At 60.9% G+C, this 40,644-nt stretch carries 36 protein-coding genes and 2 pseudogenes (1 of these 38 only partly in view); 30 read left to right on the top strand and 8 right to left on the bottom strand.

What is annotated here, in order from left to right; genetic code table 11:
- Positions 1 to 54: 54 nt before the first annotated feature.
- The 4 genes from ASE60_RS05855 to ASE60_RS05840 all read left to right on the top strand — a co-directional run bounded on the left by ASE60_RS05855 (position 55) and on the right by ASE60_RS05840 (position 6,401).
- Entirely contained in the window at positions 55 to 1,701 is a 1,647-nt protein-coding gene (locus ASE60_RS05855) for an arylsulfatase (RefSeq protein ID WP_280137704.1), read from the top strand.
- Positions 1,702 to 1,863: 162 nt separating this feature from the next.
- Positions 1,864 to 2,895, top strand: a complete 1,032-nt coding sequence (locus ASE60_RS05850) for an HAD family hydrolase (protein WP_057248776.1) — start codon at positions 1,864 to 1,866, stop codon at positions 2,893 to 2,895.
- A gap of 115 nt (positions 2,896 to 3,010) precedes the next feature.
- Positions 3,011 to 3,790 carry a hypothetical protein gene (locus tag ASE60_RS05845; RefSeq protein WP_057248775.1) on the top strand — a complete coding sequence of 260 codons (780 nt, stop codon included), beginning with the start codon at positions 3,011 to 3,013 and terminating at the stop codon, positions 3,788 to 3,790.
- Positions 3,791 to 4,169: 379 nt separating this feature from the next.
- Positions 4,170 to 6,401: a tetratricopeptide repeat protein gene (locus ASE60_RS05840; RefSeq protein WP_244495555.1), complete on the top strand. Its 2,232-nt coding sequence runs from the start codon at positions 4,170 to 4,172 to the stop codon at positions 6,399 to 6,401.
- A gap of 26 nt (positions 6,402 to 6,427) precedes the next feature.
- Here ASE60_RS05840 and ASE60_RS33475 read toward each other — a convergent pair.
- A pseudogene (locus ASE60_RS33475) lies at positions 6,428 to 6,729 on the bottom strand (VapC toxin family PIN domain ribonuclease); the annotation flags it as partial.
- Between the two features lie 317 nt (positions 6,730 to 7,046).
- The gene (locus tag ASE60_RS05835; RefSeq protein WP_057248774.1) at positions 7,047 to 7,958 is read right to left on the bottom strand and encodes a LysR family transcriptional regulator; all 912 of its coding nucleotides are present in this window, start codon (positions 7,956 to 7,958) and stop codon (positions 7,047 to 7,049) included.
- A 114-nt stretch (positions 7,959 to 8,072) separates the two neighbouring features.
- Here ASE60_RS05835 and ASE60_RS05830 point away from each other — a divergent pair, with 114 nt between their 5' ends.
- The 9 genes from ASE60_RS05830 to ASE60_RS05790 all read left to right on the top strand — a co-directional run bounded on the left by ASE60_RS05830 (position 8,073) and on the right by ASE60_RS05790 (position 17,924).
- Complete coding sequence (locus tag ASE60_RS05830; RefSeq protein WP_057248773.1) at positions 8,073 to 9,428, top strand: MFS transporter; 1,356 nt, start codon at positions 8,073 to 8,075, stop codon at positions 9,426 to 9,428.
- Between the two features lie 35 nt (positions 9,429 to 9,463).
- Complete coding sequence (locus ASE60_RS05825; RefSeq protein ID WP_057248772.1) at positions 9,464 to 9,862, top strand: DUF4440 domain-containing protein; 399 nt, start codon at positions 9,464 to 9,466, stop codon at positions 9,860 to 9,862.
- Positions 9,863 to 10,066: 204 nt separating this feature from the next.
- Positions 10,067 to 10,345 (top strand): CopG family ribbon-helix-helix protein, encoded by a 279-nt coding sequence (locus ASE60_RS05820; protein WP_057248771.1) that lies wholly within the window; start codon positions 10,067 to 10,069, stop codon positions 10,343 to 10,345.
- On the top strand, positions 10,333 to 10,623 hold the full coding sequence (locus tag ASE60_RS05815) for a type II toxin-antitoxin system RelE/ParE family toxin (RefSeq protein WP_057248770.1): 291 nt from the start codon (positions 10,333 to 10,335) through the stop codon (positions 10,621 to 10,623). The genes ASE60_RS05820 and ASE60_RS05815 overlap by 13 nt, the downstream gene beginning before the upstream one ends.
- 329 nt (positions 10,624 to 10,952) lie before the next feature.
- Positions 10,953 to 14,021 carry an AAA family ATPase gene (locus ASE60_RS05810; protein WP_057248769.1) on the top strand — a complete coding sequence of 1,023 codons (3,069 nt, stop codon included), beginning with the start codon at positions 10,953 to 10,955 and terminating at the stop codon, positions 14,019 to 14,021.
- Positions 14,005 to 15,240, top strand: coding sequence for a YcaO-like family protein (locus ASE60_RS05805; RefSeq protein ID WP_244495552.1), 1,236 nt, complete (start codon positions 14,005 to 14,007; stop codon positions 15,238 to 15,240). Before ASE60_RS05810 ends, ASE60_RS05805 begins: the two co-directional genes overlap by 17 nt.
- Positions 15,241 to 15,248: 8 nt before the next feature.
- Entirely contained in the window at positions 15,249 to 16,016 is a 768-nt protein-coding gene (locus tag ASE60_RS05800) for a TfuA-like protein (RefSeq protein ID WP_057248767.1), read from the top strand.
- Between the two features lie 35 nt (positions 16,017 to 16,051).
- Positions 16,052 to 17,236, top strand: coding sequence for a hypothetical protein (locus ASE60_RS05795; RefSeq protein ID WP_057248766.1), 1,185 nt, complete (start codon positions 16,052 to 16,054; stop codon positions 17,234 to 17,236).
- A gap of 16 nt (positions 17,237 to 17,252) precedes the next feature.
- Positions 17,253 to 17,924 (top strand): hypothetical protein, encoded by a 672-nt coding sequence (locus tag ASE60_RS05790; RefSeq protein WP_057248765.1) that lies wholly within the window; start codon positions 17,253 to 17,255, stop codon positions 17,922 to 17,924.
- A 322-nt stretch (positions 17,925 to 18,246) separates the two neighbouring features.
- Here the strand turns inward: ASE60_RS05790 and ASE60_RS05785 are convergent, their stop codons facing one another.
- Positions 18,247 to 19,806, bottom strand: coding sequence for an ABC transporter substrate-binding protein (locus ASE60_RS05785; RefSeq protein WP_057248764.1), 1,560 nt, complete (start codon positions 19,804 to 19,806; stop codon positions 18,247 to 18,249).
- A 737-nt stretch (positions 19,807 to 20,543) separates the two neighbouring features.
- Positions 20,544 to 22,049 (bottom strand): PLP-dependent aminotransferase family protein, encoded by a 1,506-nt coding sequence (locus ASE60_RS05780; protein ID WP_057248806.1) that lies wholly within the window; start codon positions 22,047 to 22,049, stop codon positions 20,544 to 20,546.
- 137 nt (positions 22,050 to 22,186) lie between these two features.
- Here ASE60_RS05780 and tauA point away from each other — a divergent pair, with 137 nt between their 5' ends.
- The 8 genes from tauA to pta all read left to right on the top strand — a co-directional run bounded on the left by tauA (position 22,187) and on the right by pta (position 30,873).
- Complete coding sequence (gene tauA / locus ASE60_RS05775; protein ID WP_057248763.1) at positions 22,187 to 23,203, top strand: taurine ABC transporter substrate-binding protein; 1,017 nt, start codon at positions 22,187 to 22,189, stop codon at positions 23,201 to 23,203.
- 86 nt (positions 23,204 to 23,289) lie between these two features.
- On the top strand, positions 23,290 to 24,102 hold the full coding sequence (locus ASE60_RS05770) for a taurine ABC transporter ATP-binding protein (protein WP_034790429.1): 813 nt from the start codon (positions 23,290 to 23,292) through the stop codon (positions 24,100 to 24,102).
- Positions 24,095 to 24,922 (top strand): ABC transporter permease subunit, encoded by an 828-nt coding sequence (locus tag ASE60_RS05765; RefSeq protein ID WP_057248762.1) that lies wholly within the window; start codon positions 24,095 to 24,097, stop codon positions 24,920 to 24,922. The genes ASE60_RS05770 and ASE60_RS05765 overlap by 8 nt, the downstream gene beginning before the upstream one ends.
- 219 nt (positions 24,923 to 25,141) lie before the next feature.
- Positions 25,142 to 25,522 carry a nuclear transport factor 2 family protein gene (locus tag ASE60_RS05760; RefSeq protein ID WP_112995857.1) on the top strand — a complete coding sequence of 127 codons (381 nt, stop codon included), beginning with the start codon at positions 25,142 to 25,144 and terminating at the stop codon, positions 25,520 to 25,522.
- Positions 25,523 to 25,539: 17 nt separating this feature from the next.
- Positions 25,540 to 26,940 carry an FAD-binding oxidoreductase gene (locus ASE60_RS05755; protein WP_057248760.1) on the top strand — a complete coding sequence of 467 codons (1,401 nt, stop codon included), beginning with the start codon at positions 25,540 to 25,542 and terminating at the stop codon, positions 26,938 to 26,940.
- Between the two features lie 34 nt (positions 26,941 to 26,974).
- The gene (xsc, locus tag ASE60_RS05750) at positions 26,975 to 28,750 is read left to right on the top strand and encodes a sulfoacetaldehyde acetyltransferase (RefSeq protein WP_057248759.1); all 1,776 of its coding nucleotides are present in this window, start codon (positions 26,975 to 26,977) and stop codon (positions 28,748 to 28,750) included.
- Positions 28,751 to 28,825: 75 nt separating this feature from the next.
- Positions 28,826 to 29,863 (top strand): YeiH family protein, encoded by a 1,038-nt coding sequence (locus ASE60_RS05745; RefSeq protein WP_057248758.1) that lies wholly within the window; start codon positions 28,826 to 28,828, stop codon positions 29,861 to 29,863.
- Positions 29,863 to 30,873 carry a phosphate acetyltransferase gene (gene pta / locus ASE60_RS05740; protein WP_057248757.1) on the top strand — a complete coding sequence of 337 codons (1,011 nt, stop codon included), beginning with the start codon at positions 29,863 to 29,865 and terminating at the stop codon, positions 30,871 to 30,873. The genes ASE60_RS05745 and pta overlap by 1 nt, the downstream gene beginning before the upstream one ends.
- Before the next feature lie 19 nt (positions 30,874 to 30,892).
- Here the strand turns inward: pta and ASE60_RS05735 are convergent, their stop codons facing one another.
- Entirely contained in the window at positions 30,893 to 31,768 is an 876-nt protein-coding gene (locus ASE60_RS05735) for a LysR substrate-binding domain-containing protein (protein WP_057248756.1), read from the bottom strand.
- Positions 31,769 to 31,885: 117 nt separating this feature from the next.
- Between ASE60_RS05735 and ASE60_RS05730 the strand changes: the two genes are divergently transcribed.
- The 3 genes and pseudogenes from ASE60_RS05730 to ASE60_RS05725 all read left to right on the top strand — a co-directional run.
- The gene (locus ASE60_RS05730) at positions 31,886 to 33,301 is read left to right on the top strand and encodes a Na/Pi cotransporter family protein (RefSeq protein WP_244495551.1); all 1,416 of its coding nucleotides are present in this window, start codon (positions 31,886 to 31,888) and stop codon (positions 33,299 to 33,301) included.
- Entirely contained in the window at positions 33,298 to 33,537 is a 240-nt protein-coding gene (locus ASE60_RS35545; protein WP_244495550.1) for a hypothetical protein, read from the top strand. The genes ASE60_RS05730 and ASE60_RS35545 overlap by 4 nt, the downstream gene beginning before the upstream one ends.
- Before the next feature lie 103 nt (positions 33,538 to 33,640).
- Positions 33,641 to 34,123, top strand: a pseudogene (locus ASE60_RS05725) (2-aminoethylphosphonate--pyruvate transaminase); the annotation flags it as partial.
- A 233-nt stretch (positions 34,124 to 34,356) separates the two neighbouring features.
- Here the strand turns inward: ASE60_RS05725 and ASE60_RS05720 are convergent.
- Positions 34,357 to 35,718, bottom strand: coding sequence for a PLP-dependent aminotransferase family protein (locus ASE60_RS05720; RefSeq protein WP_057248755.1), 1,362 nt, complete (start codon positions 35,716 to 35,718; stop codon positions 34,357 to 34,359).
- A gap of 136 nt (positions 35,719 to 35,854) precedes the next feature.
- Here ASE60_RS05720 and ASE60_RS05715 point away from each other — a divergent pair, with 136 nt between their 5' ends.
- The 6 genes from ASE60_RS05715 (at position 35,855) to ASE60_RS05685 (ending at position 39,419) form a co-directional block, all read left to right on the top strand.
- Positions 35,855 to 36,259: a VOC family protein gene (locus tag ASE60_RS05715; protein ID WP_057248754.1), complete on the top strand. Its 405-nt coding sequence runs from the start codon at positions 35,855 to 35,857 to the stop codon at positions 36,257 to 36,259.
- A 35-nt stretch (positions 36,260 to 36,294) separates the two neighbouring features.
- Entirely contained in the window at positions 36,295 to 36,924 is a 630-nt protein-coding gene (locus ASE60_RS05710; protein ID WP_057248753.1) for a LysE family translocator, read from the top strand.
- Positions 36,925 to 36,977: 53 nt separating this feature from the next.
- Positions 36,978 to 37,823 (top strand): PhzF family phenazine biosynthesis protein, encoded by an 846-nt coding sequence (locus ASE60_RS05705; RefSeq protein ID WP_057248752.1) that lies wholly within the window; start codon positions 36,978 to 36,980, stop codon positions 37,821 to 37,823.
- Between the two features lie 23 nt (positions 37,824 to 37,846).
- Positions 37,847 to 38,203, top strand: coding sequence for a nuclear transport factor 2 family protein (locus ASE60_RS05700; RefSeq protein WP_057248751.1), 357 nt, complete (start codon positions 37,847 to 37,849; stop codon positions 38,201 to 38,203).
- A gap of 67 nt (positions 38,204 to 38,270) precedes the next feature.
- Positions 38,271 to 38,867 (top strand): NUDIX domain-containing protein, encoded by a 597-nt coding sequence (locus ASE60_RS05695; protein ID WP_057248750.1) that lies wholly within the window; start codon positions 38,271 to 38,273, stop codon positions 38,865 to 38,867.
- 258 nt (positions 38,868 to 39,125) lie between these two features.
- Positions 39,126 to 39,419 carry a hypothetical protein gene (locus ASE60_RS05685; protein WP_156414586.1) on the top strand — a complete coding sequence of 98 codons (294 nt, stop codon included), beginning with the start codon at positions 39,126 to 39,128 and terminating at the stop codon, positions 39,417 to 39,419.
- 85 nt (positions 39,420 to 39,504) lie between these two features.
- Here the strand turns inward: ASE60_RS05685 and ASE60_RS05680 are convergent, their stop codons facing one another.
- Both ASE60_RS05680 and ASE60_RS05675 read right to left on the bottom strand, forming a co-directional pair.
- Positions 39,505 to 39,708 carry a cold-shock protein gene (locus ASE60_RS05680; protein ID WP_057248747.1) on the bottom strand — a complete coding sequence of 68 codons (204 nt, stop codon included), beginning with the start codon at positions 39,706 to 39,708 and terminating at the stop codon, positions 39,505 to 39,507.
- A 294-nt stretch (positions 39,709 to 40,002) separates the two neighbouring features.
- A protein-coding gene (locus tag ASE60_RS05675; protein ID WP_057248746.1) for a FadR/GntR family transcriptional regulator crosses the window boundary here: on the bottom strand, positions 40,003 to 40,644 show its 3' portion. 141 nt of this gene lie beyond the right edge of the window; the window shows 642 of its 783 coding nt (coding positions 142–783); the start codon falls outside the window, past its right edge; the stop codon is at positions 40,003 to 40,005.

The raw sequence follows: 40,644 nt of genomic DNA, 5'->3' as shown, positions 1-40,644 counted from the left end.
AGCCTTAGTTACAGTCTCGGTGCGTTGACGACTGTGGCGTTTCTCTGGGGCGCGATCGCCCCGGCGCAAGCTCAGGAGACGAGAAAGCCGAACATCCTGTTCATCATGGGCGACGACATCGGCTGGATGCAGCCGAGCATCTATCATCAAGGCATTGCGGTGGGAGAAACGCCCAACATTGACCGCATCGGCAATGAGGGTGCGAAGTTCATGACGTACTACGCCGAGCAGAGCTGCACGGCCGGACGCACTGCCTTCCTCACCGGCATGCAGCCGGTGCGCGTCGGCATGGTCCTACCGGAAATTCCCGGAAGCCCGTCCTACTTGCGGACCGGCACGCCTTCGCTCGCCAAGTTCCTATTCGATCTCGGCTACAACACCGGCGAGTTTGGCAAGAACCATCTCGGAGATCACACTGAATCCCTGCCGACCGCGCACGGCTTCCAGGAGTTCTGGGGGTATCTGTATCACCTCGACGCCATGCAGGGAGTAAGCTTCCCTGATATCAACAGGACACCGACCGAGCAGACACTCGCGCCGCCTTGCAAGAACACGCCGATCCCAGGACTTGCRGAGGATCCCGCGGCCGTTGATCCCAAGACGACMACTTGCCTGACGCCACCGCGKCCGATGCTCGCGTGCACATCGTCCGACGGGACTGCGGCGAACCAAAGCTGCAAGGATCAGGGCCCGCTGACGCTGGAGCGATCGAAGACCGTGGACGAGGAGATCTCGGCCAAGGTTATCGACTTCCTCGACCGCAACGATCCCGAGAAGACGAAGAAGCCGTTCTTTGTCTGGTACAACCCGGCCCGTATGCACATCACGACCGTGCTCCCGGACAAGTACCTGGCCATGGTCGGCGAGCCTGGCGGCAAGGACTGGGGCGTCAACGAAGCCGGCATGAAGCAGATGGACGACAACATCGGCTACGTGCTGAAAAAGCTTGAGGAGATGGGTGAGCTCGACAATACCATCATCGTCTTCACCACCGATAACGGCGCCGAGACGATCACCTTCCCCGACGGCGGCACCACCCCCTTCAAGGGCGGCAAGCTGTCCACCTGGGAAGGCGGCATGCGCGCGCCGCTGGTTGTACGCTGGCCCGGGCATATCGAGCCCAGAACGGTGAAGAACGAGATGTTCGCCGCTCTCGACTGGCTGCCCACCTTGGTCGACATTGCCGGCGGCCCCAAGGGCAACGAGCTGAAGGCGCGGATCGAGAAGGGCGAGTATCCTGGCATCGCCAAGACCACGCTCGACGGGGTCAACCAGCGCGACTACCTGGAAGGCAAGTCGGAAAAATCCGCGCGCGACCACTTCTTGTACTACTCCGGTAAGGAGCCGTCGGCAGTGCGATACAAGAACTGGAAGATGTACTTCGCGATGGTGTCGGACGACCCGGCTGGCTTTATCACGGGCGTGGTCCCCTACGCCTGGACGCAGGTCGTCAACATCAAGCGCGATCCTTTCGAGACTTCGGTAGGACAACAGTTGAAGACGCTCTTCGGTACGGGCGGAGCCATCGCATCACCGTCCACYGCCTACGTCTACGATTGGAACATGCTACCCATCGGGCAGCAGTTGTGGCTGAAGCACCTCCAGACCTACGTCGACTTCCCGCCGATGCAGGACCCGGCAAGCTACAATCTGGAGCAGGTCATGCAGCAGGTCCGGGAAATGAAGACCGGTCACGACTGACGCGCCAATGGGCGTACGACATGGCGGGGCGGCCCAGGACGGCCGCCTGCCAACCGGACGCGCTGCGGATCGCTCTGTATTTTTCAYGGGAAAGTAGCGGAACGACCCCCAAGGCGCTTGCCGTTACCGCGGCAACTGCTCGCCAACAACAGGAGACACGACATGGGAGTGTTCCATCATTTCGAGCGCGGCCGTCGTCGACTGTTCGTAACGCTCGCGGCAATCTTGGTTCCGATCGCTGTCGCCTGCTCCGGCGATCCTTCMCAGGCCCAGACCGATCCGCTGCCGTCRTGGAACGATACCGCCCCGAAGGCGGCCATCGTCGCCTTTGTCGAGAAGGTGACGACRGAGAACACGCCCGAYTTCGTCCCGGAGCCTGAGCGCATCGCCGTCTTCGACAATGACGGCACGCTGTGGGTSGAGCATCCGATGTATACCCAACTCGCCTTCGCGCTCGACCGTGTGAAGGCCGAGGCTCCGTCCCATCCGGAATGGAAGGACACGCAGCCGTTCAAGGCAGTGCTCGAAGGCGACATGAAGACCCTTGCCGCATCCGGCGAAAAGGGCCTCATCGAGCTCATCATGACAACCCATAGCGGAATGACCAGCGACGAGTTCCAGAAGGTCGTTTCCGATTGGCTTGCCACCGCACGCGATCCGCACTTCAAGCGTCCCTACACCGAGCTCGTCTACCAGCCGATGCTTGAACTGCTRGCCTATCTGCGCGCCAACGGCTTCAAGACCTTCATCGTATCCGGCGGCGGCATCGAGTTCATGCGGCCGTGGTCGGAACAGGTCTATGGCGTCCCGCCCGAGCAGGTCGTAGGCTCGTCGATCAAAACCCAGTTCGAGATGCGTGACGGGATGCCGACCCTGTTTCGCCTGCCGCAGGTCAACTTCATCGATGACAAGAGCGGCAAGCCGGTCGGCATCAACGAGCATATCGGCCGCCGCCCGATCGCCGCCTTCGGCAATTCCGACGGCGACCTGGAAATGCTGCAATGGACGACAATGACGGGTGGGAGCGTCCGTTTCGCCATGCTCATTCATCACACCGATGCCGAACGTGAATACGCCTACGATCGCGACACGGAATTCGGCCGCCTCGACGAGGCGCTCGATGCAGCGGCGATAAACAAATGGACCGTGGTCGACATGAAGGCAGATTGGAAAGAGATCTTTCCGAAGAAGTAGACTGCGTTGCGTGCATCGTRTGCGACMCTCTTGTGCAGTCAATGTCCATCCACGTTCGTGAGGYCATCAGGACAGGCGGCCCTGCCGCTTATCCCAAACTCGAAGGACATCCAYGATGAAAATCAATCATGTCGCCGGCTTGATAGCCGTTGTCGGAGGCCTGGCACTGGCGGCAACYGCTGCACTCGCCCAGGATTCCACGAAGAAGCAGCATGTGCCGCTGGGCAAGGCGATCGGAACGGTCGCGCCCACCGGTCCGGTGCCGTCACTTGCRGTCATCAAYTCGGATGGCGCCAAGATCGAYGGTGACAAATTGGTTCTGACTGGYGTGTCGGCAAATTCGATCGTCTTTGCCGATCGACCGGTGCGGGCCGCCGGACATGTAACCACCGAACAGTTCATCATGCAGTGGGATGARGGCAAGGACAACTTCGCTGTCGACCCTCCAAACGCAACGGTGTCGGTGCTGGGAGGTGGCGGCTCGGACGTCAGTGACGTCGTGGTCACTCTGAAATCTCCAAAACTGGAAGGTACTACGCTGACCTTCGATATTGCCGTTCTGGAAGGAAGTCTGAGTGGTGCGGCCGGACCCGCTGCGGTTTTCATTGATCATTTCGCCGGTGGTTTTGGCGGCGGTGRTTTTGGCGGAGGTGGCTTCCGCGGTGGGGACTTTGGTGCCGGCGGGTTTCATGGAAGCTATGCGCGTGTCGGGGACGCCAGTTTCGCCCATGTCGGAGGTGCCTATTGGCACGCGCCCGTCTATCACGGGGCTTGGTATCGCGGCGCTCCGGTTGCCGCGGGGGTGGTGGCTGGTGCCGCCGTCGGCGCTGCAGCAGCCAATCCGTATTACTACCCGCCGCAATGCGGCTACTATCCGTACCCGCCTTGCTACTAACCTGGCAGGTTGTTGTAGTCAGCACGAACACAGCCGCCACGAACAAAAAATGGAAAGCTCGGCTGATTGGGTTCTCTCAGTTGCTTTTCTGCCCGATGCTTTGGTCACGCTGCCGGGTGCAGCGAGACCTTTGTTCCAGAACGATACGGAGCGTTCGATTGACGGGGTTTGTTCTCTCAGCGGCATTTATTCGCGCAGCCCTATTGTTTGGATCGGTGTTGTCTGCCTGTTGNGGTTCTCTCAGTTGCTTTTCTGCCCGATGCTTTGGTCACGCTGCCGGGTGCAGCGAGACCTTTGTTCCAGAACGATACGGAGCGTTCGATTGACGGGGTTTGTTCTCTCAGCGGCATTTATTCGCGCAGCCCTATTGTTTGGCGCCTTGCTTGCGTTCGCCGCACAGACCGTTGCGGCCGAGACGGTTCCGCCTGCCGCCGATCCGCTGATCGCGATTCATGACGGGTTCGTGGCCGAGACGACATGTTCGTCCTGCCACGCCGATGAGGCGGCCGCATTCGCCACGTCGCATCACGCCAAGGCGATGGCTCTTGCCGATGACACGACAGTGCGTGCCGATTTCAACAACACCCGGTTCGAGCGCGATGGCATTGCGGCAGAGTTCTTCCGCCGCGACGGTCGCTTCTTCGTCCGCACGGAAGGACCGGACGGCCGGCAAGCGGACTTCGAGGTTAAATACACTTTTGCCTACGAACCCTTGCAGCAATATCTGATCGATCTCGGTCACGGACGATTGCAGGCTTTCGATGTTGCCTGGGACACAGACAAGCAGGCGTGGTTCTGGCTCGGCGAAGGCAGTCCGGCAAAACCCGGCTCGACATTTCATTGGACCGGGCCTTTCTATCGCTGGAACCGCACCTGCATCGACTGCCATTCCACCAACCCTCAGGTCAATTTTCGGCCGGAGACGAACGAATACAAGTCGTCCTACGTCGCGACCAGCATCGGCTGCCAGTCCTGTCACGGCGGCGGTGCGAAGCATGTCGAGTGGGCCAAGGCCAAATCCAAAGATGCCCCGACGGCGGCGCCCGGTCTGGGCCTGTCGAAGGTCGATGCAGGCACCTGTTTTGCCTGTCACGCGCGGCGGACCAAGCTTGTCGATGGCTATCGACCCGGAAACGCCTTCCTCGACCATTTTTCGCCGGCGCTGCTCCGCCGGGACCTCTATTTTCCGGACGGACAGATTCTCGACGAGGTGTTCGAGTACGGCTCCTTCCAGCAGAGCAAGATGGCGAGAGCGGGCGTCACCTGCTTTGATTGCCACAAGCCACATGAAGGTACGGTCAAGGCCGTCGGCAACGCCCTATGCACGCAATGCCACACTGAAACGGCACCGGAGCGTTTTGAAAAATACGATCCCAGCGGAGTGTTCGACACGACGGCACATACCCATCACCCGACGGGGTCGCCCGGCGCGCAATGCGCCAACTGCCACATGCCCCAGCGCACCTACATGAAGGCGGATCCGCGACGCGACCACTCCTTCGTGATCCCGCGCCCAGACCTTTCCGAAGCCTACGGCGTCCCGAATGCCTGCACCTCGTGTCATGAAGGCAGGACAAACGCATGGTCAGCGGAGACCATGGACAAATGGTACGGCAAGCACTGGCGCAATCGCCCGACGATAGCGCACGCCTTCGCGGCAGCGGCGCAGGACGATCGTGCAGCGATCGATGATCTGCGCAGGTTTTTGGCCGACCGCGAACAACCAGGCATCGTCAGGGGCAGTGCGATTGCCGAAATGACGAGGCTCGACGGAGTAGCCACGGCCGCAGACGTCGAAGTTGCAGCGAAAGACTCCGATCCGCTCGTCCGACTGGGGGCAGCAGAAGCGGCTGCCAGCTTGCCGCCTGAACTTCGATTGGCCGCGATCGGCGTTCTTCTTGGCGACGAAACCCGAGCAGTCCGGGTGGCCGCTGCCAGGGCTCTTGGCAGCACCCCGTCACTGGACCTTCTCGGCGACCAACGCCGGGCCTTCGATGCGGCCGTCGACGATTTGCGCGCCTATGTCCAGGCCAACGCGGACGTCGCCGAGGTACAGAACAACCATGGGACCTTCCTGTTCGAACAGGGGCGCACGGACGACGCGGAAAAGGCGTTCCGCCAGGCGATTATTCTCGATCCGACGCTTTCGGGTGCGCGCATCAATCTCGCCGAGCTGTATCGCGCCAGCGGTGACAATGAGAAATCCGAACAGACCTACGCCGAGGCGGTCGCGGCCAACCCGGATCGGCCCGAGCTCCGCTACGGGCATGGTTTGTCGCTCGTTCGTCAAAAGGCAATGCCGGACGCGATCCGGGAACTGGAGGCTGCCGTGCGCCTGGATCCAATGAATTCCCGATACAGGACGACGGCGGCGATCGCGCTCGATGCGGTTGGCCGGACGGATGCCGCTTTCGCGTTGTTCGATCCGGCTGTCGCAGGTGGTGCAACAGACGCCAATCTGCTCGGCACTGCCATTCAGTTTGGCCTCAAACTTGGCCGCCATGCCGAGACGCTCGAGTTTGCGGAGGCACTCGCTCGTCTCCAGCCGAACGATCCACGGACCGCAGAACTCGTCAGGCAATTACAGGATGCAGTTCAACATGGCAGGTAAGCGCGCCTGTCGGACGAAGTGACCTATCCAGCAGTCAGAATTTTTGTGGGATCAATATCACCGGACCCAACGGGCTCACGTCGGCAGGCCAAAAATTGTGGCCGGGGAGCGACCGCAGTTTTCCCATCATCTCCATTACGAGGTACGGAGAACCGGGAGAATTGGGATATTTGGGGTTGCCCACAATCCGGATGAAGCCATTTTCGGTCATTGGGCAGGTCGCCTCGGCGAGCTGGCCAATCGCTGCGAACCATTCGTGCGCATCGTCATGGGTTACATGGCTTGGATCAAACAAAGCAATCAAAATATTGCTGTAAAACAATAATATAACGGCAATTCATCACACAAGACATTAATAACTTCGAGCGTTATTGGCGGCGCATCCAGCCGAGGTGACAGGAGAGGAACGCCATTGCGCTCGCCGCCACTGCGCGGCCGGCGCAGAGGCGTGGCTGCAACCTAAGCGCTCTATCTCGGCTGGGTTGACGGTAAGCGTTCAACGCTGAAAAACGTTTCTCCGTTCGACGAAAGCGGTTTTCAGACCAACCAGCAACGAAAATTGTGAGCCACTACGTGATGGGGAGGTCGGAAATCAGGCGCGCTGACACCTTCCGAGCAGAAGTCCGCCGTGCCGTGCCAGGAAGTTCAACGACGGACATAATCCCTGAGGAAACGGAGCCAGGCGTGGATTTTCTGCGGGACCATCTGCATGGGCAGGTGCATCGCGTAAATCTGGTGATCGGGGAAGCGATAGGACGGCAGGGCGTCGGCCAACTTGCCCTCGGCGAGTTCTGGCGCCACGAACCAGTCAGGCAGAAGTGCTACGCCTGCGCCGGCAACCGCCAGCGCCTTGACGACCGACGCGTTGTTGGCAAGCAGCCGGGACTGACGAGGCACCTCGAATGTGCATTCGCGGCCGTCTTCGTCGTACATTTTCCAGCTTTTCACACGGTCGACGGTGGCATTGCTGATGTACGGCAACGCGCTCAGCATCTCCGGCGTACCAATAGCAGTTTCTTCGACGCCGGCGATGATGTCCGGCGACGCGACCAGCCTGATCTGATACGTCCCCAAATGCACACCGGCATATGGCGAGGTCTGGAATTGCTCGTTGCGCCCCAGCCGGATGGCGACATCGAAGCGATCGCGCACGAGGTCGACATTCGTCGGATAGGCCTCGAACTGGATGTCGAGGTCTGGATGCAGCGCGGCGAATTCCTGAAGGGCCGGAGCAATCACCGCGACGCCATATTCAACGGTCGATGTCAGCCGCAAGCTGCCGCTCAGCACCGTTTGCTCCATGCGCGCTTCGGCAATCGCCTCATCGGCTTCCGTGAGAATGCGCAGGCAGCGCGCATAAAACCGTTCGCCGGCATCGGTCAGACCAAGGCTGCGCGTGGTGCGATGAAGGAGTGTGACGCCCAATTCGCTTTCGAGCTGCTTGAGGTTGAAACTGATGGCGGCTCTGGCCTGATTGAGTTGCTTGGCAGCCGCTGTGAACGATCCTGTTTCCACGACGGCTCGGAAAACAGTCAGGCGATCCAGACTCACCGCCATGTAGCACTCCAATTGGTAAAAATATACGACAGGTGATGTCTAATTGTATCGACTTATTCGACGGCATGAAAGGGAATATCCCTGCGGACGTCATTCCCATCGAAGGTTTTCCCGTTGTCCGCCCGCTCCCGAATTGCCACCCTCTACCTTCTCGGATTCGCAGTCGATCTCGCGAATATGTTCATCTTCAACGCCGCCCTGCCGGCGTTGCAACGCGAGTTGAGCGCATCGGTCGTGCAGCTCGCCTGGGTCGGCACGATCTACATGCTTGGCCTGACTGTCGCCATTCCGCTGGGGAGTTGGCTTGCGCGCCGGATCGGCGAACGCCGCGTGTTCATTGCCTCCCTGCTCATTGTTGCGGTGGGCGGTATCGGCGGAGGCAGCGCCACTGGGATTGAGACGCTTCTTGCCTGGCGCCTCGTTCAAGGTCTCGGCGGAGGACTGCTCGTGCCGGTCGGCCAGAGCATGGCCTATCGCGCCTATCTTCCGGAAGACCGCGCCCATCTGACGGCCGTGGTCATGACGGTCGCGCTGTTGGTGCCGGCACTTTCACCCGCCATCGGCGGGCTCGCGGCCGATCATGTGTCCTGGCGCTGGGTATTTATCGGCGTTGCGCCACTGGCAGCGGCGATAGCTGCGTTGGCCCTTGCCTGGGCTCCCGTCGATCGATTGGCGGAAGCGAAGCCGGCGCTCGACATTCCCGGCTTCCTGCTGAGCGCCATCACCCTGTTTTGCCTTCCCCTTGGTCTGACGCTCATTAGTCAGACGGGAAACGGCGTTCATGCCGCAATTGTCCTTGCCTTGGCGGTCGTCGCGGGCGCTGCCTATGTCCGCCATGCGTTGCGCTCGCGCAATCCGCTGCTTGATCTGCATCTGCTTTCCGATCCGATGCTCAGGACTGGCAGCATCATCTACCTGTGTGTGCCGGGCGTTTTCACGGGCGTAAACCTGGTCGCCTCCCTGTACTTGCAGGACCGCCTTGGTCTGACGGCCACACAGACCGGCATGCTCATGCTTCCATGGGCAGCAGCATCCTTCGTCGCCATCATGTCGACGCGGCGGCTGTTCGCGTCCCGCGGCCCGCGCCCGCTCTTTCTCGTCGGCATGACGGTCACCTGCGCCGGCGTGCTGCTGCTGGCCACGCCATTCGCCGGAAAGTTCATCATCGCGTCCTTTGCTGCAATGGGCTTCGGGGCAAGCCTTTGCACGTCCACCGCCCAGACGGCAGCCTTTACGTCGGTTCGGACGGAACGGATGGCAGAGGCAAGTGCGCTGTGGAACATCAACCGTCAGCTCAGTTTCTCGCTCGGTGCGAGTGTGCTGGGAGGCCTGCTGGGGCTTTTCCTGGCGACCAGCGGCGGCGTGGCCGACGTCCTGCCCTACCGCTACTGCTTTGTGATCGCTGCCGTTCTGATCTTGTTGCCGCTGCCCTTCGTTCTGCGGCTGCCGCGAGCCAGTCAGCGCGCGTAACCCATTCTTTCAAGCTGTCCGACAAGGAGCCGAACATGACCGACATTGAAAAATTCTTCCGTGAAATTGTCGATCTCCACATTGAGATCGAGCGCTGGTTCACCGGGACAGCCCACCCCAACGATCTGGTGCAACTGCTCGAACGCTTCTCGCCTGAGTTTCGCATGATTTCCGTGCAAGGGACGGCTCTCGGAAAAGAGGGCGTGGGTGAATTGTTCGCACGTCTGCACGGGAAGCGCCCGGAGCTGCGGATCACGGTCGACGAGATGCAGATCAGTCAGGAATGGTCGGGCGGAGCCTGCGTCACTTATCGCGAGACGCACGCGGATGCGGGCGGGGTTGAAACAGCAAGACGCTCGACCGTCGTTTTGGAAGCTTCAGCGGATGGCTCGCTCCGGTGGCGGCATCTGCATGAAACGCCGATTGCGGCTTAGGCACGTCTACGATGCCCTGTGCGCACTATCCTCGCTGTACAGGAAGTGTGCTTCAACGATCGCATAAGTACGCGGTTCAAACCTGGTCAAGAGCAAGGGAATTGTTAGTCGCGGGGCGTGCAAGTCTCAGCTGGATCATAGACAAGTGAAACGACAGCGCTTATATTTAGCGCCTGGTATTACCTTTAACTAAGGAGGGTTGCCATGGCATCCCCGACCTCGCTCAAGCTCGATGATGAGCTCAAGGGCCGCGTTCAACACTTGGCCGAAATCCGCCGCCGGTCTTCTCACTGGATCATGCGTGAAGCGATTGCACAATACGTGGAGCGAGAAGAGAAGCGAGAGGCATTGCGACACGCCACGCTCAGAGCGTGGGAGGAGTATCAAGCGACCGGCCTACATGCCACTGAGGACGAGGTCGAAAAATGGCTATCCACGTGGGGAACGGACGACGAGAGCGCCGCACCTGAATGCCACAAATAGTCTTCTCGCCAGCAGCTGTTCGTGATCTTGAACGCCTTCGCAAATTCTTGCAGGCCAAAAGCCCATTGGCAGCCAAGCGAGCAGGTGAAGCCATTCTGAAGGGTGTGCAAGCCCTTGGCGCACATCCTAAAATGCGGCGCCTCATTGATGATCTGCCTGACCAATATCGAGAGTGGCTCATTGATTTTGGAGATAGCGGATACATCACGCGCTACCGTATTGATGGGGACATTTTGACAATCCTCGCCGTGCGCCATCAGAAAGAAGCTGGCTTCTGAGAGTGCCGGCGGTGTCGTCTTTGAGCGATTGCTCGTCGTATGTGACTGTCCTCAATGCTGGACTGAAACGGGCTTCGCCGGTTTAGGCGGAAGTTTCACTTATTGAATGGGCCGATCACCAGCGGATGCACACGGGCTATACTGCATCCTTCCGCAAACCAAAGGTCAGCGATGGCTGGAACCTCAAGCGTTAAGCCAGGCAAGGCGCTCGACGAATACAGCTTTGGGGGCATGCGGCGGCCCGATAGAATTGCTGCTCCTACGCGAACGCCGCTCGCTTATGCTATATATTCCTAATCCATCATACATGCGAGCGGTGGGGGTGGCGGATGCTCGAAAGTCGGGTCAACAACCCACGACAACCGACGAAACCTTCGGGACGCAAGGGACGCCTCTCCGAATATGGAGGTGAGCGGCGGATCGTCACCGCCATCTGCTATGATCTCGTCGGGTCGACGAGACTTCTCCACCTGCTCGACATAGAAGACTATCAGGAACTGATCGTTGCGTTTCAGAATGCAGCGAAACACGCGATAATCTCTCATTCCGGCGTCATGCAGCTTGAGGCTGGAGATGGCGGCGTGGCGCTCTTTCCGATCGAGTTGGGTGCGAAGGATGCGGCTTCGCTCGCCATTCGCGCGGGTCTCGCGATCGTCGAGGGCTGCGCGGGCGTTGCCCGAGAAGCCGGGCGCGACGACTTGCACGTTCGAGTCGGGATCGCGACATCCGTTGCGCTCATTCAAGAGACGCAGGAGGAGAAGGGGGAACCGGTTACGGGTGCTGCACTGGCCATAGCCACCCGTCTGGAAGAGATTGCCGACCCAGACAGCGTTTTCGTTTCGGAGGACACGCGCGACCTGGCCGGTAGGTCGCATGCTTTCGTGTTCGAAGGCGCCAGGACGCTCAAGGGCTTCACTGTGCCCGAGAAGGTATGGCGCGCACTCGGTCACAAGATTGATGTCGACAGGTTCTACGCTTTCGGGAGCCTTGGCGGCCCCTTCATTGGCCGCGAAAGCGAGTTGAACACGATCGCCGCCTGTTGGGAAAAGGTCACCGCGCAAGGTGGCGAAATCCTCCTGCTCGAAGGAGATGCAGGCATCGGAAAATCGCGGCTTCTGCGGGAAGTCCGCAAGATGACGCGCGACCGGCGATCAGGGCTGTACTTCTTTCAGTGCCTGCCAGGCGGGCATCGCTCGACGCTGCATCCCCTGTTGAACAGTCTTATGGGCGCAACGTCGGGACAAGACGATCAACTGGGCCTGTCCGCCTCCGCTGTAGCAAACCCCTTTGAACGAAACGGCATTCGCGACGCAGAAACGATTGAAACATTCGCGTATTTGCTGGGTGCGCTGGGACGAAATCAACGGCTCGCCGACAACGACCCAAAAGCCATCCGGGAAAAGGCTCATCGCGCCGTGTTTCGCGCACTCGCGGCGTTGTGCGCGAACGGCCCGATCGTCCTGGCTGTCGAAGACATCCACTGGATCGATCCAACCTCCCGGGATTTGCTGGCGGAGGCCGCTCGGGTTGCACACCAACTTCCGATTTTCCTCGTCGCGACCTCACGTCTCGGGTTTGCGTCGGATTGGCTGGACGCGGCCAACCCCACGCGGCTGACGCTGCTCCCGCTTGATCGTGACGAAACACGACGGGCGATAGAGGCAAGATGGCCGGAGCAGAGGCAGGGCATGCTTCCTGAGCTCTATGACGTTATCGAGAGGATATCCGGCGGCGTCCCACTCTTCATCGAGCAGATCTGCCAATGGGTCTCGGAGAACGTTGCTGCAGACACTATGAGCCTGTCGGAAAACGTCAAACCCAGCCATGTGTCGGCATTCGAGGAAATACTGGACGCACGCCTCAACCACCTGGGCACGGCCAGAGACGTGGCGCGAGCGGGAGCAGTTGCGGGCAGCCGGTTCACGCTATCGTTGCTTCGCGAACTGCTGCCAGGGCTGGGCAAAAAGTCTTTGGTCAAGGCCGCCGATACCCTGAGTGATTCAGGGTTCCTGATGCGGATCAGGACGCGAGGGCATATCGCCTACGGCTTCCGGCACGTTTTGATTCAGGAAACGATCTACAATGGGCTCTTGCGCAGGCAGCGGCAGGCATTGCATCGGCGGCTGTTCATTGCTGTCAGTCAAAACCGCCAAATGGCCGCTTGGATGGACACCGGAACGCTCGCCGAACATGCGGAACGAGCGGGCTTCATCGAAAACGCAATCGAATTGTACACTGCGGCAGGGAAGGAAAGCTCGAGCCGATCGGCGATGGTAGAGGCGCGCAACTACCTGGAGCACGCCGTGGAGATTTGCGACCGGTTCGGCGCGGGACATGCGATCGAAACACTGCAGCTATCCGCGCTGATTTCGCTCGGCCCAGTTTTGACCGGTCTTGTCGGACTGAACTCACCTCCGGCTCGCAAGTTATATGAGGATGGCGTAGCCATCGCCCGCCGGCAACCGATGGAAGAGCAATCCAGATGGTTTCCGATCTATTGGGGGTGGTGGCTCACGGGAACAGACTTTCGCGTTATGCGCGAACGCGCTCTGCAAGTGCGGGCCATGCAGGCTGGGACGGAAGATCCGGAGATCAAGCTCCAAGTTAACCATTGCATCTGGGCCATTGCTTTTAACCTTGGCCACCATCGAGAGGCCCAGGATGCGATTAAGGCCGGACTGGCGCTTTATGACGAGCAATCGGCGAAAACCAACCGAACGTTATTTGGCGGCCATGACGCCAAGGTGTGCGGTCTAGGGCAACTGGCCCTTTCGCTGTGGCTGACAGGACAATCGAAAGCATCGGATTCGGCTCTTTCGAAGATGGTCGCGTTCGTTGACCGGATATCACACGCGCCCAGCAAGGCGCATTCGCTTGATACGGAAGCGGTGTCTGCGTTCTATCGGGACGACTATGGGCGTCTCACCGAAATTTCCAAGAGAATGGCAGACTTCGCGAGATCGCATGAAATGCAGTCGCTGTCCGGCCTGTCGCTGCTGTTTGCTGGATGGGCTCTAGCGCATGGGGAAAGCCTCACGAGCGGACATGCGATGTTTCGCGAAGGGCTGTCGCTCTTGAGAAGCCTCGGTGTCGTCGCAGATCTCCCGATTTATCTCTACATGCACTCCACGCTGCTCGGGCAAGCTGGCAACTATGAGTCAGCGCTCGAGGTCACGAATGACGCGATCGAAAAGGCGAAGGAAACCGGTCATGCCTATTGGCTCGCGGAGCTCTACCGTCGCCGCGCCGTTCTTCAGGCGCGGGGCAACACTACCAAGGATCCCATCATCCTCGACCTGCGCTCAGCCGTAGATATCGCCGAACGTCAAGGAGCAAAGGCACTTCTGCGACGGGCGAGACATTCAATGCAGGAGCTTGGCGTTGCCGGTCAACATTGAACGAACGAGGCAGAAAACCGACGATCCGTCAAACCTTGAGGGGATGCTTGCGCGTTTTCGCGACGCCATACTTGCCGGCTTAAGCAACCCGCTCTCTCCTCCCGCGGACCTAGAAGCCGAGCAATGCTTGCGCGCGATTTTACGGCTCTGTCGTCGTGCGGGCATAACCCGGCTTGGTGATCTGACCGGACTTGACCGGATCGGCCTGCCGGTGGCTCAAGCCGTTCGACCCGCCGCTCTTTCTGAAGTCACGTCGCTCGGGCGCGGCCTTTCCATGGCGGGAGCGGCGGTGGGGGCGATCATGGAATCGCTTGAGCGGTTTTACGCCGAAGCCATTCCCTCGGGGCGGGTATTTTCCACCACGGCGGATGAACTCAAGATCGCCGACGGCCTGTTTGAAAACCTTCTGGCACCTGATCGCCAGGGGAACTGGCGGGTACGGGCGATACCCTGGATCACCGGCGTCGACATCACGGCTGGTTTCCCACAATCGGTCCCCCTGGAACTTGTTCACACCTGCTACACGGACCCGCCGCCCGCTCATGATGGCCTGTTCATGCGCACGACCACGGGTCTCGCCTGTCATATGACCGTCTTCGGTGCATTTGCGCATGGATTGTTCGAATGTATCGAGCGCGACGCCCTCGCGCGCGCCTTCGCCACCCACGGCTTCTTCGATCGAATGCGCATTTCCCCGTTCGGGCTGGGTGACGGAGTTGATCACATACTGTCCGTTGTGGGCGAGCACCATATTTCCTTCGGCCTTTGGCTAGCTCCTTCGCCGGCAGATGTCCCAGTGGTCTGGTGCCAGACGATCGAGACAGGCCCCGGCGAACCGATCCTTGCTCTTCCGACCGAGGGCTACGCGGCAGGACCGAGCATCGCCGCGGCAGCGGAGAGCGCGATGCTCGAAGCGCTGTCAGCGCGGGCCGGGGCGATATCGGGGGCGCGCGACGATCAAACCCGGGAGCATTACAGACGTAGCACCGACTCGGTCGTCGCCAAGGCCCGCCAGCTTATTCTTATGGGTACGTCCGGGTTGCCGCGTCAGGCAATCGAAGCACGCGCCGTTTCGGATCTCGGCGCGCTGATCGACAGGGTCCTATCCGCCGGCATGGGGCCCATATTGGCCGTGCCGGTGGGAACGGACGTCGAAACAGGCGTTCAGTGCGTGAGAACCATCCTTCCCGGAGCCATTCCCTTTTCCATCCTGCGGTGAGTGTTCACATGGTCAATGCGAGCGAGAAAGGTCCGATCCTGGTGTTTCTTGGTCCGACGCTTCGGTTGACCGAGGCGGAGCCGGTTCTCGACGCCACCTACCTGCAGCCCGCCGCGCAAGGCGACATTCTGCTTGCCGCCCACGCATTCCGCCCGCGGGCGATGGTCCTGATCGACGGGCAATTCGAGGACAGGCCGGCTGTCCGACACAAGGAAATCCTCTGGGCAATGGCACAGGGGATCGTCGTGATCGGCGCGGCAAGCATGGGCGCGCTCAGGGCGGCGGAACTCAGTGAGTTCGGCATGATCGGTGTCGGCCTGATCTACAGGTGGTATCGGCGCTGGCGGCTTGCTCCCGATGATGCGGTCGCCGTTCTTTCGGGGCCGCCGGAGCTTGGCTTTCTTCCTTTGACAGACGCCTTGGTCGATCTCCAGCGGACGTTCGCCAGCCTGACACGCCGGGATTTCATAACGGCAGCCGATCGCGACTTGCTCACAACAACTGCGCGAAACATGAACTTTCGAGAGCGCCGGTTCGAAGCGATTTTACGGGATGCAGGATGGCAGGAGGAGGGGCTCAAGCAATTGCAGAAGGAGATGGTGTGGCAAAAAAAACGGGACGCTCTGCTTGCGCTGCGAAACGCGCGGTCCCTCGTGATGCAGGAAAATACGGGGCCTGTGAGCTGTGCGTGGGTTGCAACGAACACCTTTGTCCGGGATCTTGAGGCGGGCGGCATTGACTCAACATTAGCAAACACTTATAAATTGAATCCTTAATCCCAGATTTTTCAATCGAGGGGGGCAATTGTGCGATGCGTCTGCTTCGGGACGATGCCCTCGACTCTGGAAATGCGCGTGTCGGCACGCGGTTTTGGATTTATCCGCAGCCCCCCTTCATTCCCGGATACGAACAGCCCGATCGTGTGTGGCTATCGATACCACGCGACGAATTAGGCGAGGGCCCCAGTGACCTCTCCATGTATGTCGCGGATCCGCTCTATGACAAGCAGCCCTATGGCCTCGCGAGCTTGCCGCCATTCGGCGGGGCGAAGCGCGCGCCGGTGAGGCCGGGTCCGGATCGTCACTTCGACAACATCGATCCGACCTCCCGGCCATTTCTTGCTGTTCACGCCTACGCCTGCGTGCGTTTCGTTCTCGACATTTGGCAGAGCTATTTGGGGCGGCGGGTCCACTGGTTCTTCGATCAGACCTTTCCAAGGCTAGAAATCGTTCCATTTGTCGATTGGGACAATGCTCAAGCGGGCTACGGTTTTCTGGAACTGGGTTGGTCCGACGTCGACGGCATCCTGAGACCTTACGCGTTGAATTTCGACACGATCGCGCACGAGGTCGGGCATCTGATCATGCTCTCGGAGACGGGTGTACCGACTGTGACATCGCCTGATGGCGACTTCTTTTCGTTCTCCGAAGCCTTTTCGGACTGTGTTTCACTGATCTCGTTCTTGCACTTTGATTCCGCGATTGACCGGCTTTTGCGGCGAACGAGAGGCAATCTGCTGCTCTACAACGAACTGAACCGCTTTGCGGAGACGAGCCCCGAAACGCAGATTCGCTTGGCCACCAATTTCCGGCGAATGTCCGCAACTACCCGCGAGGTGCACGACCGCGCGCTGCCGTTCGTTGGCGCCATCTTTGACAGCATCGTTGCACTTTATCATCGCGATCTGGTCGCGAACGGTTGCGCCGACAGGCGGCTTCTGGATGTCGATATCCGGGAACTGGCGCGGGACGAATTTGATACTTTTCGGCAGGCGACGGCGGAGGCCTTCGGCACCAAGCCATTATATTTCAAGCTGGCATTGACCGCCGCGCGAGACGCGGTGGGTGCGGCACTCGCGACGTCATTGAGCACACTCGATCTGAACACACTGCGCCTTGAGCAGGCGGCAGAGGCCATCGTCGCCTCGGCGGACGGGCCGGCCGCCGAATTGCTCGAAGAGAATTTCGCTTGGCGCGAAATCATCGCTTCAAGGTAAGTCAAGGGAGGAAAAAATGAGTGGTTGTTGCGCGAATCCTGTTGTTGGATATCCACTAGATCCAAAGGATCTAGAAGATGTAATTGAATATAAGTCGTATCGACCAGGAGATATTAGATTATATGGACGGCCGACAGGGTTTTATGAAAGGAAGAATAAAGATAAAAATATTAGAGAAGCTCTCGATGGGATTGAGAAGAAGCTAAGAGCCATTGGAGAAACGGGGATAATTGATGATATAAACAGGATGATAGAGGAGATTTTGGATTACATAAAGAAAAGCTCTGGAATTGTTGGCGATGGAGTAACGATCGCATTATTTGATGGAAAATACTATAGCTTCCTTCCCGTTAGTTTTGGGGGTGAAGTAGAGTATCTAAAGAGCATTGGCGTGATTTATGGTTATGCCTATGAGGGGCACTGCTACAAGCTGCCAAAACCGCAGATCATGTGTCTATCTGAAAGGCCGACGGCAATCGCCGACGGCGATTGCGGCTGCGATTGTGGATTTGACGCGAAATTCGGCTACGCTGTTTGGTCGATCGACAAACTCGAGCGGGCCATATCTCTCGACATCCGCGCCGACAACCTCAAGACGTTGGTGCTGGACGAAAACCTGCCAGGCAACCGGTCGCCGCTCGCCTATGCGCAGACGATGGCGTTGGCCCCACAGCGGCAACGCGACTGACGGGCGCGCCCTTTTATCCTCGGGAGCTCACGGCCTGCACCAGTGAGTTGCCAACCTTTCAGGTTGGCAACTGCGCGATTTTCGCCGGACCGCACAGACTTTGCAATGAACCACGCTACCATTCTTCGGCGAGTTCAGACCGGCCGGCAAAACAACACTCGCCTCCAACTGTTCGAAAGCTTCGGACCGCAGCGAGAGACGACATTATCGACATTGCCCGGTCGCAGGCGCGGCCGGGCAGGTGAGGGGCGGGGATTTATCGGTCCGCCTCGCATGTTGAGCGGGAGCCCGAACGCCTTGCCGTTCCAGCTCCGCGCGAGGGTTACTCCGCGAAGTGAGTCAGCCAGTGGCGTGGCTTGTTGTCCGCCAGTTGAGCGACCCGGTCGATCCTGTTGCTCATCACCCAGGCCATGGGCTGCTGGTGCAACGGCAACATGATCATTTCGTCCTTGACCATCTGGAGTGCCTTGGTCTGCAGCTCGAGCCGTTTCGTCCGATCCATTTCGGTCGATGCCTGGATGACGAGCTTGTCAATCTCCGGATAGCTCCAGCCACCCCAGTTGAACACGCCCGCCTTGTCGCTCTTCGTCTCGATCATCTGGAGCAGGATCGAGTAGCTGTCGAGCATCGGCTCGTTCGCCCAGCCGATGATGTAGACGTCGGAGAGACCACCCGTGCGCTTGGGCGCCTGTGCGGCCGTCGGGCCGATGTCGAGTTGCGGCTTGAAGCCGGCGCGGCTCAGCATGTTGACGATGCTCTGGCAAAGCTCCTCCTCGTTGACATAGGCCTCGTTCGTGCAGACGAGTGTGAAGGGGAGGTCGGTTGCGCCGGCTTCTGCCAGCAGCTTCTTCGACAGGTCGGGATTGAACGGCACCACCTTGTCCAGTGCTTCGCTATATCCGGGAATCTCCGGCGCAATGATCGCGCCCGCCGTCCTCGACTTGCCGCGCATGACCCGTTTCTGGATGAGCTCCTTGTCGAGCGCGTGAGCGACGGCCTGGCGAACACGCAGGTCGTTGAACTTGTTGTCGACGCCGTCGGCCAGTTTCGGCTTGCGGTTGAAGCCCATCATGATGGTGCGCAGGTCGGTGCGCTCCATGACCTTCAGATCCGGCTGCGCGAGAAGGCGCGGTAGATCCTGCGCAGGCGCATTCTCGGTGAAGTTGATCTCACCCGACAGCAGTGCGGCGACGCGCGTCGCGGCCGAGACGATCGGTGTAAACTCGATACGATCTATGTTGGATTGCGACTTGTCCCACCACTTGTCATTCTTGACGAGAACGGTCTTGCTGTCGGGCGCGCGGCTCTCGAGCTTGAACGGACCCGTGCCGTTGGTGTGGTAGGTGGCGTAGCCTTCGATCTTCTTGCCGACGTCGGTCGGCTTCAGCGAGTTGTTGTCGGTGAGCCAGGTAGCGTCGAAAATGTGGATGTTCGTCAAGTCGTTCAGCAGCAGCGGATAGGGTCCGACCAGTTCGATATCGACAGTGTGGTCGTCCACCTTCTTCGCCGACTTGTAGGCGGGAAGGTTGCCGCGGAGTGGAGACACCGGATCGCTGACCCGAGTGAGAGAGGCGATCACGTCGTCCGCGGTGAAATCGGCGCCATCGTGGAACTTGACGCCCTCGCGCAGATGAAACCGCCAGACCGTGTCTGATACCGCCTCCCAGGACGTTGCCAGCGCCGGCTCGATCTTCAATTCGGCGTCAAAACGGACAAGCCCCTCATAGACGTGGTTGAGGAAGGACAGCGTGTAGCTGTCGCCATAAGAATAGGGGTCGAGCGAATAGATGTCGCGCGAGGCGCCCCATTTGAGCGTTTCCGCATGGCCCGGCGCGGAAAGCGCAGCCGACATGACGGCTGCGAGAATCAATTTCTTGAGCATTCTGCTGTTCTCCTTTGTTAAGGTCACCGGTCCCCTTGAACGGGAATCTTCTTCTTGAGAGGCAAGGACGGCTCACAGGCTGTCCGTCTCGCCGCCCGGTAGGGGGCGGCTAGTGGCGTGGTCCGTTGTTGGCGCGGGCATGGCCTGCTCGGTTGTGTCGATCACCGCAAAGGCCGTCGACGGCCCCCTGGGGATCTTGATTAACTGGCGTCCCTGGGCAGCGAGGCATTCAAGCGAAAGCCTCCCGGCGATGCTGAAGCGCCAAGTCCTGTCGTCGATATGGCTGTCATTCGATGGCCAGCGCCAAACGTCACCTCGAACAGGGGTAATCTCCGCACCGCTTTATAGATGCGGCACAGAAACCCAAGGTTCAGTGTTAGAAGCTGGAATGGCGATCGAATGAGGGGATGTCAGGCGAGCCGGCCGGGCGGTGCGGGCTCGTATGTGCGGCGCCGCCAAAAGTTGCATGAACTCGCTATCGCGGCGGTCTTCTGAAGCCCTTGCATCAACCTGCTCCTCCCTAGCTCGTTGCTGCTGATCGGCACCATCGCACGCCAAAAGTTTTTGTCAACGACTTTGTCGACAATATTGAATACGATCGCAGCGACAATCCAAAGCGACAACAAGATGGCGGTTGCGGCGAGCCCGCAGCGTTCGAAGCAAAGGAAAAAGCTGCGTTAGGTCGTCGCGCGCACCAGCCCGCTCGACGGGAAATGGCCGACAGTGGTCCAGCCCCTCTACTTCGCAGTGGAGGTCTTGTCGTTGCTGCTGCAAGCAAGGGCGTCGATGCGGGCGCGAACGCGGGCGACGCCCTCGGCAATACTGGTGCCTGGAATGGACGAATATCCCATGCGGAAAAAGCGGCAGGGCCGGTCGCTTCTAGGGAAGAAGGGCGAGCCGGATTCGACCAGAACGCCATCCTGGCGCAACTCGCTGACCAGACGGTCGGCGTCGAGCCCTTCCGGCCCCTCCATCCAGAAGGACGTGCCGCCGAAGGTCGAGGACCCGGCGACGGTCAAATTCTCCCGACGCAGCGCCTCGGCCATCAGCACGTGGCGCTTGTGATACTCGGTCCGCATGCGGTGCAGTACGGCGTCATAATGCCCAAGCGCCAGGAAATAGGCAGCGGTGCGCTGCAGGTGGCCGGGCGGGTGACGCAGCATCAGCGAGCGAAGCGCGCGCGCCTCGCGAATGAAGGGTGCAGGCGCCACGAGATAGCCGAGCCGAAGCCCGGGAAACAGGGATTTTGAGAAGCTGCCGATGTAGAGCACCCGGCCCGTCGGATCGAGCGCTTTCAGCGCCGGCGAGGGCGGAGCGAGGTAGCTGATCTCGAACTCGTAGTCGTCCTCGACAATGACGAAGTCTTTCTCCTCCGCAGCTACAAGCAGTTGCGTTCGCCGGTCGACCGGCATGGTCGCGCCTGTCGGCGAATGGTGGCTCGGGGTCACGAAGACGGCGTCGACTTTCTCCGGTAGCGCATCCGGCGACAGGCCCTCGCGATCGACATCGACGGTCGTGACGTCAGCACCGCTGAGCAGGAGCGAGGCGCTGATATCCGGGTGGCAGGGGTTTTCGCAGACGGCGGCTGAGCCCTTTCCCAGGATCAGTCGGGTGACGATCCAGAGCGCATTCTGCGCGCCGACGGTAACGAGGATTTCGTCCGGAGTGGCGTGAATGCCGCGCCGCGGCAGCGTGCGCGAGCAGATGTAGTTGACGAGCCGCACGTCGTCGGCAGCGGCAAAGTCGCTCGCCATCAGCACGAAGTCCTCGCGCGCAAGCGCCCGGCGGGCGCAATCACGCCAGGCGTTAAGGTCAAACAGCGTGGGGTCCATCTGGCCGTAGAGGAAGGGGAAAGGGTAGCGTCGCCAGTCCAGCGGTTTGTGGACTTGGCGCACGACATCGAAGCTCATCTTGATCTTGCGGCTCCAATCGACCGGATCGGCGCCGCCCGATGGGCGTTCCCCTTCCACATCCATGCCTGGCGGATTGCCGGCGATACGATAGGAACTGCGGTTGACGGCCTCGACATAGCCTTGGCTGATCAGTTCCTGATAGGCGAGCGTTACCGTGATGCGCGAGATCCGGAGATAGTCCGCGAGTTTGCGCGTGGAAGGCAGGTGCGCGTGCGGCTGCACCCGCCCGGCAAGCACGGCCGAAACGATCGTTTCGCGCAGCTGTGCCTGCAGGCCAATCCCGCTGTCGCGATCGATGAAGAAGATGGTTTCGGAAACATTCGTCCGCACGACGCCGGCCTCCAATGACGTTAATCTGGATCTATTCAACTTCCATACTGGATATAACGCAAGCCGGATCTCGGCCGTATCGTCATGAGCAAGATCGGAAAAACCGGTCAGTGAATAAACAAAGAGGAGGACGAAGCATGCTACATGGACATTTCAGACGACTGGCTGCAGCAGCCAGCATTGTGGCGAGCCTGGCCGCATCCGGCGTGGCTTATGCCGAGACGAAGCTCGTCGTCGGCTATCAGCAGATCGTCGGCCCGTTTGTGGCTGCGATCGCCGACGGGCGCTTCGACGCCGCCGCCAAAGAGGCCGGCTACTCGATCGACTGGCGCCAATTCAGCTCGGCCGGCGACATCACGACGGCGCTCGCCTCGGGCGACGTGCCGATCGGCGTTCTCGGTTCGACTGGCACCGCGGCTGCCGCCACGCGCGGTGTCGAACTGCAACTCTTCTGGATCCTCGACAATATCGGTCAATCGGAGGCGCTGGTCGCCCGCGACGGTTCCGGCATCGAAACGCCCGCGGACCTCAAGGGCAAGAAGGTCGCCGTGCCCTTCGTCTCGACCTCGCATTTCCATCTTTTGGTCGGCATGAACAAGGTCTGGAACGTCGACCCGCGCGAAGTGGAAATCCTCAATCTGAAGCCGCCGCAGATCGTCGCCGCCTGGCAGCGCGGCGATATCGATGCCGCCTATGTCTGGCCGCCGGCGCTTTCTGAAATTCAGAAGACTGGCAAGACGATCTCCGATTCCGAAGTGATCGGTGCTGCGAGCGTGCCGACCTTCGACGGGCTGGTGGTTGATAAGGCCTGGGCCGCGGAAAATCCGAAGCTCATGGAGGCCTTCACCAAGGTTCTGGCGAAAGCTTATGCCGACTACAATGCCGACAAGGCGGCGTGGACGGAGGAGTCTGAGCAAGTCCAGGGCATCGTCAAGCTGATCGGCGGCGATGGCCCGAGCACGGTCGAAGCCTTGCGTCTTCTTTCCTTCCCGAATGCGGATGAGCAGGCCTCCGAGGTTTGGCTCGGCGGTGGCGCCACGCGCGCGCTCACCGAAAGCGCCAAGTTCCTCGTCGAGCAAAAGCAGATGGGCAATTCGCTCGACGATTACGCGCCCTATGTGAACGCCGACTTTGCCAAGGTGGCCGCGCAATAATTTGATCTGCTGATTGCGCCGGTCCTGAGGAGCGGCCGGCGCGTCCATCTTCAAGACCGTGACCGAGGTGCAGGGAGGCATTTCTCATGGAAACATTGAGCGTCAGGAACATCAGTCTGACCTATCCGGGCCTGTACTCGGACCAGGCGATCATCGCCCTGAAAGGTGTCAACCTTACCATCAACAGCGGCGACTTCGTCGTCGCCCTCGGGGCTTCGGGCTGCGGGAAAACCACCTTGCTCAACCTGATGGCGGGCTTCATGGCCCCCTCAGAGGGCGACATCACGCTTGGCAATCACCAGGTCAACGGACCGGGCGCCGAGCGCGGCGTGGTCTTCCAGAAGCACGCATTGCTGCCGTGGCTGAACGTCATCGAGAACACCGAATTCGGCCTCAAGCTGCGCGGCGTCGACAAGGCGACCAGGCGGGATCTCGCCACCAAGAACCTAGCCTTGGTGGGCCTGCAGGACTTCCACCGGCATATGATCTACCACCTGTCGGGTGGGATGCAGCAGCGCGTCGGCATCGCACGGGCGCTGACCTGCGATCCCGCCATGCTCTTGATGGACGAGCCGATGGCGGCACTCGACGCGCTGACGCGCGAGACGATCCAGGAGTTGCTTCTGAAAGTCTGGCAGCTCACCAACAAGATGTTCTTCTTCATCACCCATAGCGTCGAGGAGGCGCTGTTCCTCGGCTCGCGGCTGATCGTCATGTCGCCGCGCCCGGGCCGCATCACCCACACCTACGAACTCAACTTCAACAAGCGTTTCCTCGCCGAGGGCAATGCCCGGGCGATCAAATCCAGCCCGGAATTCATCCGCATGCGCGAGGAGGTGCTCGGCATCATCTATGGCGACGAACGTGCGTCCGGCAACCCGGAGGTGGCCCATGCTTGACAGAGTGACACGCGCCAAGCCCGTAAAGGCCGGCAAGATCTTCGGCGCTCCGGGTGACGGAAGCAGCGGTCTCATCAGTTTTTCAACGACACTCGTGCTCGTCGCCCTCTGGTTCTTCGTAACCGAATCCGGTTGGGTCAAGCCGCTGTTCCTGCCGTCGCCGCTGGCGGTCTGGGACAAGTTCATGCTGGCGCTGACGGACGGTGTTTCGAACTCGACCCTGATCGAGCACACGCTCGCCAGCATCAGTCGCGTCTTCGGTGCCTTTCTGCTGGCGCTGGTGACGGCGGTTCCGATCGGCATCCTGATGGGCGTCAACCGCTTCGTGCGCGGTCTGTTCGACCCCATCATCGAATTCTATCGGCCGCTGCCGCCACTTGCCTACCTGCCGCTTGTCATCATCTGGCTCGGCATCGGTGAGTTCCCGAAGGTGTTCCTCATCTATCTGGCAATCTTCGCGCCGATGGCGATTGCCGCCAGAGCAGGGGTGCGTTCGGTCTCTACCGAACAGATCCACGCGGCCTATGCGATGGGGGCCACCCGCGGGCAGGTCATCAGCCAGGTCATCATGAAGGCCGCCTTGCCCGAGATCTTCACCGGCATGCGCATCGGCATCGGTGTCGGCTGGACGACCCTGGTGGCGGCGGAAATGGTGGCTGCCAACCGAGGGCTCGGCTTCATGGTTCTGAATGCAGCTGAAAACCTCGAAAGCGACACGGTGATCATGGGCATCTTCATCATCGGCATCTTCGCCTTCGCCTTCGATCTTCTGATCCGCTACCTAGAAAAGGTGCTGATCCCCTGGAAGGGCCACCTTTAACCAGAGAATCCCGCTCTCAAGTCGAATCACTGGAGACGGAAAGATTGCCTAGAATCAAAGTGCTAGAGCGTTCCTTTGCGCGTTCAATTGAACGCACGGCGCTCTAGGCGACAGCTTCGACAAATCATTCGTACCCGGCCTGGCGGCCTTTGAAGACGGCGTCTCCCGTCTCCGGCGAAGCCATGCCTGACGACTAAGCCAAAGGACAGGACGATGACACTGACTGCAACCGATCTCAAAACCTTGTTCGATGCCTTCAACCGGCACGACATCGATGGGGTCATGCGCTTCTTTGCCGAGGACTGCGTTTTTAACGCGGTCGGCGGACCCGAGGTCTACGGCGCCCGCTTCACGGGTAGAGCGGCGATTGCTGACGCCTTCAGCGGCGTCTGGACATCGATGCCGGATGCCGAATGGGGCAATCACAGCCATTTCGTCGAAGGCGACCGCGGCGTGTCCGAATGGACCTTCTCCGGCACGGCCGCCGATGGCAGCCGCACTGAGGCCGAGGGCTGCGACCTCTTCACCTTCCGCAACGGCAAGATCGTGCGCAAGCAGGCGTTCCGCAAGAACCGCCCGGTCCTGCAACCCCGCTACTGACGGCTGGAGCGAAAGCAATGCAACTGCGCGCCACTCCCTTGAAGCCTGCAAGAGAGCCGTTCGATCCGGCCTATGACCCCAACCATGCCCGCAGCCCCGGCAGAGGCAAGGACTACGCGCCGACCTATTGGATCGGCACTGCCGGGCCTGAACCGGAGGATGACGGCCCAGTCACAAGCGACATCGACGTCGAAGTCGCCATCATCGGCTCGGGCTATACGGGCCTCTCCTGCGCCATTCATCTGGCGCGTGAGCACGGCATCAAGGCGACGGTGCTGGAGGCAAACGGCGTTGCCTGGGGCTGCAGCACCCGCAATGGCGGGCAGGCGCAGATTTCGGCTGGCCGTCTTAAGCGCTCGCAGTGGATTGCCCGCTGGGGCGTCGACGTCGCCCGCAAGATGCACGCGGAGATTTCCGAGGGATTCGACCTCTTTCGCACTCTCGTCCGCGAGCCCGAAATCGACTGCGATCCGCAGGATGGCGGCCATCTGTATATCGCCCACCGCGACAAGATGCTGCCGGCGCTGCAAAGCGAGGTCCGTGTTCTCAACGATACGTTCGGCTATCGCGCCCGCATGGTCTCGCGCGACGAGATCCACCGCGATTTCGTTCGCGACGAGGAAGCACGCGGGGCGATGTATGAGCCCGATGGCATGGGCATCCATGCCGCCAAGCTAGCCTTCGGCTACCTCAGGCTTGCCCGCAAGCTGGGGGCAAAGGTGCATACGTCGAGCCCGGTGCTTGATTGCACTGCCAAGGGCGGCATGCATTACCTGACGACGCCTGGCGGAACGGTGCGGGCGCGTGCCGTCTGCATCGCGACGGCCGGTTACACGTCACCCGGCATGAACGCGCTCACCCGCCACCGACTGATGCCGATCCTGTCGAACTCGATCGTCACTCGACCGCTGACGGAAAGCGAGCAGAAGGCGCTGAACTTCAAGGCGCGCATCCCGCTCACCGATACGCGGACGCTGCGTCACTACTATCGCATGCTGCCGGATGGCCGGGTGCAGATCGGCAGCCGCAGCGCCATCACCGGACGCGACGCGAGCAATCCGAAGCATCTCGAGATCCTGCTTGCCGGCCTCTACCGCAAGTTCCCGGCGCTCCGCGGCATCGACATCGACTACTCCTGGTGGGGTTGGGTGGATGTCAGCCACGACATGATGCCGCGCATCTTCCAGCCGGATCCGGGGCAGAGGCTGTTCTACGCCATGGGCTATGGCGGCAACGGCGTGATGTATTCCGCCCAGGCCGGCCGTCGCATGGCCCAGATGGTCGCCGGCAAAGGCGGCGGCCTCGACCTCCCCATCTTCACTTCGCCTCTGCCGGGCCACGGGCTTCTGACGCCGTTCCGACGGCTCGGCCAATGGGGAATGTACCGCTGGTACTACCTCCGTGACGAGATCCTCTAACTCTTTGAAATAATACCAGGAAAGGAACCACCCCATGAAAATGACCACCGAGGAAGCCTTCGTCAAAGTTCTTCAGATGCATGGCCTCGAACATGCCTTCGGCATCATCGGCTCGGCCATGATGCCGGTGTCGGACCTTTTCCCGAAGGCCGGCATCAAGTTCTGGGACTGCGCCCATGAGACCAATGCCGGCATGATGGCGGATGGCTTCAGCCGCGCGACGGGCACGATGTCGGTTGCGATCGGCCAGAACGGCCCTGGCGTCACCGGGTTCATCACCGCGATCAAGACGGCCTACTGGAACCACACGCCGCTCCTGATGGTGACGCCCCAGGCGGCCAACAAGACGATCGGTCAGGGCGGCTTCCAGGAAGTCGACCAGATGGCGATGTTCGAGGAAATGGTGTGCTACCAGGAAGAGGTACGCGATCCCTCGCGTATACCTGAAGTCCTGAACCGCGTCATCGAAAAGGCCTGGCGCGGTTGTGCGCCTGCGCAGATCAACATCCCGCGCGACTACTGGACCCAGGTGATCGACGTCGACCTGCCGGCGATCGTCCGCTTCGAGCGTCCGGCCGGCGGACCGCAGGCGATTGCGGAAGCCGCAAAGCTGCTGTCGGAGGCGAAATTCCCTGTTATCCTCAATGGTGCCGGCGTCGTCATCGGCAATGCCATTTCCGATTCCATGAAGCTTGCCGAACGCCTCGACGCGCCGGTCTGCTGCGGCTACCAGCACAATGATGCCTTCCCCGGCAGCCATCGCCTCTCGGTCGGCCCGCTCGGCTATAACGGCTCGAAGGCAGCGATGGAGCTGATCTCCAAAGCCGACGTCGTGCTGGCACTCGGCACCCGGCTCAATCCCTTCTCGACGCTTCCGGGTTATGGCATCGACTACTGGCCGAAGAACGCTTCGATCATCCAGGTCGATATCAACGCCGACCGGATCGGGCTGACCAAGAAGGTGTCGGTCGGCATCTGTGGCGATGCCAAGCAGGTCGCCCGCCAGATCCTCGAGCAGCTCTCGCCCTCGGCCGGCGATGCCGGCCGTGAGGAGCGCAAGGCGGCGATCCACCAGACCCGTTCGGCCTGGCAGCAGCAGCTCTCCTCGATGGATCATGAGGACGACGATCCGGGCACGGAATGGAACGAGAGCGCACGCTCGCGCGAGCCGAACCGCATGTCGCCGCGCCAGGCCTGGCGGGCGATCCAGGCGGCTCTGCCGAAAGAGGCGATCATCTCCACCGACATCGGCAACAATTGCGCGATCGGCAACGCCTATCCAACCTTCGAGGCTGGCCGGAAATATCTGGCACCGGGCATGTTCGGCCCCTGCGGCTACGGTTTCCCGTCGATCGTCGGCGCCAAGATCGGTTGCCCGGATGTGCCGGTGGTCGGCTTTGCCGGCGACGGCGCCTTCGGCATCTCGATGAACGAGATGGGCTCGATCGGCCGTGAGGGCTGGCCGGCGATCACCATGGTGATCTTCCGCAACTACCAATGGGGTGCTGAAAAGCGCAACACGACGCTCTGGTACGCAAACAATTTCGTCGGCACCGAGCTCAACCCCAACCTCTCTTACGCCAAGGTGGCCGAAGGCTGCGGGCTGAGGGGCGTGACCGTCAATACGACGGCAGCACTCACCGAGGCGCTGTCCAACGCGATCGCCGACCAGAAGAGGGGTGTCACCACCTTCGTCGAAGTCATCCTCAACCAGGAGCTCGGCGAGCCTTTCCGGCGCGACGCGATGAAGAAGCCGGTGCCGGTTGCCGGCATTGATCGTGCCGACATGCGTCCGCAGAAGCGGGCCTGAGCCGACCCGATTGCACGATGCCCGCCCGGCTTTTCCGGGCGGGCGCAGCGTCCCGCGAGCGACCGGAATGACATCATGACCTTTACCGCATCTGTCCACGAACGTTTCCGCAGCGTGCCCTCCGGCTTTGCGACCTACTGGCCGGGCTTCGCCGTCACAGCGGCCGTCGCCGTCGCCGCCCAGTTCCTCTCCGATCACTACGGCGCGCCGGCCATGCTGATGGCGCTTTTGCTCGGCATCGCCTTCCACTTTCTGTCCGAGGAGGGGCGTTGTGTCGCCGGGATTGATTTCTGCGCCAAGAAGGTGCTGCGCATCGGTGTGGCGCTGCTCGGCATGCGGATCAGCGTCGACCTCCTGATCGGACTCGGCGCCGGCACCATCCTGCTGCTCGTCTCGGCGATCGCGGCCACCATCGGCTTTGGCCTGCTCGCCGCGAAATTGCTCGGCCGCGGCTGGCGGCTGGCGCTCATCACCAGCGGTTCGGTCGCCATCTGTGGCGCGTCGGCGGCGATGGCGATCGCCGCCGTCTTGCCGAAGAACGAGTTTTCCGAGCGCAACCTGATCTTCACTGTGCTCTCGGTCACGGTGCTCTCCACCCTTGCCATGATCGCCTATCCGATCATTGCCCAGACCATGGGGCTCGATGCCCGCGCGACTGGCATCTTCTTCGGCGGCACCATCCACGATGTCGCGCAGGTCGTCGGCGCCGGCTTCTCGGTCTCGCCGGAGGCGGGGGAGACGGCGACGCTCGTCAAGCTGATCCGCGTCACCATGCTGGCGCCGGTCGTGCTTATCTTCTCGCTGTCGCTGCGCAAGGTGCCGCAGCCCGAGGGCGAGACCGGCAAGCGTCCGCCGCTTTTGCCGGGTTTCGTCGTCGCCTTTCTAATCTTTGCGGCGTTCAACTCCTTCGGCCTCGTGCCCGAACTGGTGGCCAAGGCCGGCATGGAAACCTCCCGTTGGGCGCTGATTGCCGGCATCGTCGCCGTCGGCATGCGCACCTCGCTCAGGCGCGTTCTCGACGTCGGCGGAGATGCGGTCGCGCTTATCGTCGCCGAAACCGTCTTCATCGCCCTCTTCATTCTCGTCGGCATTCACTATTTGGGACACGCCTGATGAAACCACTCGATCGCATTCTCGAAGCCGCGAAAGCCGCGCCGCGCCATATCGTGCTTGCCGAAGGGGAAGACCCACGCATCGTCGAGGGGGCCTTGCGCGCCGTGCGCGAGGGCGTTGCCGAGACAACCCTCGTCGGCAGCCGGAACATCGTCGAGGAACGGTTGGCGGCCGCCGGCGCGCGCCCGGGCGAAATCCGCATCGAGGATCCGGCGTTGTCGCCGCTCACCCCGCGCCTTGCTGCGGCCTACCATGAATTGCGCCGCAACAAGGGCGTCGACGCGGCGGCGGCAGCCGAGGCTGTGCGTTCGCCGCTCGTCTTTGCCGCGATGATGGTGCGCGAGGATGCCGCCGACGGCACGGTTGGCGGGGCGGTTGCGACCACCGCCGATACGGTGCGCGCCGCGCTCCAGACCATCGGTCGCGCGCCGGACGTTGGCCTGGTGTCGAGCTTCTTTCTGATGATGCTGTGCGCGCCGCATCACGCAAAGAAGGGCGCTTTCGTCTTTGCCGATTGCGGCCTCGTGGTGGATCCCGATGCTGCAGGTCTCGCCGACATCGCGGTGACGTCGGCGCGCTCCTTCGAGCAGCTTGCCGGCAAACCCGCGAAGGTGGCGATGCTTTCCTTCTCGACCGCCGGCAGCGCTGCGCATGAGCGCGTTTCCAAGGTGGTGGAGGCGACCAGGCTCGCCCATGCCGCAGCACCCGGTCTGGTCATCGACGGCGAGCTGCAGTTCGACAGCGCCTTCGTCGAGGCCGTCAGTGCCGCCAAGGCCCCCAACTCGGCGCTCAACGGCGAGGCCAATGTCTTCGTCTTCCCGAACCTTGATGCGGCGAATATCGGCTACAAGATCGCGCAGCGGATCGGCGGTGCGACGGCGATCGGCCCGATCCTGCAAGGGCTCGCAAAACCGGCCAACGATCTTTCGCGCGGCTGCAATGTCGAGGATGTCTTCCACATGATCGCCGTCACCGTCGTTCAGGCCTCAGGCGGGAAATCGAGTGGGTAGGCGGATGAAAGCCGACAGCTCACGCTACCGCTTTTGAAAGACTGCGCGCGATGTCGAAGAAGGCGCTGACAAGCTTGCCGTTGCTACGTTCGCGCAAGCAGATCAGTGCTTCATCCATCAGCATTTCCGGCGCCTCGATCCGGATCGGAACGAGGCGATTGTCCTGGCCGAACTCGGCCGAGGAGACGAAGCCAACGCCGCCGCCCGCAGCAACGATCTCGCGCACGGCCTCGCGGCCCTCGGCTTCGATGAGCGGCGTCAGAGGCACGCCGCATTGTTCGGCCATCGCTTCCAGTTTCTGCCGGGTCTTGGAGCCCTGTTCGCGCATGACGAGCGGGTGTTTGGCAAGGTCGGAGAAGGTGACGGTCTTTTGACCGGCGAGGGGATAGTCGCTGCTGGCAAAAGCGATGATCGGCGTCGAGTTCAGTTTCAGGATGTCGAAATCGCTCGATTGCGGGATCTCGCCGAGTACGCCGATATCCGCCTCGTAGGCGTGCAGGCTGGTGATGACCGTCTCGGTGTTGCCGGAATCGATCGAGACCTGCACCGTCGGATAGGTGCGCCGGAAGGCGGCGAGAATGTGCAGCAGGTGGTGGGCGGCGTCCGCCACGATGCGCAGCTTTCCAGCCCTCAGTGCCCGCGATTCCGAAAGAAGATCCAGCGCCTGCTGTTCGACATCGAACATCCGGCGCGTGACTTCGAGAAGCTGCTGGCCCGACTGGGTCAGCGTCACCTGCTTCTTGTTTCGGTTGAAGAGCAGGACGTCGTACTCCTCCTCGAGCTTGCGCACCTGATCGGATACCGCAGGCTGGGTGAGGAACAGCGCTTCCGCCGCGCGTGAGAAGCCGCCGTGGATGGCCACGTTGTGGAAGGCGCGAAGCTGGACATAGCGCATGCGTGCGACGCCTTTCAGGATAGATTTGATCTATGGATTCATTAAAACGAACGATTTGATTTATGTAAAGCGGCAAAGGATAGTTTTCGGATTCCATCCTCTTTCCGGAGCGCGCCCATGAACCTCCCGGCTGTCGCCCTCGAACTTGCTGCCGCCACCGTCCTGTTGCTCTATGCCGTCAGTCTCGTGAAAAAAGGCGTCGAAGCAGCTGCCGGCGACATCGTCGCGCGAACGGTCGGCGGTGCTGGCGGCCGGCCGCGCGCCGCCGTCTGCGGCTGCGTGGTGGCGATTGCTCTACAGAGTTCGACAGCCGTCGCCATGCTTGCCGCCGGCTTTGCCGTCAGCGGCGCGCTGGGGCTCGATACCGGTCTCGCGGTGCTGCTTGGCGCCGATCTCGGCTCGGCGCTCGTCGTTAAGATCCTGTCCTTCGATCTGCATTGGCTGGCGCCGCTCCTGGTCGCGGCCGGTGGCCTCGTGCATCTGAAGGCATCAAGCCGCAAGGCGGTCGAAGCCGGACGCGCCGTGCTTGGCATCGGCCTGTTGCTTCTGTCGCTGCAGATGATCGGCCATGCGACGCAGCCGCTCGCCCAAAGCCCGGTCCTGCCCTCCGTCGTCGCCTTCGTCGGCAAGGATGCGCTGACGGTTATGATCCTCGCTGCGTTTTTCACCTGGGCGCTGCATTCGAGCGTGGCGGCGATCCTGCTGATCCTGACTTTCGCCGCGAAGGACATCGTGCCTGTTGATGTCGGCATTCCGCTGGTTCTCGGGGTCAATATCGGTGGTGGGCTGATCGCGCTCTGGCTGACGCGCGGCCTGCCGGTCGAGGGGAGACGGCTGCCGCTCGGCAACCTTCTCTTTCGCGCCCTGTTCGGCGCAACCGTCTTCGGCGCATTCTCGTTGCATGCCCCCTTCGACTGGCTTCCGGGAGAGACGGCGGCCGCAAAGCTCGTCAACCTGCATGTGCATTTCAATGCCGCCCTCGTTCTCGTCGGGATGGCCTCCTGCGGTCTGATGGCGCGTCTTGTCCAGTTGTTCATGCCGGATGCCGCCGGCGCCGGCGACCGATCGGTCCATGTCAGCGCACTCGACCGCACGCTGATCGACAAGCCGCCGCAGGCGCTTGCCGCTGCGGCGCGCGAGGTATTGCATATGGGCAATCTCATCGCCCGAATGCTGGAGCCGGTGATGACGGTCATCCACGCGCCAACGCCGGAGGCCGTAAAGACGCAGCGAAGCATCGACGGGGAGATCCATCGGGCGCATAGCGAGATCAAACTTTACATCGCCGCCGTCAACCGAGGTTTCCTCACCCAAGACCAATCCAGGCGCGGCATCGAACTCACCGAGGCGGCAATCCATCTCGAATATGCCGGCGACGTGGTCGCAAAAAGCCTGCTGCAAATGGCCGAGGAGCGGCTGGAGGGGCGGGTGCGTTCTCGCACGACGGGTGGCGCGAACTCACCCTGCTACACGCGGCCGTGTCGTCCAACGTCAGGCGTGGGGCCAGTCTTCTCGTTTCGCCCGACCCGGTGATCGCCCGCGAGATGGTCCGGCAAAAGGAAAATGTGCGCCGCCTCGTCGAGGAAAGCAGCAAGAGCCACCTGGAGCGGCTTCGCCAAGGTATGGCGGCCAGCATCCTGTCGAGCGACATGCACCTGGAGATCGTTCGGGCCCTGAAGGAGGTCAATTCGCTGGTGACCACCATGGCCTATCCGCGCCTGCGCGAGAGCGGTGACCTGCTGGAAAGCCGGTTGGTTCCCGCCGTATAGGAAGTATAAATCAGATCGATAGATTGATACAAAAGAACGATTTTACAGATAGATGTTTCCGCCCCATTGTCGTTCTCGAACACGCCAACCGCGAGGACGGACAATGCCAAACACAGCTTCTGACAGAACCATCGCGCCCCTGGAAACGCCGAGGCTCGGCGAGCCCTATCTGCTCACGCCCGGCCCACTGACGACGGCCTACGAGATCAAGGAAGCCATGCTGAGGGACTGGGGCTCCTGGGATGGCGACTTCCGGGCAATGACCGCCAGGCTGCGCCGCGAACTGCTCGACATTGCCGGTGATAACAAGGGCGAGTTCGATTGCGTGCCGATGCAGGGCAGCGGCTCGTTTTCGGTGGAGGCGATGCTTGGCAGCTTCGTTCCGAAGGACGGCAAGGTGCTGGTGCTGATGAACGGCGCCTATGGCAAGCGCATCGCCCAGACGCTCTCCTATCTCGGTCGCGACCATGTGACGATCGACAAGGGCGATTACATGCCGCCGCGCGGTCCGGAAGTCGCAGCCGTTCTCGATGCCGACCCTGCCATCACCCATGTCGTCGTCGTCCATTGCGAGACCAGCTCCGGACGCTGTCCAGGCCTATTCGGATGTTGAAGCACCTCTGAAGTCGTAATCGCAACTTAGGCCCGCCCAAAGCAATCTGTTTGCTTTAGGCCCGCAACGGCAAATCGGAAGTTATCTGCGAGCGGCGACTTCGTGTTCTAAAGCCGTCGTATTGGAGGAAGCCGCGTTCATTTGTGGCCCGCTTGTCGAAATAGCGGGCGCCCAGGCGGTTGCGTGACGTGGGGTGTTCGCGGGTCTTATTTCGGAGATTGCCTTGGCATCTCGATTAGCCACTGCGCCAGAAGTGTCAGTGCCTCGGTCAGATCTTCGAACGATGCGCCGCCTAGGCAAAGCCGAATTCCGCTCTCCCGATCCTCTCCGTCCACCATCATGGAATCCGGTGGGGTCAGTTTGATACCGGTCGCCGCAGCGACGGATACGAAACGGTTGGCAGCCTCGCGCGGCATCGGCAGCCACGCGTTATAGGCATCGGGATCAGAGACAAGTTCGGCCGTACCGAGAAGAGAGACAGCCAGACTGGATCGACGCCGCGCCTCATGGCGCAGGTCCCGCTGGATCGAAGGGATGACGCCGGTGATCAGCCATTCCTCGACCACTGCACAGGAGAGTGGCGAGGGGGCCAGAGGCATGTCTTGCAAGGCGTCTTCCGCTGCTTCGTTAAAACCAGTCGGCAGCGCGAGCACGCCGATCTGCAATCCGGGGCCAAGCGACTTGGACAGCCCGTTCACATGAAAGGCGATCTCGGGCGCCAATGTCGTCAGCGGAGGCAAAGTCGGCTCGGCCGGCGCATAGACGCCGTCCTCGATGATCCATGCGCCCGCCCGACGGCAAATTTCCGCGATGGCCTGCCTTCGCTCCCCGCCCATCGTGGCGGTGGTCGGATTGTGAAGCGTCGGGGTGAGGTAAACTGCCTTTCCGCCGGTCGATGCGGCCCTGTCGAGCGCCTCTGCCAGTGCCTCTGGCACCATCCCTTCTGCGTCGATCCTGACGCCCTGCATCCGATATCCCTTGCGCCGGGCCAGCGCGATCGCGCCGGGATAGGTGATCCGTTCGGTCAGAAGCAGTCCCTGCGGACCGCAGGCGAGGTCAAAGGCCAGTGAGAGCGCCTGGCGGGCGCCGCTCGTCAGCACCAGATGCGACGGATCGACGATGAGACCCCGTGTTTCGAGCCAGCGGGCCAGGACACGGCGGTGCTCCAGATGTCCGGCGGGTGGGGCGTAGAGATTGAGATGATCCGCATCGATCTTGCGCGCGATCCCGGTCAATGTCCGCGCCAGCAGGCGTGCGTTGAGCGTTGCTGGCGGGGCGTTGGATGAGAGATCGATCTGCCGATCCTTGTGTGCCTGGCGGATCGCCACGAACGTTCCCCGGCCCTTGACGCTACGCGTCAGACCTCGACGTTCCAGAGCGGCATAGGCTTTCGTCACCGTGCCGAGGCCAATCCCCAGTTTCCATGCGACATCGCGATGCGCCGGCAGGCGGTCGCCTCCCGTCAGCCGCCCTTCGATGATGTCGTCGGCGAGAGCGAGGACCAGCCGCTCGGCGGCATTCGCCTCTATGTCGGCGAGACGTGGTGCCCATGGCGATTGAAGGAGCATGTTCGCCACCTCGATAAAAGTGTCACATGACACTATTCAGATAAACAGCAAGTGTAACATACGCTATGACGACGCTGAACGAAATACACACTTGCAGGAGGCGCCTGACCGCGATGACGGGCGCATGGAGAGCCAGATGTTCAGTCATGTTACCGTCGGGGCGCGCGATCTTGAGCGGGCGGGTCGTTTCTATGACGCCGTGCTCGCTCCGCTCGGCCTGAAACGCCGCGTCGTTGCCTCCGATGGCGGGCCTCCGGCGCTTTGCTGGGTGGCTATTCAAGCGCCACTGCCGCGCTTCTATGTCTACATCCCCTTCGATGGCGAGCTGGCGACGGCCGGCAATGGCTGCATGGCCGCCTTTCTGTCCCCCTCGCAGGAGGCCGTGAGGACGGCCTACACGGAGGGTCTCACGCACGGCGGGACGGACGAAGGCGCCCCAGGCCCGCGCCCACACTACGGCGACGGTTACTTCGGTGCGTATCTGCGCGACCCCGATGGAAACAAGGTCCACATCGTTCACCGCGGAGACCTCCAGCATTAGTGCTGGAGAAGCCTCCTGTTTCTGGAGAATTTCGAATGATCGGCAGTCAGATAGCACTCGTCTACGGCACCTATCTCGTCGCCACCGCCAGTCCTGGGCCGAGCAACATGGCGATCATGGGAACGGCGATGCGCGACGGTCGCCTGCCCGCGCTCGTCTTGGCGGCGGGCGTTATCACGGGCTCACTCTTCTGGGCAGTACTGGCGGCGACGGGCATTTCCGCCGCGTTGGCCGCCTATGCAGAGGCGCTTTTCGTCATCAAGATCGTTGGCGGTGTCTATTTGCTCTATCTGGCTTTTCGTGCGGGCAAGTCGGCTCTGAAGCCGATCTTCGACATCACGAAGAAGGACGCAAGGCCTGCCACGCCTTGTTATCGATCGCTCTATCGGCAGGGCATTCTCATGCATATCGGAAACCCGAAGGCGATTCTGGCCTGGATAGCGATCATGTCGTTGGGGTTCCGTCAGGATGCTCCCGCAGGCACGCTACCGGTGATCATTGGCGGTTGCGCCATCCTCGGCGTCCTGGTGTTCGGTGGTTACGCCATCGTCTTTTCGACGGCCTCCATGATTGCCCTATACGCCAGATTGCGGCGCTGGATTGAAGGTGTGCTCTCGGCGGTGTTCGCGGTTGCGGGACTTAAACTGCTTGTTTCGCAGAGCTGATATCCGGTCCGTCGATGCCCCAATGAAGTGACCCAAATTGAAAGCGCGATGTCATGACCCTTGCCGTCCATATGGTCGATGTGTTTGGCGCCGGGCCGTTTTCTGGTAACCCGCTGGCGGTCGTCATCGGCGCAGATGCCATGTCGACGGATGAAATGCAGCAGTTGACGCGGTGGTTCAATTTGTCGGAGACCGCCTTCCTCTTATCGCCCACGCATCCAGATGCTGACTACCGGGTCAGGATATTCACGCTGGACAGGGAGATGCCTTTTGCCGGGCACCCGACGCTTGGAAGCTGTCATGTCTGGCTCTCGACGGGTCGGGTGCCGAAGAAGGCGACGGAAATCATTCAGGAATGCCGCGCCGGTCTGGTCACGATCCGGCGTGCGCATGGGCGGATTTCGTTTGCCGCCCCGCCGCTGATCCGTTCCGGCGCGCCAACACAGGGTGAATTGGATGGGGCCCGTCAACTGTTGGGCATTGAACCTTGCGATATCCTTGATGCCGCCTGGATCGACAATGGGCCTGGATGGTTGGGGATCAGATTGGCATCGGCGGAGAAAGTGCTTTCGCTCAATCCGCTCCGAAACTGGGCCGGTCGGATCGACGTTGGTGTGGTTGGTCCGCGTGCAAAGGGTGGCGATGCAGCCTTCGAGGTTCGTGCGTTCTTCAGCGACCATCTGGGTGCAATCGTCGAAGACCCCGTCACCGGAAGCCTCAATGCCTCGATCGCACAGTGGTTGTTCGCTGGAAGTGTGGTTGAGGAGGACTATGTCGCCGCCCAGGGGACCCGTCTTGGGCGCCATGGCCGAATTCATGTGGGCCGCGATGATGTTGGCCGAATTTGGGTAGGTGGCGAAACGCGCACGCATGTAGAAGGCCGGCTACACGGCCTTTGAAAAGGGAAAGAAGAGGTGTTTCATTGGGTACAATCGATAGGGCAGAAATTGAGCTCCCCGTCCAAAGACAGCTCGAAGCCTACAACGCCCGAGACATTGAGGCATTCATGCCCTGGTGGGCTGATGATTGCCAGTACTACGCATTTCCCTCCACGCTTCTGGCAGGGGGTGCTGTCGAAATTCGAGAGCGACATATCGAGCGGTTCAAAGAGCCTGATCTACACGGAACGGTGCTGACACGTATCGTGGTCGGCAATGTCGTCATCGACCACGAAACGGTTGCGCGAACTTTTCCGGAAGGGAAGGGCGAGGTCGATGTCGTTTGTATCTACGAAGTTGAAAACGGCAAGTTCAAGATCAGCGAGCAGAGGCATTTGTAGCCTTAGGCAGACTGTATGAGGCCAATTGCATGGCCATTGAAGCGGCAAACAAGAGAGTGGTGACTTTATGGACGAGAGTGTTTTCCGGCCGATCGCGGAGCGTGTATTGGCGGATGATTGGGGACGGCTGACCAAGTACGAATTTGAACTTCGGCTCAGGGATGGAGGTTGGCAGCGGCAGACCCGAGAGACTTACGATCGTGGCAACGGGGCGACATGTATGTTGTACAATCCCGGAAGTGGCCGTGTTCTGCTGACCCGTCAGTTTCGTTTGCCGGTTTTCTTGAATGGCGGTCTGGAGTCACTGATCGAAACCCCGGCGGGACTGCTTGATGGTGCCGAGCCGGCAACGCGGATGCGTGCAGAACTGATTGAAGAAACTGGTTATGATGTCTCCGAGCTGACGCATCTTTTCGACATCTACATGAGCCCCGGATCGGTCACGGAATACCTGGCATTTTTCTACGGCGAATATACCGAGAAACACAGGGTGGGAACTGGCGGCGGCGCTCCTGACGAGGGAGAAGACATAGACGTACTGGAAATTTCGTTGTCCGACGCGATCCAGATGATCGACCGTGGTGAGATTCGCGACGCCAAAACGATCATTCTGCTTCAGCACCTGACGATCCGGCTCTTTCAGGAACACGACGTGAAGCGCTGATCCGGATCTCCGGGCCATATCGATCTCGGACAGATGATGATCCTGCTAAGATCGCCGTCCCCGACATGGGAACCTCGAGATGGATCAGTTTGCCACGAATGTCCTTTCCGACTTCGACATCGACATCGAAGTCATCCCGCCAGAGCGCGACGGAGGCCAGTCCGGAAACGCGATGATAGGCCTCTGTTGTCAAAAGAAGCGGTCGGCCTCGCGAATGGACGCCGACGGTCGCTGCAATTGTGACGAGTGCCTCGCGCCATGACGCCGTCGGTGCCAGAGCTATCGTCTGAGGTGCTGGTCAAGTTTGAGAAGGCGCTTGCGCAGCTTCCCGACGGCTATGGACAGGGAAGCTTCGCAGGTCGCCCATGGGGCGTGACCGTCAGGCGCTCGGCCGATGGCAGGCGGATCTGGTTATATGGCGAGGAACTGGGCGGAGCGGATGTCGTCAGCTTCAACTTTTATGTGCTTTCTGGTGCGAGCACCACGCTCAAGCCCTGCGAAATGTCCTCGTCGAAGGTCGTCGATTTCCTGCTTGGCTTTAAACCAACCTAAAGCGGTGATCTGCTTTCCGCTTTGATGGCTCAGCTTGCCATTACCGAGATCGCCCGACCAAAAGAAGTCCGGTAGGTCGAGACGTTCAAGCTGGCCTGACGTTTTCGGCTTTCGATTTTCCTGTCTTGCGGTCCTGGCCAAGTTCGTAGCTGACCTTTTGACCCTCTCGAAGTGGGCTTCCGCCTTCCACCGCTGACACATGGACAAAGACGTCCGCTCCACCGTTGTCCGGTGTGATGAAGCCAAAGCCCTTGTCCTGATTGAAAAACTTAACGGTACCGATTGCCATGATTATCCTCGTCAGCTGAGTGGCCTGCAAATTGCCACTGCAGCTTATTCAAGGCTGCCCCCTCCCGCAACCGCGCATTCACGCGATTCGCGGCTCGGACGGCGCGCGGTCGAGCTCTTTCGTGTCGTGTTGGCGAAGGCCGCCTGCGGCCACTGCCGTGCCCGTCGTAGACGGTGCCTAATGATTGAAGGCGAACGCTGCGACTTTTCGCGCACGATATCGCGCGGCGGGGCAGTGAACTCTCACACACAAGCGGAGGTGCGCTCGGGGGCCTCATGCCATCCGACCTGACGATCATACATTGCGCCCCGATTGCGCTATGAGCTCATCGGTATTGGCTAGAAGTCGCCGCACGGCATTGCGAGCCGCGTTCGGGCGTCCGAGGCGGATGCTTTTCTCGATGTTCTCGTGGAGCTTCAGCGCGTGGACGGAGCTGCTGTCCTCCCGGGTCACCAGCAGGAAAAGGTGGTTGAGTGCAGATTCGATCAGCGCGCCCAGCGGCACCAGGAGATCGTTTCCCGACGCGCGCAGGATTGCAAGGTGGAAGCGTGTGTCGGCCTGGATGCGGGTCTGCAGCGTTGTCGACTGTTGCATGTCTTCCAATGCGGCGCTGATTTCGGTCATCTGCTTTTCGTTCCGGCGGGTGGCGGCGAGCGCCGTCGCCTCCGGCTCCAGGATGTGGCGAAATTCCTGCACGGTCTTGAGGAACTGGAGATGGTCCGGTGAGACCGCATACCAGCTCAGAACGTCGCGATCGAGCAGGTTCCAACGCTCCCTCGGCTCCACCCAGCTGCCGACTTTCGGGCGCGAGGCGAGCAAGCCCTTGGCCATCAATATCTTGATCGCCTCTCTCACCGCAGTGCGACTGACGTTGAAGATTTCCGTCCATTGCGTCTCGTTCGGCAGGATCGTTCCGGGCGGATAGTCGCCACGCAC

It is taken from the genome of Ensifer sp. Root278 (genome assembly GCF_001429285.1).
Taxonomy (GTDB): Bacteria; Pseudomonadota; Alphaproteobacteria; order Rhizobiales; family Rhizobiaceae; genus Ensifer.
Note: the sequence above shows the minus strand (reverse complement) of the source record. Positions and strands in the feature narration are given on the sequence as shown.

What these genes read in the sequence shown, in the direction of transcription:
- ASE60_RS05835 (WP_057248774.1), bottom strand. Translation starts at nt 7,958, where the DNA reads ATGGCGGTGAGTCTGGATCGCCTGACTGTTTTCCGAGCCGTCGTGGAA.
- ASE60_RS05680 (WP_057248747.1), bottom strand. Translation starts at nt 39,708, where the DNA reads ATGGCAATCGGTACCGTTAAGTTTTTCAATCAGGACAAGGGCTTTGGC.
- ASE60_RS05795 (WP_057248766.1), top strand. Translation starts at nt 16,052, where the DNA reads ATGCGTCTGCTTCGGGACGATGCCCTCGACTCTGGAAATGCGCGTGTC.
- ASE60_RS05810 (WP_057248769.1), top strand. Translation starts at nt 10,953, where the DNA reads ATGCTCGAAAGTCGGGTCAACAACCCACGACAACCGACGAAACCTTCG.
- ASE60_RS05825 (WP_057248772.1), top strand. Translation starts at nt 9,464, where the DNA reads ATGACCGACATTGAAAAATTCTTCCGTGAAATTGTCGATCTCCACATT.
- ASE60_RS05705 (WP_057248752.1), top strand. Translation starts at nt 36,978, where the DNA reads ATGACCCTTGCCGTCCATATGGTCGATGTGTTTGGCGCCGGGCCGTTT.
- ASE60_RS05815 (WP_057248770.1), top strand. Translation starts at nt 10,333, where the DNA reads ATGCCACAAATAGTCTTCTCGCCAGCAGCTGTTCGTGATCTTGAACGC.
- ASE60_RS05695 (WP_057248750.1), top strand. Translation starts at nt 38,271, where the DNA reads ATGGACGAGAGTGTTTTCCGGCCGATCGCGGAGCGTGTATTGGCGGAT.
- ASE60_RS05770 (WP_034790429.1), top strand. Translation starts at nt 23,290, where the DNA reads ATGGAAACATTGAGCGTCAGGAACATCAGTCTGACCTATCCGGGCCTG.
- pta (WP_057248757.1), top strand. Translation starts at nt 29,863, where the DNA reads ATGAAACCACTCGATCGCATTCTCGAAGCCGCGAAAGCCGCGCCGCGC.
- ASE60_RS05820 (WP_057248771.1), top strand. Translation starts at nt 10,067, where the DNA reads ATGGCATCCCCGACCTCGCTCAAGCTCGATGATGAGCTCAAGGGCCGC.
- ASE60_RS05685 (WP_156414586.1), top strand. Translation starts at nt 39,126, where the DNA reads ATGACGCCGTCGGTGCCAGAGCTATCGTCTGAGGTGCTGGTCAAGTTT.
- ASE60_RS05735 (WP_057248756.1), bottom strand. Translation starts at nt 31,768, where the DNA reads ATGCGCTATGTCCAGCTTCGCGCCTTCCACAACGTGGCCATCCACGGC.
- ASE60_RS05785 (WP_057248764.1), bottom strand. Translation starts at nt 19,806, where the DNA reads ATGCTCAAGAAATTGATTCTCGCAGCCGTCATGTCGGCTGCGCTTTCC.
- ASE60_RS05710 (WP_057248753.1), top strand. Translation starts at nt 36,295, where the DNA reads ATGATCGGCAGTCAGATAGCACTCGTCTACGGCACCTATCTCGTCGCC.
- ASE60_RS05720 (WP_057248755.1), bottom strand. Translation starts at nt 35,718, where the DNA reads ATGCTCCTTCAATCGCCATGGGCACCACGTCTCGCCGACATAGAGGCG.
- ASE60_RS05790 (WP_057248765.1), top strand. Translation starts at nt 17,253, where the DNA reads ATGAGTGGTTGTTGCGCGAATCCTGTTGTTGGATATCCACTAGATCCA.
- ASE60_RS05800 (WP_057248767.1), top strand. Translation starts at nt 15,249, where the DNA reads ATGGTCAATGCGAGCGAGAAAGGTCCGATCCTGGTGTTTCTTGGTCCG.
- ASE60_RS05730 (WP_244495551.1), top strand. Translation starts at nt 31,886, where the DNA reads ATGAACCTCCCGGCTGTCGCCCTCGAACTTGCTGCCGCCACCGTCCTG.
- ASE60_RS05755 (WP_057248760.1), top strand. Translation starts at nt 25,540, where the DNA reads ATGCAACTGCGCGCCACTCCCTTGAAGCCTGCAAGAGAGCCGTTCGAT.
- tauA (WP_057248763.1), top strand. Translation starts at nt 22,187, where the DNA reads ATGCTACATGGACATTTCAGACGACTGGCTGCAGCAGCCAGCATTGTG.
- ASE60_RS05745 (WP_057248758.1), top strand. Translation starts at nt 28,826, where the DNA reads ATGACCTTTACCGCATCTGTCCACGAACGTTTCCGCAGCGTGCCCTCC.
- ASE60_RS05715 (WP_057248754.1), top strand. Translation starts at nt 35,855, where the DNA reads ATGTTCAGTCATGTTACCGTCGGGGCGCGCGATCTTGAGCGGGCGGGT.
- xsc (WP_057248759.1), top strand. Translation starts at nt 26,975, where the DNA reads ATGAAAATGACCACCGAGGAAGCCTTCGTCAAAGTTCTTCAGATGCAT.
- ASE60_RS05765 (WP_057248762.1), top strand. Translation starts at nt 24,095, where the DNA reads ATGCTTGACAGAGTGACACGCGCCAAGCCCGTAAAGGCCGGCAAGATC.